The sequence below is a fragment of the Thalassobacterium sedimentorum genome, assembly GCF_031127905.1.
Lineage (GTDB): Bacteria > Verrucomicrobiota > Verrucomicrobiia > Opitutales > Coraliomargaritaceae > Thalassobacterium > Thalassobacterium sedimentorum.
On the sequence record NZ_JARXIC010000002.1, the window covers coordinates 230686 to 272711 of the forward strand.

37 protein-coding genes and 1 tRNA gene (1 of these 38 running past the window's edge) are annotated in these 42026 nt (G+C 50.8%); 23 read left to right on the forward strand and 15 right to left on the reverse strand.

Annotated features, from left to right (window positions below; all coding sequences use genetic code 11):
* Positions 1–185, reverse strand: the 5' portion of a protein-coding gene (locus QEH59_RS02010; RefSeq protein WP_308983691.1) for a DUF805 domain-containing protein. 142 nt of this gene lie to the left of the window's left edge; 185 of the gene's 327 nt are visible here — the first part of the coding sequence; the start codon lies at positions 183–185; the stop codon falls past the left edge of the window.
* 180 nt (positions 186–365) lie between these two features.
* On the opposite strand from QEH59_RS02010, the gene QEH59_RS02015 reads away from it, so the two are divergent.
* Complete coding sequence (locus tag QEH59_RS02015; protein ID WP_308983692.1) at positions 366–1268, forward strand: EamA family transporter; 903 nt, start codon at positions 366–368, stop codon at positions 1266–1268.
* A 294-nt stretch (positions 1269–1562) separates the two neighbouring features.
* Here the strand turns inward: QEH59_RS02015 and queG are convergent, their stop codons facing one another.
* A complete protein-coding gene (queG, locus tag QEH59_RS02020) occupies positions 1563–2585 on the reverse strand; it encodes a tRNA epoxyqueuosine(34) reductase QueG (protein WP_308983693.1) in 1023 nt (340 codons plus the stop codon).
* Positions 2586–2755: 170 nt separating this feature from the next.
* Here queG and QEH59_RS02025 point away from each other — a divergent pair, with 170 nt between their 5' ends.
* Both QEH59_RS02025 and QEH59_RS02030 read left to right on the forward strand, forming a co-directional pair.
* Positions 2756–5941 carry a CHASE domain-containing protein gene (locus QEH59_RS02025; protein ID WP_308983694.1) on the forward strand — a complete coding sequence of 1062 codons (3186 nt, stop codon included), beginning with the start codon at positions 2756–2758 and terminating at the stop codon, positions 5939–5941.
* A gap of 49 nt (positions 5942–5990) precedes the next feature.
* On the forward strand, positions 5991–6884 hold the full coding sequence (locus QEH59_RS02030; RefSeq protein WP_308983695.1) for an SPFH domain-containing protein: 894 nt from the start codon (positions 5991–5993) through the stop codon (positions 6882–6884).
* 100 nt (positions 6885–6984) lie between these two features.
* Here QEH59_RS02030 and QEH59_RS02035 read toward each other — a convergent pair whose 3' ends face one another.
* Positions 6985–7755, reverse strand: coding sequence for a helix-turn-helix transcriptional regulator (locus QEH59_RS02035; protein ID WP_308983696.1), 771 nt, complete (start codon positions 7753–7755; stop codon positions 6985–6987).
* A gap of 247 nt (positions 7756–8002) precedes the next feature.
* On the opposite strand from QEH59_RS02035, the gene QEH59_RS02040 reads away from it, so the two are divergent.
* The 3 genes from QEH59_RS02040 (at position 8003) to leuA (ending at position 11889) form a co-directional block, all read left to right on the forward strand.
* Positions 8003–8773, forward strand: a complete 771-nt coding sequence (locus QEH59_RS02040) for a ThuA domain-containing protein (protein ID WP_308983697.1) — start codon at positions 8003–8005, stop codon at positions 8771–8773.
* 41 nt (positions 8774–8814) lie between these two features.
* Complete coding sequence (locus tag QEH59_RS02045) at positions 8815–9888, forward strand: Gfo/Idh/MocA family protein (RefSeq protein ID WP_308983698.1); 1074 nt, start codon at positions 8815–8817, stop codon at positions 9886–9888.
* Between the two features lie 315 nt (positions 9889–10203).
* Positions 10204–11889, forward strand: coding sequence for a 2-isopropylmalate synthase (leuA, locus tag QEH59_RS02050; protein WP_345785317.1), 1686 nt, complete (start codon positions 10204–10206; stop codon positions 11887–11889).
* A 79-nt stretch (positions 11890–11968) separates the two neighbouring features.
* On the opposite strand, the gene holA is transcribed toward leuA, so the two are convergent.
* Both holA and QEH59_RS02060 read right to left on the reverse strand, forming a co-directional pair.
* Entirely contained in the window at positions 11969–13066 is a 1098-nt protein-coding gene (gene holA / locus QEH59_RS02055; protein ID WP_308983700.1) for a DNA polymerase III subunit delta, read from the reverse strand.
* A gap of 86 nt (positions 13067–13152) precedes the next feature.
* The gene (locus QEH59_RS02060; RefSeq protein WP_308983701.1) at positions 13153–14436 is read right to left on the reverse strand and encodes a CinA family nicotinamide mononucleotide deamidase-related protein; all 1284 of its coding nucleotides are present in this window, start codon (positions 14434–14436) and stop codon (positions 13153–13155) included.
* Positions 14437–14498: 62 nt separating this feature from the next.
* On the opposite strand from QEH59_RS02060, the gene QEH59_RS02065 reads away from it, so the two are divergent.
* Positions 14499–15968 (forward strand): excinuclease ABC subunit UvrC, encoded by a 1470-nt coding sequence (locus QEH59_RS02065; protein ID WP_308983702.1) that lies wholly within the window; start codon positions 14499–14501, stop codon positions 15966–15968.
* A gap of 31 nt (positions 15969–15999) precedes the next feature.
* Here the strand turns inward: QEH59_RS02065 and hemB are convergent, their stop codons facing one another.
* Positions 16000–17013 carry a porphobilinogen synthase gene (hemB, locus tag QEH59_RS02070; RefSeq protein ID WP_308983703.1) on the reverse strand — a complete coding sequence of 338 codons (1014 nt, stop codon included), beginning with the start codon at positions 17011–17013 and terminating at the stop codon, positions 16000–16002.
* A 162-nt stretch (positions 17014–17175) separates the two neighbouring features.
* Here hemB and cysS point away from each other — a divergent pair, with 162 nt between their 5' ends.
* The 3 genes from cysS (at position 17176) to QEH59_RS02085 (ending at position 20167) form a co-directional block, all read left to right on the forward strand.
* The gene (cysS, locus tag QEH59_RS02075) at positions 17176–18618 is read left to right on the forward strand and encodes a cysteine--tRNA ligase (RefSeq protein WP_308983704.1); all 1443 of its coding nucleotides are present in this window, start codon (positions 17176–17178) and stop codon (positions 18616–18618) included.
* A 71-nt stretch (positions 18619–18689) separates the two neighbouring features.
* Positions 18690–19202: a hypothetical protein gene (locus QEH59_RS02080; RefSeq protein WP_308983705.1), complete on the forward strand. Its 513-nt coding sequence runs from the start codon at positions 18690–18692 to the stop codon at positions 19200–19202.
* Positions 19203–19273: 71 nt separating this feature from the next.
* Positions 19274–20167: an SMP-30/gluconolactonase/LRE family protein gene (locus QEH59_RS02085; protein WP_308983706.1), complete on the forward strand. Its 894-nt coding sequence runs from the start codon at positions 19274–19276 to the stop codon at positions 20165–20167.
* On the opposite strand, the gene QEH59_RS02090 is transcribed toward QEH59_RS02085, so the two are convergent.
* The 6 genes from QEH59_RS02090 to rpmI all read right to left on the reverse strand — a co-directional run bounded on the left by QEH59_RS02090 (position 20164) and on the right by rpmI (position 25137).
* A complete protein-coding gene (locus QEH59_RS02090; protein ID WP_308983707.1) occupies positions 20164–21087 on the reverse strand; it encodes a metal ABC transporter permease in 924 nt (307 codons plus the stop codon). The two genes, QEH59_RS02085 and QEH59_RS02090, sit on opposite strands and share 4 nt — an antisense overlap.
* A 45-nt stretch (positions 21088–21132) precedes the next feature.
* Entirely contained in the window at positions 21133–22482 is a 1350-nt protein-coding gene (locus QEH59_RS02095) for a metal ABC transporter permease (RefSeq protein WP_308983708.1), read from the reverse strand.
* 10 nt (positions 22483–22492) lie between these two features.
* Positions 22493–23305: a metal ABC transporter ATP-binding protein gene (locus tag QEH59_RS02100; protein ID WP_308983709.1), complete on the reverse strand. Its 813-nt coding sequence runs from the start codon at positions 23303–23305 to the stop codon at positions 22493–22495.
* Positions 23306–23345: 40 nt separating this feature from the next.
* Complete coding sequence (locus QEH59_RS02105) at positions 23346–24287, reverse strand: metal ABC transporter solute-binding protein, Zn/Mn family (protein WP_308983710.1); 942 nt, start codon at positions 24285–24287, stop codon at positions 23346–23348.
* Between the two features lie 184 nt (positions 24288–24471).
* Positions 24472–24831, reverse strand: coding sequence for a 50S ribosomal protein L20 (gene rplT / locus QEH59_RS02110; protein WP_308983711.1), 360 nt, complete (start codon positions 24829–24831; stop codon positions 24472–24474).
* 114 nt (positions 24832–24945) lie between these two features.
* Entirely contained in the window at positions 24946–25137 is a 192-nt protein-coding gene (rpmI, locus tag QEH59_RS02115; RefSeq protein WP_155418040.1) for a 50S ribosomal protein L35, read from the reverse strand.
* Positions 25138–25267: 130 nt separating this feature from the next.
* Here rpmI and QEH59_RS02120 point away from each other — a divergent pair, with 130 nt between their 5' ends.
* Positions 25268–26017 (forward strand): hypothetical protein, encoded by a 750-nt coding sequence (locus QEH59_RS02120; protein ID WP_308983712.1) that lies wholly within the window; start codon positions 25268–25270, stop codon positions 26015–26017.
* A gap of 93 nt (positions 26018–26110) precedes the next feature.
* Here QEH59_RS02120 and QEH59_RS02125 read toward each other — a convergent pair.
* The 3 genes from QEH59_RS02125 to QEH59_RS02135 all read right to left on the reverse strand — a co-directional run bounded on the left by QEH59_RS02125 (position 26111) and on the right by QEH59_RS02135 (position 28610).
* Positions 26111–26186: transfer RNA gene (locus QEH59_RS02125), tRNA-Gly, on the reverse strand.
* Positions 26187–26275: 89 nt separating this feature from the next.
* Positions 26276–27109, reverse strand: coding sequence for a PstS family phosphate ABC transporter substrate-binding protein (locus QEH59_RS02130; protein WP_308983713.1), 834 nt, complete (start codon positions 27107–27109; stop codon positions 26276–26278).
* Between the two features lie 130 nt (positions 27110–27239).
* Positions 27240–28610, reverse strand: a complete 1371-nt coding sequence (locus QEH59_RS02135; RefSeq protein WP_308983714.1) for a sigma-54-dependent transcriptional regulator — start codon at positions 28608–28610, stop codon at positions 27240–27242.
* A 116-nt stretch (positions 28611–28726) separates the two neighbouring features.
* Here QEH59_RS02135 and QEH59_RS02140 point away from each other — a divergent pair, with 116 nt between their 5' ends.
* From QEH59_RS02140 to sufT, 12 genes are all read left to right on the forward strand, one after another.
* On the forward strand, positions 28727–29722 hold the full coding sequence (locus QEH59_RS02140) for an AAA family ATPase (protein ID WP_308983715.1): 996 nt from the start codon (positions 28727–28729) through the stop codon (positions 29720–29722).
* Between the two features lie 67 nt (positions 29723–29789).
* Positions 29790–30695 carry a DUF58 domain-containing protein gene (locus QEH59_RS02145; RefSeq protein ID WP_308983716.1) on the forward strand — a complete coding sequence of 302 codons (906 nt, stop codon included), beginning with the start codon at positions 29790–29792 and terminating at the stop codon, positions 30693–30695.
* Positions 30696–30741: 46 nt separating this feature from the next.
* Entirely contained in the window at positions 30742–31287 is a 546-nt protein-coding gene (locus QEH59_RS02150; protein ID WP_308983717.1) for a DUF4381 family protein, read from the forward strand.
* Positions 31284–32321: a vWA domain-containing protein gene (locus tag QEH59_RS02155; protein WP_308983718.1), complete on the forward strand. Its 1038-nt coding sequence runs from the start codon at positions 31284–31286 to the stop codon at positions 32319–32321. Before QEH59_RS02150 ends, QEH59_RS02155 begins: the two co-directional genes overlap by 4 nt.
* Complete coding sequence (locus tag QEH59_RS02160; protein ID WP_308983719.1) at positions 32318–34366, forward strand: VWA domain-containing protein; 2049 nt, start codon at positions 32318–32320, stop codon at positions 34364–34366. The genes QEH59_RS02155 and QEH59_RS02160 overlap by 4 nt, the downstream gene beginning before the upstream one ends.
* Positions 34367–34376: 10 nt before the next feature.
* Entirely contained in the window at positions 34377–36194 is a 1818-nt protein-coding gene (locus QEH59_RS02165) for a BatD family protein (RefSeq protein WP_308983720.1), read from the forward strand.
* The gene (locus QEH59_RS02170; protein ID WP_308983721.1) at positions 36191–36985 is read left to right on the forward strand and encodes an SH3 domain-containing protein; all 795 of its coding nucleotides are present in this window, start codon (positions 36191–36193) and stop codon (positions 36983–36985) included. The genes QEH59_RS02165 and QEH59_RS02170 overlap by 4 nt, the downstream gene beginning before the upstream one ends.
* 222 nt (positions 36986–37207) lie before the next feature.
* Entirely contained in the window at positions 37208–37639 is a 432-nt protein-coding gene (locus QEH59_RS02175) for a Fur family transcriptional regulator (protein WP_308983722.1), read from the forward strand.
* Positions 37640–37684: 45 nt separating this feature from the next.
* The gene (sufC, locus tag QEH59_RS02180; RefSeq protein ID WP_308983723.1) at positions 37685–38446 is read left to right on the forward strand and encodes a Fe-S cluster assembly ATPase SufC; all 762 of its coding nucleotides are present in this window, start codon (positions 37685–37687) and stop codon (positions 38444–38446) included.
* A gap of 27 nt (positions 38447–38473) precedes the next feature.
* Entirely contained in the window at positions 38474–39892 is a 1419-nt protein-coding gene (sufB, locus tag QEH59_RS02185) for a Fe-S cluster assembly protein SufB (RefSeq protein WP_308983724.1), read from the forward strand.
* Between the two features lie 41 nt (positions 39893–39933).
* Positions 39934–41235: a Fe-S cluster assembly protein SufD gene (gene sufD / locus QEH59_RS02190; RefSeq protein ID WP_308983725.1), complete on the forward strand. Its 1302-nt coding sequence runs from the start codon at positions 39934–39936 to the stop codon at positions 41233–41235.
* 78 nt (positions 41236–41313) lie between these two features.
* Positions 41314–41853 carry a putative Fe-S cluster assembly protein SufT gene (sufT, locus tag QEH59_RS02195; protein WP_308983726.1) on the forward strand — a complete coding sequence of 180 codons (540 nt, stop codon included), beginning with the start codon at positions 41314–41316 and terminating at the stop codon, positions 41851–41853.
* Positions 41854–42026 lie beyond the last annotated feature (173 nt).

The window sequence follows — 42026 nt, forward strand, 5'->3', positions numbered from 1 at the left end:
CAGATCAGGGCAATCACAATACCAAAAAATGCGCCCAAAGGGCTGTAATTTCCATGATGCCAATGGTTGAAATAATCAATCGCCACTTTAGTCACCCCAAGGGTCAACAGAACCAGCAACACAATGCGAAGAGTGAAAACGAATCGGCCGATACGGCCTTCAGAGCTAATAAAAGTATCTTTCATAATAAAAAGTAGCAGAAGTAATCAGCCGATATTTACGATTCAAACTAGGATCGCAATAAAAACCGACCTCGCATTGCGCAACGAAGCATTTTGATCGTATAAGAATGCGCTCAACCGTTAATTACCTTTATCCTCGTGAAATAACATGACGCAAACAAGCGGCTTAACACCACACCATCGATGTCTTGGATCGCACTCAGTATCTGTTCCGCCCTTCTACTTGGTCTCTATGATCTGGCCAAAAAGCACGCCCTGCGTGACAATGCAGTCTTACCGGTGCTTTTTTTCGGAATTCTGACAAGCGGGGTTACCTGGTTACCGTTCGTGCTATGGTCGCACCTAGCACCTCAAAGCTTCCCATCAACACAGTTTCTAGTCACTCCTCTGCAAGCGCACGAACACGTACTGCTCTTTTTAAAGTCCGCTCTGGTCGCAGGTTCGTGGATATTCGGATATTTCGCACTCAAAAACTTACCGCTCTCCATCGCTGGGCCGATCCGCGCAACAGGTCCCCTCTGGACGATTCTGCTGGCAGTCTTTCTCATGAGCGAAAGCCCGAGCCCTTGGCAGTGGGTCGGCATCATCATCGTGCTAGCCGCTTTCTACGCATTTTCCTTTGTTGGAAAACTAGAGGGCATCTACTTTTCCCGCGATAAATGGATCGGTTTCATGCTCGCGGCAACCCTCATTGGTGCTTGTAGCGCGATTTACGACAAATTCCTACTGCAAAGCGCACTCATCGGACCCGCCACCGTACAAGCGTGGTTCTCGTTGTATCTAGTCGTGGTCATGGCACCATTCTACCTACTCTGGTTACGTGGGGCATGGCCACGCGGGCACTTCGAATGGCGCTGGTCTATCCCAATGATCGGCCTGCTGCTGCTCTCAGCCGACTTCCTCTACTTCACTGCCATCGCACAAGAAGACGCACTCATTGCGGTCATTTCCCCCATCCGTCGCGGCGCGGTGGTCGTTACCTTCCTTGGTGGCATATTCCTGCACAAAGAAGTCAATTTTAAACCTAAAGCGATCTGCATTCTCTTCCTATTACTCGGCATCGTGTTGATGAAAATGGGCAGCTAGCCGTCGACGGCTCGAGCCCCCAACCATTCCTAATCGACGCATTCAGAAGCTGACATGTTTAAGCTCTCCTCAATAACAGATTCTGCTACAATTGGGGATTCCTTTGCGTCCCCAGGTGCCACGATTGTAAGGTTTTGCCCCGCGCCGCCCAACACGGCCGGCACCACGAATAGAAGTAAAAGTGAACCGCCCACCAAAAATGCTCCCACAATATATAAATGTCCTCGATTCATCTCTAAAATAAGCCTCTAACCCTTCCTAGATGATGAAACAAGTTTATATTCCCCTCACCACCTAATTTCGATCAGTGATTTGACGAATTGCCCAACTGGCATGCTCAGCCAGCATCGGATCAGCATCCAGCACGACCTTCTCAAGCGCCACTAGATCCGCCGCGACGCCAACATTCCCCAGGACCACGCATATATTGCGCTTAAAACGGTGCAATTTAAGACGCCGCAGTGGCGACCCCTGCATCCGTTCGGAAAAGGTCGCCTGATCCCAGAGTAGCATTTCGCCTAAGCTTGGTAACTCGCGTATGGCAAATTTTGGCTCTACAGTCGGCACCGCCCATTTATTCCAAGGGCACACATCCAAACACTCGTCACAGCCATAGAGTCGATCGCCAATGGCCGAGCGATATTCAACAGGGATCGCACCGTCGTGCTCAATTGTCAGATAAGAAATACACTTAGTCGCATCAAGTTGATACGGCGCGGTGATCGCCTGCGTCGGGCAGGCATCAAGACAACGCGTACAGTTACCACAGCGGTCTTTCTGCTGCGTACTCGTGGGCAAGTCCAATGTCGTCACGATATTCGCCAAAAAATTCCAAGTGCCTCGCTTCGGTTCAATGAGAATCGTGCTTTTGCCCTGCCATCCCAATCCCGCAGACTCCGCGATGGGTTTTTCCAAAAGAGGGCCAGTATCCACGTAAGGGCGCTGTTCACCACCATAGTCCTCGCGTAAAATACGACAAAGTCGCTTCAGACGGCGCAGCATAAAATTATGATAGTCATCACCCAGTGCGTATTTAGCGACGCGATAACCTCGTTCCGGATCCGGCTGATAGTAATTGAGTGCTAAAGAGATGATAGACTTAGCTTCACGCTCGGGGATCAGTCGCTCTGGGTACATACGCCGATCATTATTGCGCTCCATCCAGGCCATCGTGCCATGCTTGCCTTCGGCAATCCATTGTGCATAATATTCGTAACGCAGCTGAAGCGGCACCGCCGACACACCGATGGAATGAAAGCCTAAGGCTTCTGCCTCAGCCTGAAGTCGCGTTAATATAGTCTGATTCGGATGCACCACAATTCGCAATATGCGCGCGCGAACTTGATAGTCCAGTCATCTGCAGTAGAAATATTGATTCAATAAAATAATCAAAACTTATATAATTTGCCTCGGCTCAGGCGCCATTAATAGTTCATTCTGAAAACCTAGCTAATTCCCAAAACTCGAATCCGTAAGAAAAAGTCACCGTGATCGGACGCATCCCCTCATCGCCGCCGCTAGCCGAGAAAATTCAGGCACACCCAATCTTACTGAACCTGCTGACGACACTAATCTACGGGGCAATGGCAGCGGTCGGGTTCTGCTTAACCAAAATCGAAGGCAACATTTCCCCGATATGGCCAGCAAGCGGATTCGCGGTAGCGACGATCTACATGGGCGGCTACCGCCTATTGCCTGGAATTTTATTCGGAGCTTTTATCGCAAACTCGCTTAACGATGTCAGTGCATTCAGCGCATTGATTATCTCAATTAGCAATTGCTGCGAGGCCTTAATCGCAGGCTGGCTCCTAAACCGTGCACGTTCTCTCGGCTCACAATTGGGCCAGTACACCACCCCGACCTGGATCTTAGCGTCTGCACTCATTGCCCCCATCATCACTGCTACAATCGGTAGCTTCAGCATCCTCTACTTAAATACAAATGCGGAAGCACTTCCATTCTGGCAGGTCACACTCACTTGGTTTGCCGGTGATGCGATAGGCATCCTGATTATCACTCCTGCCATTCTATCATTCAAATGGCCCTCATTCACTAAGGATTGGTGCCTTAAACTGCTCAGCCTGTGTATTCTCACAGCACTCGTTTATGCCCTGATATTCTTCTACCAATATGGTAATCCTTTCCTATTTTTGGTCTTCTTTCTTTTAATTCCGGCCTGCCGCTGGTTTGGGCCCGCAGGCTGCGCTTATAGTACCCTCTGCTTCGTAGTATTTGTTTCAATCGCAATTGCCACAAAGACAATCACCGCCATCTCGACAGCTTCCTACTATGAGCTCCTCGCTCTCGATATTATTCTACTCGCCCTCTCAGTCACCTCATTAACCATCGCCTCATTCTATAAAAAAGGGCACTTCCGCGCGCCAACTCTGATGCTCACGATCGGCTGGCTCATCAGTGGACTTATCTATTATACTCTGGAAAGTGCCTCCACCAAAATAGATCAGAAAAATTTTGTCGAACTAGTCAATGATATAGAATTCGCCGTAACAGATCGCCTTCAAACCTATGTCGATGCCCTAATCGCCGCGGCAGGCATCTATATCAACTCCGAAGAACTCCGCCCCGAAGAATGGCACACCTACGTAGAGCATCTCAATCTAGTCAAACGCTACCCAGGCATAAACGGCTTAGGCTTTATCCAGCCTCTTAATAAAGCAGAGCTCGCCGATTTTGTCGCTCATAAACGAGCAAGCGGACTCCCGGATTTTGAAATTAAAGAAGTACCAGGAGTGGAACGCCCACCGGTCGATGCGATGGGCTATGAGCACTACATCATAACCTATATTGAGCCTTATAAAGCCAACAGTAAGGCGCTAGGGCTCGACGTCGCCTCAGAAATCAATCGACAAACCGCAGGGCAGCGCGCACGCGACACTGGCCTGCCCACGATGACTGAACGCATCACATTAGTACAGGATGGAATGGAGCGCCCCGGGTTTCTCATTTTTTTCCCGATGTATCGCTCCGGAGCTCCCACAGAAACCATCAGTCAGCGGCGGGCAGCTTTCATCGGATGGAGCTACGCCCCCTTCATCACTGAAGTCTTTCTAAATGGCGTACTCGGCAATCGAGAGAACCAAATCCATTTCGAAATATACGACAGCATCACCATCAGTCCCAGCACCTTTGTTTATAGCACCACAGGTCAGACTCAACATTCCAACTCATCCGATTTTGCCAATATCAGCTCACTAGATCTCTGCAAACAAACATTCACTTTCGGTTGGAACCCGGGAGATGCATTTCAAAAACAGGAAACCACTTCCGCAACCATCGCTGCAGCCAGTTTGTCACTGGGGTCCTGCCTATTAGTTGTGATCGTCGTCAACTTGCAATCCACCAATCGCCGGGCACAACGCATCGTCGAAGAACGCACACTTGAGCTGAGTGCGATTAATGAGAAACTACAACGTGAAGTTAGCGACCGGGAAAAAGCAGAACTGGAAGCGAGAGAGGCCCACAAGGCAGCCAATGAAGCGAATTTAGCGAAAAGCGAATTCCTCGCAACGATGAGTCATGAAATCCGAACTCCAATGAACAGCGTGATCGGCTTCGCCGAACTACTCTGCGGCAGTGAGCTGAAAACGGAACAACGTCTATGGGCCACCTATATACAGTCATCTGGCAATTCACTACTCAGCCTAATCAACGACATCCTTGATTTCTCCAAAATCGAAGCCGGCAAACTCGAACTCGAGGCCATTCCATTTTCAATCAGCGACTGTTTGAATGAAGTCGTGTGCAGCCTGGAACCCATCGCCGCCCAAAAAGGATTGCTCATCAACTTGGAAACCAGCGCAGCATTGCCCGAAAAAGTCATCGGGGATCCGATCCGCCTGAAGCAAGTGGTCACCAACTTAGTTGGCAACTCCATCAAGTTTACCGCCAAAGGCAGTATCGTCGTTACAGCAACATGGACAGGGAGTCCTCAAAATGGAGTTGCAGAAATTTTCGTACGCGACAGTGGTATCGGCATTCCCAAAGAGAAAATCGGCCACCTGTTCGAACGCTTTTCACAAGTCGATAGCTCTACGACACGACAATACGGAGGTACTGGACTTGGTCTGGCGATCTGCAAACGTATCGTCAATTTAATGAACGGCCAAATTCAGGTCGAGAACACGAATGAGAAAGGCACGACAATCAAGTTCAATATACCATTCACCGCGGCCAAAGCAATCGAACTCAAAAAGAATGAGCTACGCAAAGCCACGCAACAGTCACAAAATCACGCAAGTAACAAACTCCAAGTACTGGTCGTCGACGATAACGCAGTAAATCGCAAACTAGCCGAAACAGTCATACGTCGTCTCGGCCACGAAGTGGATACCGCCAACGATGGCATCGACGCAATCGAACATGTGACTAAGCGTTTTTACGATATCGCCTTCCTCGACTGTCAGATGCCCAAACTAGACGGTTTCGACGCCACTCGTCGCATCCGGCAATTGGAAGCCCAGGGCCAAGTCCCAGGCAGTCATCCAGATAAAAAGCTTCCTATCATCGCACTCACAGCAAACGCATCCGAAAAAGACCGCATCGCCTGCATTGAATGCGGGATGGATTCTTACATCTGCAAGCCAGCGAGAATTAAAGACTTTGAGAGCGCATTCAAACAACTCGCAGACAGCCAACGCACAGCCTCAACATAACTGGCTTTAAAGAGTGACAAGCGCATACGAGTAAACAAGCCTGCGCAATATGAATAAACAAGCTATCACTGCCACCGTCTTTGTCATTTTGCTCGCAATCATTGCGATCGCGGGCAGTCGTTTTTTTGTCAGCGTGCCTGCTGGCCATGTTGCCGTGGCCAGCCTATTCGGCGATGTTCGCGACGAACCCTACACCGAAGGACTTCACATTCCCGTAAATCCTCTCTACGAATTTACTTTTTATGATGTTCGTGAAAAAGAACTGAAAGAAACCGCCGGCGTGCCCAGCCAAGACCAGCTCACAACCACAGTTGATGTGAGCATAAAGTTCCGCATCAACGGAGTCGATGCCCCACGCATGCTGCAAGAAACCGGCACTTTCGAAGATGCCGTCCGCGTTCAAATACAACCCAAATTACGTTCTGTCGTTCGGGAACAAGGCAAGAGCATCGTCCGCGCCGAAGATTTCTTTCTGCAGGAAACTCAAGAACGCTTACAGGCTGACATTTTCTCTAGCATGAGCGAATACTTGGAACCACGCGGAATCACCTGTCTCGACATTCTAATTCGCGACATCAATCTACCTCCATTCATCACTCGCGCCATTGAAAAAAAGAAGGAACGCGAACAAGAAGTGGAACAACAAAAAGCCGAATTGGAGCGCTTCCGGACCGAACAACAGCAAATCATCGCCGAAGCGCAAGCCAACCGCGAGGCTGCCGAACTTGAAGCCGAACAACGTAAAGTGCTGGCCGATGCGCAGGCTTACGAAATTACAAAACTCAATGAGGCAATCTCCCAAAATCCCGCCTACGTACAGCTACAAGCCCTCGAAGCACTGAAAGCAATTTCCAAAGACGCCTCCAGCAAAATTTACTTTCTAAATGGCGATTCTCCAGCCCCACTCCCGTTGATGAATATGGGAGATCCGCTTACCAAATAATTGATTCTAGGCGCTAAGCCAAGCGGATGCCTACAGGAAAACACCGCAAAACAGACGGCGGGATGCACGCGCCTTACATTAAGCCTAATCGAAGCCATGTTCAACGAACTGCATGCGCTAGATTAACTCGGTAGCCCCGCGGCGTCAGTCCCGTATAACGCTTAAAAATCCGAATAAAGTACGAAGGTTCATTAAAACCAGCTGCCCATGCGACTTCAGCGACATTATGGGTCGTTTCAGTTAGTAAATTTTTAGCCAACGAGATTCGCTCTTGAGCAATCCACGCCATCAATTTCATCCCCACTGTTTGATGAAACTTACGTGACAAGTGATCGGGTGTACATGCCAAGGCACTCGCAATCTCCCTCACACTCAAATTTGACTCGTGCAAATGAATACGCACATACTTGCGCGCCTCAATCACTAGCGGAGGTTCCAGATCTTGAACCCCATTTGACTGACGACCAAGCTCATGTAAAACGCCGATCAAAAAGGCATCCAACAACACACGAATAAACTGAGAACGATCTCGTTCAGGCAAGCTGCGATGCTCCGCGAGGTCATCCAAATAACGCATCCATTCAATCGACCTGGCACACTTTTCCCATAACACAGAAGGATGGCTCAAAATACGACGCGCGCTATCAGCGCTCCCCTCTAATATGAATGTCTGCCCAACTACTAAAACCCCATAAGCAGTCTCTAAATCAATCGGCGTCTCCGCATGAGGTAATCCTCTCGGTATCACACACATATCTCCAGTATTTAATCGAAAACTCGCTCCTGGACAGACAAAATCGGTCGCGCCCCCAATCTGAATAAAGAACTCCGGACTAGGATGAAAAATAGCATTTTCGTGGCGCGTGTGCAATTGACAGCGCTCTGGTAAATGTACCTGGACTTGCCCTTCTCGCAAACGCGTCAAATGCCGTCGCACTCGGCGCGAAAACATCTCTTTAACTTTAATTTCCGAGCAATCCACAATGCGGGTTTTGTACTATATTTCACGGATCTGTGCGATTCTTTAATCTCGGATCGTATCATTTTAACACTGTAATTTAAACCCAAGCCACGGGATTGGCACAATCAATAATGAATACATACTAATCTTACCTTAAATGAATAAGAAAATTAGAATCACCGTCTGGAACGAATTTCGGCACGAAAAATCAAACCCTCGAGTCACCGAAATCTATCCCGAAGGCATGCATACCACCATTGCAAATTTCCTGAGCAAAGAGGTCGATTATGAAGTCCGCACCGCCACCCTAGATGAACCGGAACATGGCCTCGGCGGCGATGTATTAGCCCACACAGATGTCCTCATTTGGTGGGGCCACATGGCGCACGGCGATGTCTCAGATACCATAGTGGCTAAAGTGAAAACGCGCGTACTTGAAGGGATGGGCTTGATCGCACTTCATTCCGCCCACTACGCAAAGATCTTCAAAGCACTACTCGGCACTACCTGCTCCTTAAAATGGCGTGAATCCACTGACAAAGAGCGTCTCTGGAACACAATGCCCGCTCACCCCATTCTGCAAGGCATCGGCGACTATTTTGAAATTCCACAAGAAGAAATGTATGGCGAACCCTTCGGCATTCCCACCCCCCAGGAACAACTATTGATTTCTTGGTTTACAGGCGGCGAAGTCTTTCGCAGCGGAGCGACTTGGACACGTGGCAACGGCAAAATCTTCTACTTCCGTCCCGGACACGAGACCTACCCCACGTATCATCAAGCCGAGGTGCAGAAGATTATAACCAACGCAGTGCGCTGGGCCGAGCCCACCGTCTGCATACCCGACGCCTGTCCCAACAGCCCCGCACTCGAACCACTCCCCGAAGATCCCGCAGCAGCCGACCGTCCCACCTTAGGGTACAAATAAAATCAAAGTGCGGCAACGCCGAATTCAAACCCATAAACACGATGCCCCCGATAAAAAGAAAAACGTCCCCCATACGCGTCGCCATCATTGGCACCGGCGGAATGGCTATTTTTCATGCACGAAAGTTCAAACAAACACGTGGCTGCAGACTCACCGCCTGTGTAGACACTGATCCCACGCGCCTAGCATCCTTTGCCGCCGAACACAGTATTAGCGAGGCCTACACCTCCACCACCGAACTACTCGCGAACGCAAAAATTGACGCGGTGGCAATCGTCACGCCCGACCCCTATCACAAAGCAATCGCGCTGGAGTGTCTCACGGCCGGCAAGCACGTTCTTTGCGAGAAACCACTAGCTCTCAATTATCCAGATGCCAAAGCCATGGCCGATGCCGCGGACAAGGCGGACGTCATAAACATGGTACACTTCACATATCGCAACTGGGCTCCACTGCAAAAAATAACTGACATCGTACAGGCAGGTGAGATAGGTGAAGTGCGCCACCTAGAGGCGAGCTACCACCAGTCTTGGTTGGTCAGTAAGCAATGGGGTGAATGGAGAACCAGTCCTAACTGGCTGTGGCGCCTTTCCACAGATCATGGGAGTAAGGGCGTACTTGGTGATGTAGGCGTCCACATTCTAGATTTTGCCACATATCCAGCGGGAAAGATCAAAGAAGTTTATTGCCATTTAAAAACATTTAAGAAAGCCCCCCGCAATCGCATCGGCCGCTATAAACTCGACGCGAACGATACCGCAGTGATGACTGTCGAATTTGCCAATGGTGCAATCGGTAGTATCCAAACAACTCGTTGGATGACAGGGCACCTCAATCGCCTCTTTCTCAAAATTTCAGGGACGCAGGGCAGTGTCAGCTTCGACTCGGAACTCAGCGATCATGCGTATAAAATTTGCAAAGGCGCCGACATCGAGACCGACACGTGGAAAATAGTCGAAACTAAAGCCACTCCCGACATTCAGCAACGCTTCATAAAAAGCATTCGTACGGGCTTGCAGGATCAACCTGACTTTCGCCGTGGCGCTGAAATCCAAAAACTCCTCGATGCCAGCTTCAAGTCCAGCGAACAGAAAAAACCGATACGGGTACGATAAATCCGCAGCGTGAAGTAACTGAATACACATTATTTCGTTCCGGCCCCGAATCCGGAATGCCAAGCAGATGCTTGACAGAACTATGCTCGCGCTGAATGCTGCGGGAATCATGCAAATGACGAATGAGAACATTTGGCGCCTGCTACGGATCGCCCTAAAGCTGCTCCCCTAGGGGGATTATGCGACTCGTCTGCGGGCTGAAAGCCCGTCTTTATTCCTGGAACTGATTGTTCCAAAGCGAGAAAGCGCTCAGATATACGCTTTCGTTTTTTTCTCAACCGCATTTTATTTCGTTTTCATTGACCATAGATGACCATGCAAACAGGCAAGATCACCAAATACACCCCTTTTAAACAAATCGATTTACTGGACCGACAATGGCCGGGTAAAACCATTACCCATGCCCCCATCTGGGCCAGCGTCGACCTGCGCGATGGCAATCAGGCTCTCGCGACACCGATGAATGTGGACGAAAAACTAGAGATGTTTGAGCTCTTGGTCGGTATTGGTTTTAAAGAAATCGAAGTCGGTTTCCCTTCTGCCAGCGATACAGAATTTAACTTCATCCGTCGCTTAGTGGAAGAAAACCGCATCCCAGATGATGTGACCTTGCAAGTACTGGTGCAGGCACGCGAACATTTAATTCGCCGTACATTTGAAAGCCTGAAAGGGGTCTCAAAGGCGATTGTACACCTCTACAACTCGACCTCACCAGTGCAGCGCCGCATCACTTTCAATAAGTCTAAAGAGGAAATTAAAGCGATCGCCATCGAAGGCACTCGCTTAGTCAAGAGTCTGGTACAAACAATTCCTGATACAAAAATCCGTTTTCAGTATTCGCCTGAAAGTTTCTCAGATACAGAAGTTGATTATGCTTTGGAAGTATGCGAGGCGGTAATCGAAGAATGGGCCCCGACGGTAGATGAGAAAATCATCCTGAATCTTCCAGCAACTGTGGAAGTGGCGACGCCAAATGTACACGCAGATCAAATCGAGTGGTTTTGTCGTCATTTAAAAGAACGTAACAAGGTCTATATTAGTTTGCATACACATAACGACCGCGGAACTGGAGTCGCCGCAACAGAACTTGGCTTATTGGCTGGCGCCGATCGTGTGGAAGGCACCTTGTTTGGAAATGGCGAACGAACAGGCAACTTGGATATAGTGACAGTAGCCTTAAACCTCTACACCCAAGGCGTTGATCCTTTACTTAATTTCAGCCAACTCGAACATGTCCGTTCCGTTTACGAGCGTATCACCCGTATGACAGTACACGATCGCCACCCTTACGCAGGTGATCTGGTCTTTACGGCATTCTCCGGCTCACACCAGGATGCGATAAAAAAAGGCATGGACGTGCGTGCGGCAACAAACACAGATGGTATCCGTTGGGAGGTTCCTTACCTGGCGATTGATCCGGAAGATATCGGGCGCGATTATGAAGCAATTATTCGAATAAATAGCCAAAGTGGTAAGGGGGGAGTTGCATATATTTTGGAACGTGACTTCGGACTCGACCTGCCCAAAGCGATGCACCCTGACGTCGGTATGACGATTAATAACAAAGCCGATCAAGGAAGTCGCGAGCTCGCACCACAAGAAGTGTATGAGATATTTACACAGGAATATGTCAATTTAAGCAGTCCGCTGAAATTGCTCTCAATTGAACGCGAAGATTTTTCCCAGAACGATGAAGTTAAAGTCGAAGCAAAAATTTGCATCAATGAGGAAATCATGTTTGTAACGGGAACCGGCAATGGTCCGATCAGCGCCTTTGTTGACGCGCTACAATTGAAAGGCTGGAAAGATTTCCAGCTCAGGGATTACCGTCAGCACTCGATCGGAGGCGGCTCCAAAACCAAGGCGGCTGCCTATATTCAGATTAAAAACCACGACGGCTCAACTAGTTTCGGGTGCGGTATCAACTCTAATATCGAGCTCGCGGGTTTACATGCCTTAGTCAGTGCTTTTAATCGGGCACATCCAGTGCCCAAGAAATAACTGCTTCTTAAAACTGTCGGCGTTAGTGTGCATGACGCGCCACTAATGCCGACAGCCAGCGACAAAAAGCCCATCACTGCTAACTCAAGCAGCGGACTGCCAATTCTCGACAAACTTCCTCTTGCTCATTTGGGCGCTCAATAATGGCTTCAAAAGCCTCTGTAAACGCAATTTGAAAATCAATCAATTTCTTGAGTGGCACCTTTGAAGCAGTCTCTGCCAAGCGCCCCAGATACCAGGGATTTTGCGAGAAGACATTGAGGTTACTCTTTTCTTCACTCGCACCAAAGTGTTGCCCATAAATAGCAGCCGCGGCTTCAAGATCACTCTTGGAAATACCACGCCCCCCCAAGCGAATCGCTCCTGCATCCAGTAGCACACGTAGCTGAATCAAAAGTCGATTTCGCGACTGCAGACTCCCCAAGAGCGGACGTGACTCATTGACAGTAAAGAAATGTCGGCGCAACGCTTCCAGCGTCCAGGAAAGCTTCAGCGAATAAAACGCATCCGCAGCCTCAAAGAAATCAGCATCCCCGAAATTGGGAACCAGATCCGCAACCAGACGCTCATCAATGGGATCGCCCTCCGCTCCAGCAAAAGTTAATAGCTTGCGGGTTTCCTCAACAATCAAGCGAGTATTGCCATTCACCTTGCCGATCAACAAATCTACGGCATCCCGCGTCATCGTATTGCCACTCTTTTCACACTCCTCAGCGATCAAGGCTGCGCAGGTCTGTGCAGCATCCTTACCTCCAGCGATAGCCGTGAAGTCAGAATTTTTCTGACACCACTTAAAAAAGCTACGCCGTTTATCGACTGGCTGTGCAGTGATCAGCACCCCGACACTTCTCGCATCCAAGCCTTCGAGTACTGATTTCAGGTTATCCAATAAATCAAGAGTGCCCTGAGCTCGCCCGGTCGGACTATCTGCCATAAAATTGACATCTTTGAGCCAAACGACCTTGCGCTCGCCAAAGAGTGAAAGCGTTTGTGCGGCGCTGGTGAAGCGGTTAATCGCATTCTCAACCTCAGAAACATTCGACGCCCGACCGTCTACAACCTCCTTAGAAAGGTCGTCCATCAGGTCCTTAGTTTGCTCGGCAAACCAAATCTTACCTTTCTCTGAAACCAGGTAGTCGTCGTCTCCGCAAATAAATGTAAATGGCTTAGCTGACATGTAACATGTAGTTTCAGTAGCAGAAAGGCAGAGCGCAAGGCGGAAGCAGCACCGGCGGAAAATCGCAATGCAAAAAGAACCGACATTTAGTCACACTCACAACCACAAAGAAATTCCTCGATCTTGTATTTACGCAACTTACGACGCACCCAATCCAGCGCGGCATGCACTGCACGCGCTTTCACATCCAGGCGCCCTCCCGTATAACGAACGGTCTTACACCACACTCCCACAGGTGAATGATACCCCAAATGTATGGTACCCACTGGGTTTTGCTCATTCCCTCCATCCGGTCCAGCAAAGCCTGTCACACTCAGACCATAATCAGAGGATAAACGCTCTGCAATCCCGGATGCCATGGCAATTGCACACTCAGGACTCACCGCTCCATGCTGTTCAAGAATCGATTCAGGCACACCGACCTTAGAAACTTTGACATCATTAGAGTAGCATACCACCCCACCGACAAACACTTTAGACGCCCCCTGAAGATTGGTAAATGCATCACATAGTAAGCCCCCCGTGCAAGACTCAGCAATGGCCAGTGTGCGATCCAAAGCTCGTAATTCATGAAAAACCACGCCCGCCAGCGAACAGTGCCCGAAACAAACAAAATCCTCGCCTAACAGAACACGGGCTTCGTGCGCGATTCCCTTGAGCTTATCCATACACATGCGCCCCTTATGCGGACTCAATCGCACATCTACGATACCATAATGCACACAATAAGCGACAGTCAGCTCGGGGTATGCCTGAACGATCGGCTGCATGGTCTCTTCCACCGTAGACTCCCCGGAACCACAGGTACGTAACTGGATATAAGCTTCCTCATTACTGAGAACCCCCATCGCCTGTAGCATTGGAATGGCCTGCTTCTCAAACATCGGAGTCAACTCATGAGTCGGCCCGGGCAACATGATCAGAATCTTTCCCTCACTGCGATAGGCCAAACCAGGCGCAGTACCGCGTTCATTATGCAGAACTTCCCCCTCGGCAAAGCGGTAACACTGCTTCAAATGGTGGGCAGCCATGCGGCGCCCGAGCACCTTGAAACGTGCCAATATCAAAGCTTCGATCTCGGCATCGAACACCAATTTAGCACCCAACGCTTCAGCAATATTCTCACGCGTCATATCATCGGCAGTAGGCCCCAGCCCGCCAGTCGTGATCACGATATCCGAATGCTGCCACGCATCGAGAAAGGCCCGCTTGATCTCGCTCGCCTCATCCGTAATCACACGGCTGCGATGGATGGGTAGCCCATAGCGCGCAAGCTGCCCACCCAAGTAGGTGAGGTGCGAGTTTTCCCGGATTCCGACAAGTAGTTCGTCTCCGAAGTTGATTACTTCGACAATAGGCATTTTAGACATAGTATGGTTTAGCAATGAGCGCAGCTTGCTCTGAACTGCAACCGCAATCTATCATTCCTCCTATGTCTGAAGGATCCAAAGCCCAATTAAAAGAAAAAGTCCGCCGCCTACCACACAAACCAGGCGTCTACCAGATGAAGGATCGCATCGGGCAAATCATCTACGTGGGCAAGGCCAAGGACCTGAAAAAAAGGGTCAGCACCTACTTCCAAGCCTCACGCAAGATGATGGTGGCACAACCCAAGGTCAGAGCGATGCTCGACCTAATTCATGACTTCGAGATCATCATTGTAAAATCCGAAGCGGAGGCCCTGCTGTTAGAAGGGCAACTGATCAAAAAATACAAACCGCGCTACAACACTGATTTTACTGACGATAAGCGCTTCCTACTGGTGCGCATCGATCCGCGCGAAAACCTCCCCCGCTTCCGGCTCACCCGTAACCGAACCGATAGCAATTCTCGCTACTACGGCCCCTTCGCGCATTCGTCCCATCTGCGTAAGACGCTCGCGGAGTTGCGACGCCGTTTTGGCATACTGCTCAGCGACGCCTCGCCCATCCAGCTAGCCGACGGCCGCTGGCGACTCTACGACGATGCACGCGCCGAGATCTATGAGCACGCCAACGAAATCACCACAGAGGAATACGCCGAACGCATGGAAGCCGCGTGTGAATTCCTCGACGGCAAAGCCCGTCAATGGCTGGCCGAGCTCAAGGCTGAAATGATAGCCGCCGCCGAAGCGCGGCGCTACGAAGAAGCTGCCGCCCTGCGTGATCGCATCGAGGCACTGGAGCGCACCACCGACCGCACGCGCAAGTTTGAGCGCAACTTAGTCGGCACTCACAATCACAGCCAAGTCGTCAAGCGCCTCCAAGCCAAACTTGGAATCGCCCGGGAGCCCAGCCGCATGGAGTGCTTCGACATCTCTCATATTTCAGGGAGCTTCTGTGTGGCGTCCATGGTGGCCTTCAAAGACGGACATCCCGACCGCAAAAACTACCGCCGATTTAAAATCAAAAGTTTTGTAGGCAACGACGACTTTCGCGCGATGGAAGAAGTCGTAGGCCGCCGCTACCGCCGCCTACACGACGAGGGCAAAGCCTTCCCGGATCTCATCGTGATCGACGGTGGAGCGGGACAAGTCACCGCAGCACTCAAAGCATTCCTAAGTCAAGGACTGGAGCCACCGGAACTCATCGGTCTGGCCAAGCGCAACGAAACCGTCATCTTCAGCGACGGTCGCGAACCACTGAACATCCCCCACCACGACCCTGCACTGCGGCTCTTGCAACACATTCGCGACGAGGCACACCACTTCGCCAACAGCTTCAACGCCGAGCTGCGCAGCAAGCGGCTCCGTGAATCCATTCTCGACGACTTTAAGGGCCTGGGCAGCCAACGTAAGCAACAACTCCTCCGACACTTCGGATCGCTGGAAAAGCTACGCGCCGCCGAAGTCGACCAACTCACGCAAGTCGAGGGCATCGGCAAGCTGACAGCCGAACGGCTGGTGGAATTTTTCAGGGCCTAGCCGCTCAGCACGCTCAGCAATGGAGTCCCGCCTATGCCAACGCAGCTTGCGCATAAGCCTTCGCAAAATACGTCAAAATCATATCAGCACCGGCTCGACGAATCGCCAATAACGACTCATCACGGCAGCGTTCCAAATCGAGCCAGCCTCTTTCCGCCACAGCCATAATTTGCGCATATTCACCCGACACTTGATACGCTGCCAATGGCAACTCGGTCGCTTCACGCACTTCACGAATGATGTCGAGGTATGGACCCGCCGGCTTCACCATCAGCACATCCGCGCCCTCTTCCTCGTCCAGTGCAACTTCGACCAATGCCTCGCGCCGATTCGCCGGATTTAGCTGATAAGTGCGCTTGTCCAGATGATGTGTGCCAGCACTGCTCGCGCTGCCCACCGCATCGCGGAAAGGACCATAAAATGCCGAGGCAAACTTAGCCGAATAGGCCATAATTGCAGTTTTATCGTATCCGTTGTCATCAAGCGCCACACGTATCGCCCCCACACGTCCGTCCATCATATCCGACGGTGCCACCATATCGACACCAGCCTCTGCAGCCAAAACAGCCATTTCAGCCAGTATTTCGACCGTAGCGTCGTTGGCCAAATCCTGCGCGGCTGCATCCCAAAGGCCATCGTGTCCATGCACGGTGTAAGGATCGAGTGCGAGGTCAGTGATCACCGTAATCTCCGGCACCGCTGCTTTAATCGCACGGATCGCCCGCAGCACTAGCGTATTCGGATTCAAAGCTTCGCGCCCATCGTCCGACTTCAAGCTGTCATCAAGCTTGGGAAAAAGTGCCACCCCTGAAATACCTAGCGCATGCAACTCACGGCACTCGGCGACCACATCTTTAATCGAAAGGCGCGAAATTCCAGGCATCGAGCCGATCGGCTCAGGAGCCACATCTCCTTCCAGCACAAACACCGGCTGAATCAAATGCTGAGGTAAGACCTCTGTCTCGCATGCCAAAGCACGCAACGAAGCCGTCCGGCGCATACGGCGGGGACGACGGGTCAATTCAAGTTTATAACTGTCAGACATGCCGCATAGAGTGAAGAGTCCGAGTCAGAGTGAAAGTGTAAAATGTCCGAGAACTTCAGATCGAAGCATCCTCACAGCAAATACGGCACAGCTAGAGAAAACTACTAAGGTCTCGCACACTTTCACCTTCACTTTCGCTTTCACTCTGCCATTGATGGCAGAATGTCTGTCGAACTCTACGATACTCTCAGTCGATCTGTGCAAAAGCTCGCCCCCGCGAGCGGCGATACACTGCGCTTTTATTGCTGTGGCCCTACGGTATATGGCCCTGCCCACATTGGAAATTTCCGCACATTTCTCATTCAGGACACCCTGCGTCGCGTACTCGAAGTCGATGGCACACCCGTCAAACATGTGCGCAACATCACCGACCTCGATGATAAAACAATCCGCTGCTCTCAGGAAGAAGGTAAGAGCCTGGTCGAATTCACCGCGCATTGGACCGAGAAATTCCACGCCGACTGCGAGGCGCTCAACATGCTGCCCCCCAGCATCGAGCCGAGTGCAGTGGCCCATATCCCCCATCAAATTGCACTGGTCGAAAAACTAATCGAAAAAGGCCACGCCTACGCCACCGAAGACGGCTCCGTCTATTTCCGCGTCGGTTCCTTTGAGGACTACGGTCGCCTCTCGCGCCTGAAGCAGCGTGAGCTCAAGACGCAGACTGAAAACTCCGCGGGGGAACTCAACGATGCGGACGAATACGACCGTGAATCAGTCACCGACTTTGCCCTCTGGAAATCCCGCAAGCCTGAAGACGGCGAAAACTATTGGACCAGCCCCTGGGGCGAAGGTCGCCCCGGATGGCACCTGGAGTGCTCGGCCATGGTCGACAGCGCCTTCGACGGCGAAACGATCGACCTACATGGCGGCGGTATCGATCTCTGCTTCCCCCACCACGAAAACGAGATCGCACAGTCCGAATGCGCGCACGGACACGACTTCTGCACCCACTGGTTCCACAGCGCCCACCTCATGGTGGAAGGGGCCAAGATGTCCAAGAGCCTGGGAAATCTCTACACGCTCGACGACCTGCGCGAGAAGGGCTTCAGCCCGATGATCGTGCGCTACACACTGATTGCCGGCAGCTACCGCCAACAACTCAACTTCACCTTCGACGGCTTGCATGCCTCGCAAAGCGCACTGACACGACTCGAACGCTTTGCAGAAGCCCTGCTGGCCAAAACCGACGAGACGACAGACGACTTCAACGCCCAATACGTAACAGTCGACGCACCCGAGGACTTTGGCCGCCTGGCCAAGGCATGGGATGCACTGCGCAACAACTTAAATACCGCAGCCTGCCTCGGCGCCATCTTCGGCGTTATCGGCTCCAACCCGGCCGCCTCCCTCGACGCCGAGGGCGCCCGTGCTTTATTACGTGCCTTCGGCAGTCTGCTCTACGCGCTCGGCTTGGAACTGTTCACGGTTGAAGTTCAGAAAATCGACGCACCAGAGGCGATCATCGCTCTCGCTCAGGCTCGCTGGGATGCCAAACAAGCCAAAGACTGGGGCCAGGCCGATGAGCTGCGCGACACCCTGCTTGCACAAGGCTGGCTGGTCAAAGATAGCAAAGACGGCTTTGAATTAACGCCCAAAACATAATACGCAGTTCAACTACCATTGAAACTTTAGCAGTTATCTGGCGATTAGCTTAGATGAATAAAATCACTACTATGAACAAACGACTCACACAGCTCATTACACTCACGGTCATAATTTTTGCATCTATAGCGCACGCGGAAACATTTTCAGGTAAAGATACCGCTCTCTATTACAAAAACACTCCAGAACAATTCGAAGGTGAACACGCCGATGTCGATTGCGCATTTGTCTCTCGTATAAATCGCGGACCACAAATCAATGGCATCACCTTTTTCCTCGCACACACCATCGATGAAGACAATCGATTACGTGGCGGATCCATCGTCGTGGCCGTACTCTCCGACAAAGCGGATAGTTTTGTGCGTAAATATGGCAACGCCCCGGACATCCAACATGGCGGTATGACCAAAGTGGATAGCAAACGTTTACGTGGTATTTTCCACCAATTGGATAAAGGTCACGTCTATATCGACATGACAGATGGTCAAGCGCATCAAGTGATCTTACAACACAAGGAAACAGCCAAAAAACTCATCAAATCCAGCGACCATCCAAGCGGGATGGAACCGCCCCGGATCAACTAAAGTGCTCCCTGCGAAGACCACCCTAAAGTGGTCTTTTTTTTTTATGGCTACGGATTGACCTACCTGCATGAATGCCCCATCAAGCAGATATGACTGCGTTTAATATACAAACTATCGGCCAACAAGTATCTACCTGGGGCGAAGGGCCTATTTGGTGGGGCAAACACTTACTTTATGTAGACATCAATGGCAAGAAGCTCAACCGCCTCGACCCTCAAACCGGTAAAGAAAGCGTTTGGGACATCGGTGAACGCATCGGCACAGTCGTTCCTACCGATCATGACAATGAAGTCATTTACGCAGGCGACAACGGTTGCATTCGCTTAAACCTAAGCACTGGCGAAAAGACAACTCTCGCCGATCCCGAGTCCGAACTACGCGGCAAAAACCGCTTCAACGATGGCAAGTGTGATCCGGCAGGTCGCTTTTGGGCAGGCACTATCAGCATGGTCAAAAAGACCGGCAGCGCGAATCTCTACTGCTTGGACAGCGACGGATCTTTATCGCTTAAAATTAGCGATGTGACGAATTCGAATGGTATCTGCTGGAGTATCGATGCCAAAACGATGTACTACATCGACACCCCTACACAAGAAGTTCGTGCATACGATTATGATCTAGCCACGGGAACCATTTCCAACAGTCGAGTCGTGATAAATACGGCAGCACACGGCTATGCCAGCTCTCCCGACGGTATGACCATCGATGCCGACGGCATGCTGTGGATCGCATTCTGCCATGGCGGTTGTGTAGTACGCTTCGATCCAAACAAGAACCAAGAGTGCCTACGCATCGACCTGCCTTGTATTGAAACTACCGCTTGCACTTTTGGCGGCGAGCAATTGGATCGTCTCTTCGTGACTACTGGCATCAAAACCGATTTAGACGAACCTGATGCGGGCAAGGTATTCGTGATCGACGGATTGGGCATCAAAGGCCTGCCTTCCTTTGCTTTCAAAGGCTAAAAAGCCGCCGCTTCAGTTTTTCGCAGACGCTTACAAAGTACCCCATAACGTGGGGCGGCTAATAATACCAAAGTGAATAATACCCCGGACGCCACCGCCATCATACCAGAGGTAGAAGTGTCTGTAAAACCAACCCATCCAGGCACGATCAGGGCACTCAGGTGCCCCAGCACCGCGGCAGCGATAGCAAAGACCACACTCAGCACCACCATTAACCAAAGACGATCTGTAAGTAAATGCGCCGTGGCTGCGGGCACTATTAGCATAGCAATTACAATAATACTTCCAACTGCTTCAAACGCCGCCACTGTCGTTACTGCGACTAGCGTCATCAATAAATAATGCATCAAATTGGAGTGGATCCCCATCGTTGTAGCCAACTCTGGGTCGAATGAAGAAATACGTAACTCCTTGAAAAATGCCACCACAAAGCCGACGTTCAAAACGGTCACCCCCGCCAGAACCAAAGCAGCTCGAGGCACTTCGAACTCTGTCCCGAAGTAGCGCGGTCGCCAAACAACATCCAGAGGAGTCAATTCGATCGCTCCATAAAGCACACAGCCTGGATCCAAATCCACATGATCCGCTGCTTGCACAATTAACAAAAGGCCAACCGCGAAGAGCGAAGTGAAGACAATACCCATTGACGCCCCCTCATCCACCTTGCCGAAACGACTGATCCACTGGGTAAAAACAGCCGTAAGCACTCCAACTACAGCAGCTCCCAAAAACATAGTGAGACTGGCGCGCGCCTCTGTAATGAGAAAGGCGATTGCCAAACCTGGCAGCACAGCATGGCTGATCGCATCCCCCATCATACTCATTTTACGTAAGACGAGAAAGTTCCCCAGCAGCGCACAGGCGGTCGCAGCCAAAGCCCCGACCACCACGATCCACGTATCCATTACATACCAGGTCATGGGGTGCAGTCTAAGTTAAATTGAAGAAATAAAATAAGCATTATATTAATCCCCCGGAACAATGGGATGCGGACTCGCAGGCACAAGGCTTCCCGCACTACGATAGGTTTGTAATTGGCTTTCTAAACGGGCCACCATCTGCTCGCCCAGCACATGCTCTACCATGTCGGCGTCGCGATCGACACGGCTGGTCGCCACATCCGCGTATTCAATTAAATACAATTCCCAAAGACGGTGATTACGCGTGACCTGTGCAGCTTCCGCCAGCCCAGCCTCGGTCAGACGTATAGAATCTTCCTTGTTCTGAACTTCAAGCAGTCCGTCATCATAAGCCCGGCGAATATACTCTCGCAGACTGGCATCACTCCAAGTACGACGCCCGCGCACCTGTCGAAAGGGCACTGCCTGAATCGTCAATTCTCCGTCGCTGCGCCCTGCTTCTAAAATTTCATAAAGTGCGCGTAATAAATGCTGACGACCGATACGATACTTCAACTGCGTCTGCCGCAACCAACGCACCAACACACCTCGCTCGGAGCCAATAAGCATACTGATTAAAAAAACAAATGCTGCCACTAGAACAATCACTGCTCCAGCGGGCAGACGCGGGTAAAAAGCACTTAAGCTGGCTCCCAACCAACCACTCGCACCACCAATTAATGCCGAAAGCAGTAACATGCGGTCGAGTTGGTTCGTCCAAAATCGGGCTGCAGCGGCCGGCGTAATTAAAAAAGCAATAATCAGTATTAAGCCTACGGCTTGCAATCCAGCTACTGTCACCGCAGTCACCAAGCCCAACAATATAACGTCGAGCACTTTGACTGGCCACCCTAAGGATGCCGCAAAGCTCTCGTCAAAACACAGCAAGCGAAACTCCTTAAATAGCACTAAGGAGCCTGTGAGCACGCATAGAGTTACCAGCACTAGAATCCAAAAATCGCTCAGCACCATCGACGCGGTCTTCCCATAAATAAATGATTCCAATCCAGCCGCACTGCCTTCCGGCATGGTCTGAATCATCCCCAGCACCGCCACGCCGGCACCAAAGAATACACTGAGCACAATCCCCATGGCTGCATCATCTTTGATGCGCGTATGGTTACGAATCAGCAGCACTGCCCAGCAGCCAAGCACCCCCGTAATCGCGGCACCTGAGAGTAAAAAAGGCAGCGACTTACCATCTCCCCCCAGCGCCACTGCCAACATAAAGGCAAGCCCAACACCTGGCAATGTCGCATGCGAAAGTGTATCTCCCATCAAAGAGCGCTTACGCAAAAGCAAAAAGCCTCCCATTAGCCCACACGCACACCCTAGTAACATGGTACAGATCACCACTAAGCGCGTATTATAATCGCGTAAGAAGAGAACGTTCCAAATATCAGCGAACTCAAGCATCTTAATTAGATCAACGTGACTTCACAATTTCATTAGCCGCCTGGGTGAGCAGCGTTAATTTACCACCATAAGTACGACGCAGGTTTTCCTGTGTGAAGACCGACTCTGTCGGCCCCGCAGCAACGACGCGCATATTAAGTAAGACAGTCCAATCGAAATATTGTGGCACTGTCGCCAAATCATGGTGAACGACCAGTACTGTCTTACCGCGTCGCTGTAAATCCTTGAGCAATTCAACGATCGCACGCTCAGTAGCAGCATCCACTGCAGCAAAAGGCTCATCCATAAAATAAATGTCGGCATCCTGTACCAGAGCACGCGCCAAAAATGTCCGCTGCTGCTGACCACCTGACAATTGACTGATCTGGCGATGCGCGTAATCAGCCAACCCAACTCGCTCCAAAGCTTGCATTGAAAGCGCTTTCGAACGCTTGCTCACACGACGAAACCACCCCAATTGAGCATATGTGCCCATTGCGACCACATCCAAGGCACTCACTGGAAAATCCCAATCCACACTCTCACGCTGCGGCACATAACCGACCCGCTTGCGCTCTTTTTCATAAGACTGCCCGTAGATAATCACCTCACCTGAAGAACGCGGAATCAAATCTAAACAGGCCTTAATCAAAGTGCTCTTACCTGCACCATTCGGCCCAACAATACTGACTAACTTACCTTCCGGTATTGAAAGATCGATATCCCAAATCACCGGCTTACGGTGATAGGCCACCGTTAAATCACGAATCGTCAAAGGAATACGCTTCGGGTCGGCGAGGGCCTCATGGCCTGGAGAAGCTTGTTTGGAAACGGCATTAATCATAGCATGTGAACTTTAACTCCGACTCATAAGAAAAAAAACGCTACTGTCGAAACCCTTTCGCAGAGCCCCCCAAAGCATTGGTAATCGTCGTTACATTATGATCGATCATCCCGATATAGCTGCCCTCATAACTTCCCGCGGGCCCCATCGCATCGGAGAACAGAGACCCACCAATCACCACATCATGTCTGCGAGCACGGGCGCCTTCAACAAGTGCACGCACATTTTTATCTGCAACTGAGGTCTCGACGAACACTGCTGGAATCTGACGCTCAACTATGAAATCCACCAAATCCTCCAAATCACGCACACCAGCCTCCGATTCGGTGCTGACTCCCTGAATACCTCTGACTTCGATCCCGTAAGCACGGCCCAAATACTGAAATGCATCGTGTGCAGTCACCAAAACACGCTGGCCCTCCGGAATACTTGCTATCGCAGTTTTAGCATAAGCATCCAAAGCTTTCAACTGTTCAACATATGTAGCAGCGTTCGCTCGATATTCATCCGCATGCTCGGGATCGAAAGCAGCGAGAGTTTCCGCCACAACGGGCACGGCCCGCATCCAGCCCCCAACATCCATCCAGACATGCGGATCGGTATGCTCAGAACCATCCTCCCGATTCAACAAATAATCAGTGTCGTCAAGAATTGCCTCTGTCACCGCTTTGACTGGCTTACCTGTCGAAGCAACCCGCACCAACACGTCAGTCATCTTCCCCTCTAATAATAATCCATTATAAAAAACCACATCCGCCTGACTCAACGCGATCACATCGCCACGCGTTGGCTTATACAAATGAGGATCTACTCCTTCGCCAATAATCCCCTCCACCTGTGCGTAATCCCCAGCAACATTACGTACGATGTCTGTAATCATTCCCACGGTACAACGCACACGATATACTTCGGCCTGCTCCAATGTCATCGCAGCCCGTTCCGAATCCTCGACACATGCCACCAACCCAAAGCAACTGGACATGATTAATAAAAACAATAAGGAAGATTTATAAAAACACATACTTTGACCAATCAAAGTATGCAATTAAAACAATGTCAAGCGGCGAAGCCGTGAACCACACAGCAGAACCTTCAAAAGAAAAAGGCCGACTCCACACTGGAATCGGCCCTTCGAAAGCTATCTAGCTATTAGACTATACTCGAACTTAAGCAGCGTTAGCTGCCTTAGCCTTCTCAATCAAAGTCAAGAAAGCAGCTTCGTCATGAATCGCCAACTCAGAGAGCTGCTTACGATCCATCTCGATTCCCGCAGCTTTGATACCACGGATGAAACGGCTATAGTTAATGCCATTATTACGGCAAATCGCATTGATACGAACGATCCAGAGTTGACGGAACTCTGTCTTCTTTTTACGGCGGTCGCGATAAGCATAGACTTCAGCGCGATCGACGGCGTCTTTAGCGTAGCGGAAAAGACGTGATTTATTTCCGAAATAGCCTCTGGCTTTTTTCAGAACTTTTTTGCGACGAGCAAGCGTCGCGGGACCATTAGTGGCTCTAGGCATGTTGTGGTATCTCTCGTTTAGGTCGCTGCCGGGTCGCCCATTTTCATGTTACCCGGCTAGCGTGAGTTATAGTTGTTAAAACGTTTCGTTGGTGACTCAAGTAACTTAAGCAACTTAAGCGAAAGGCAAACCACGGATGAGGTTAGCACGTTGGCCAGGAGCGACCAATTTGCTACTACCTGCACGGCGGCGTTGCTTGACACTCTTGTTGCGAAGTAGGTGACGGTGCCCTGGCGTACGACGCAGGAGTTTACCGGTGCCTGTCTTCTTGAAGCGTTTTGCGATGGATTTGCGTGTTTTCTGCATGAGAAATAAGGAAAAGAGGAGGAAGACATAGCTTTCTCAATCGCTTGTAAAGGGGAAAAGCAGTTTTTTTCAGAAAGACAGCCTTCTACCAGCAAAGAAAGCTAGCACCTCTGAACAAAAACTCCTTGATGTGCCTTTCCTACACCTTGCTATTGAATTCCCCAGATCCACTGTTCAACGTGGCCCAATCGAAACAAACACATCAGTCCATAGCCCCGAAAGCCAGAGTCGCATCGTCGGCTCTACGGTCGGCCGCGTGCGCCGACTCTCTGGTTTCCAAAAGCATCATCACGTGCCTGAAGCACACAGCGATGCCGCTCAGAATTTTGTACGCAAGGCAGGACATCCCGACGTAAAGTCAGCAGCCGACACTCTCTATAGCGACATTCGCAGCCTCTTCGGCTACAGACGGCGCGAATTCAACTACAGCTGCGAAGATGGCTTCGCGTGGATAAAGACCCCGGACTTTGACCTGCAAATCAAAGTCGACCAATGCCCGGAGGATCCGAAAAATTACACAATGACCACTGAGATTGTCGCATTACACACCCAAAGTATCGCAGCCGATGAACGCCTACATCACTGCTTCACCTATCATTGCGACCAACTAATAGTCGATTTCGCCAGCCCCATCCAAGTTGACGACAAAATAGATATTCTGGAAGATATTCCAGAACTGGCGGAAGCACTCAGCTACGAGCCCGACGGCAGTGCCTTCGAACTCAAGCTACCTAAACTCGATCTCTTAATTCAGGTAGATGAATCGAGCATGGCCTTCAAACTACTGACTCTGCGCGACCTCGGCAAACTCCTCCACCACAGCCAAAAAGCCCTGGACATTCTGGCCAGCGCACAATTCGGGCTCCGCCTGCAGCAGTAACACCCCCAAGCTTTAGCGCAGCCCCTCCCCACAAAAGGCGAAGAAAACTACAAGAAAAAGGCCTCCGATCGAATCGGAGGCCTTTTAAGAAAATGGAGTGAGTGAAGAGGTTCGAACTCTCGACATCTACCTTGGCAAGGTAGTGCTCTACCAACTGAGCTACACTCACTTTTGTTGAAGAAGTCGGTAGAATCTATAACCGACTTCTTATGTCAATGCGTTTTTAGAAAAAAAATAAAAAAACCTCATTTTGCTCAATTATTCGAGATCCAGATCGATCAAAAGCTTGCGCCGAACCGTGTCGGGCAGCGCAATTAAATCATGACTACGAAGGCTTTCCGCCACCTGATCATCCAGCAATTCACGAATCACGGCACGTAATCTAGTTTCGTTGCGCTGATTAAAGGCGATATAAAAAGCCAGACGGATCGGATAATCGCCATAGTGCACATTATCATCAGTCGGGCCAAATGCAGGCGCATCTGAATCGGCTCCGGACGAGACCATCAATACTTTAACGCTACTCATCTTGGGCATACGTGAAAGTATAGCAATCGAAGCTGCATCCGTACGCAAAATATCTTCAACCTCAGAATTCTTAGCCATCCCTACGCTCGCCTTCATCGCACCTCCCTTGAATACACTATACTTAAATAGCTCGAGTGTAATACTCTCTTCACTGGTCCCGGCGATTGGCTTAATATTACGATTCCCCCAACCTGACAGCCCTAAATCCCCCCAGGTATTGAAGTTAAATTCTTCATTGGCTCCAAAAATACCACCGAGATGAGACAAGCTAATCTCATCAATTGGATTACTCTCATTCACTGCCACCACCGCAGCATCATAAGCGAAAGGATAAATGCTAAACTCCTCCCTAGGCACTTCGCTCCCCTCTGGCACTGCAATAATTGCCAAGTCGATCTCATCTGCCCGCAGACGGTCCAAAGCCGGAATACTTCCAATACTATCAATTACAAACTCGACCTCCTGCTCATCGCCATAAGCGTCAAGTGGAGTCTGTATGTATTCAGCAAGAAGATCAGAAGCGGCAATACGAATTTCTTCGGCCTGCACGGAAACCATCAGCATAAGTGGGAGTAATAGGAGCGTTTTGCCAAAATCCATGGTCAATCGTCGTTGTAGTATCTAAGGTATTTGTAAAAGACTGCCCCCATGTTGTGAATGCTACACATAGAGAGTCAAACTATAAGCGGCCCCGTTATTTTTGCACATCAAGCTCGGGCCACTGGATCAACTTCCGATGCAGTGTACGCCGACTAATGCCCATCAGCTCGGCAGCGTGAGTACGATTACCGCTGGCCTTAATCAAAGCATTCCTGAGTAAACGCTTCTCATTTTCCTCCCGACTTAACGTGGGACTACTACTCAAAGCTTGCGGCTCGGCAACATTCAACTCAACGGGACTGAAATACTTAGGATCCAGGTCATATTCCGTCACCTCATTCCCACGTTTAAGCACCACGGTATTTTCACAAAAATTACGCAACTCACGAATATTGCCAGGCCAACGGTACCCACGCAGCACCTCAATCGCATCAGAGCTCAGCTGCGGTGGAGGCAAATCATTTTCTTCCGCAAAATAATCGATATAATGGTTCAACAAAACCGGTAAATCCTCCTGGCGTTCACGCAGTGGTGGCAAATGAATCGTCACCACATTAAGCCGGTAGAGCAAATCCTCTCGAAACTCCCCACGCTTGACCATTTCTGCCAGATTTCGATTGGTGGCACATACCAGTCGGACATCCACCTGGACGGACTTCGAACTCCCTAAACGCTCAAAACTACGCGTCTCCAGAAAGCGCAGCAGCTTGACCTGTGTGGAGGCATCAATTTCACCGATTTCATCCAGGAACAAAGTTCCACCATCCGCAGCTTCAAAACGTCCAATGCGACGTTCAGTCGCCCCCGTATAGGCTCCCTTCTCATGCCCAAACAATTCACTCTCCAAAAGATTCGCCGCTAAAGCGGCACAGTGAATCGGCACAAAGGCCTGCCGCGCACGATTACTGTTCTGGTGAATCGCCTGCGCAATAAGCTCCTTACCGGTACCCGTCTCCCCTTCCAGCAAAACCGTGGCCCGCGAAGGAGCGACCAACTTAACTTTGTCCAATACATCAGTCAGACCAGACGAATTCCCGACAATACCATCAAAACTATATTTCTTATCCAAACGCTCATGCAAGACGACATTCTCTGCTTCAATCTGACGACTCTGGAGCGCACGCTTGATCAAAATTTCAAGCTTTTCCAAACTCACAGGCTTAGTCAAAAAATCAAAAGCTCCCCGACGCATTGCCTCCACCGCCGTTTCAACATTTCCGTAGGCCGTCATCATGATGCAAATCGGCCGATTGGGCAGCGCAATCGCGCGGTCAATCACCTTAAGTCCCGACTGCCCGGCCATGCGCAAATCAGTTAAGACCACATCAAAGATCTCAGCTTCCATTAAATTAAAGGCCTCTTCCGCCCCCGAAGCCATATAGACTTCATACTCATCTTCCAAAGCGAGACTCAGCCCCTCACGGGTGTTCTTCTCATCGTCTACAATTAATATAGTTGCTGGCATGTGAGACAATAAGACACATTCAATCAAACAATGCAATATTCTGATTGCAATGAAACCTATCACTTTCTCCTTTGTCAGTTTACCAGCCACCTAAAACGGCGTTTTATCTAAATACTATGAGCCAAGAGTCACACGCACCTATGATCGAAGAAAAACTCCAATCAGCGATTCAATGGATCCCAGCACTGCGCGAGGAGATTGCCCGCGTCATCGTCGGCCAGCACTATTTGGTCGACCGCTTACTGGTTGGATTACTTGCCAATGGCCACGTATTACTCGAAGGCGTCCCCGGACTCGCAAAAACCTTGAGTATCCGCACTCTAGCGACAGCTACTGCAGCTGATTTTAAGCGTATACAATTCACGCCGGACCTACTACCCGCCGACATCATCGGAACCCTCATCTACAGCCCCAAAGAAAACACCTTTCACACTCGCAAGGGTCCTATATTTGCCAATTTGATTTTAGCCGATGAAATCAATCGTGCCCCCGCTAAAGTCCAAAGCGCGCTACTTGAAGCAATGCAAGAACACCAGGTCACCATCGGCGACACCACCTACCCCCTGCCTGAGCCCTTCCTAGTACTCGCAACGGAAAATCCCATCGACCAAGAAGGCACCTACCCGCTACCGGAAGCACAGGTGGACCGCTTCATGCTCAAGCTCAAGGTTGGCTATCCTAGCAAAGCCGACGAACGAGCTATCTTGGACCGCATGTCCTCCACCGCCCCCAATTTGAGCGTCGATGCCGTGACCTCGCTGGAAGCAATCAGCGAAGCTCGAAAATTAGTCAACGAAGTGTTTGTCGACCCAAAGATCCGCGACTATATTGTCGATCTCATCCTCGCCACACGCGATCCCGCCCAATACAAACTCGAACTCGCACAATATATTCAATTCGGCGCTAGCCCCCGTGCGACAATTAGCCTCACGCTAGCTTCGAAAGCCTGGGCCCTAATGCAGGGGCGAGCCTACGTCATCCCCCAAGATGTCAAAGAAATTGGCATGGATGTACTGCGTCACCGCGTCATCCCTTCATACGAGGCCGAAGCAGAAGAAATCACCAGCGAAGAGCTCGTCAGCTCGATTTTCAATGCCGTGCCCGTGCCTTAAGCCCCACAAGGAATCCTGCATCACGCACATACGCCTCTACAATACCACTTCCACATAGCCGCATCCCGTGAACACAGCCGACATCATCAAAAAAGTACGTCGTCTCGAAATCCGCACGCGACGCCTCGTCACCGATTCAGTGACTGGAGCCTATTATAGCTCATTTAAAGGACGTGGCATGGACTTCGAAGAGGTGCGTGAATACGCAATCGGCGACGATGTGCGTACAATTGACTGGAACGTCTCAGCTAAAATGGATCGCCCCTTCGTCAAAGTCTTTCGGGAAGAGCGCGAACTCACCCTCATGCTCTTAGTCGATCTGAGTGCCTCTGGTGTATTCGGTTCCGTCGACCAGAGTAAGCGCGAACGCGCCGCCGAAATTGCCAGCGTAATCGCATTCTCCGCATCACAAAACAACGACAAAGTCGGTCTGCTACTCTATACCGACGAAGTCGAACACTACATCCCACCTAAAAAAGGCCGCCGCCACATTCTTCGCGTCATCCGGGACCTACTTTTCTACTCTCCGCGTGGAAAAGGTACACGGCACAAGGTTGCACTCGATTATCTCAATCGTGTGCAGCGCAGAAAATGCGTCATCTTCCTCCTTTCTGATTTCATGGAGAACGAGCACTCTCCACTCAACGCCAAGGACACAGCTCTGTACACCTCACTAGCACTGACACATCAACGTCACGATCTGGTTAGCATCGCACTCAGCGACCCTCGCGAATACGAGCTCCCGGAAGTGGGCCTGATCACTCTGGAAGACGCTGAAACTGGCGAATTAGTTGAAATAGACACCAGCAGCCGCAGCGTACGCGAACGCTACAAACAGCGCGCTCAAGAGCGCCGCATCGACTTCCAGACTAATATGCGCAAAAAAGGCCTCGACTGGATCGAAGCCCGCACTGACCAACCCTACCTGCCAGCTCTACGCCAATTATTCGCTCGTCGTGCCAGTCGCCACTAAGACTCATATATCCACATCGTAGCTCCCACCCATGTTTCTCGCGCAAATGCCAACCTCCGCTCCTCAACTACCGCCCCTTCCAGAAGGACCGGGACTTGATCGCGTGCGCGGCCCAATAGAGATTCCAACCCACGCCCCCTGGCCGATCGCACTCGCGATCGGCGTCGCCATTCTACTTATCGCTCTGCTACTTTGGCGCTTACTACGTGCCCGTCGCTCGCGAAACGTAGCGCCCGCCCCCTACGAAGCCGCAATTGCAGAACTTGAGGTGGCCACGCAGCTCACAAACGACGACCACGAACGCTTTGCCATTCTTAGCTCCCAAGCGCTCCGCCGCTACCTCGAAAACGGCCTGGGCCTACGCTTCAATGCACGTACCAGCGAAGAGTTCCTCCACGATTTAAAAGATAACCCGACATTCGACCCAAATTTCCACCAGACACTCAGCGAAGTGCTCACCACCCTCGACCAAATAAAATTTGCTCAACACGCACTCGATACAGAAGCCCGCAGACAACTATCCAACCAGATACATCAATTGATTGATCAGGCACATTCACTCGCCCGGCAACAGGAAGGAGCGCCCGCATGAGTTTCTTTCAGTTCGACGATCCGATCTTTTTGTTGTTACTCGTCTCCATCCCGATACTGGCTTGGTGGGCCGGACGCATGGGCCCTGAAGCCGCAGTCCGATTCTCCAGTATTTCACTAGTCAAGGAGATCTGCCAGAATCGACATAGTCGTCCGGGAAAATTTCTATTTGGACTCCGTTTATTAGCTCTAATTGCATTCATCACTGCGCTCGCCCGCCCACAAATCGGCCGCATGAATGATAGCACAGAAGCCGAAGGCATCGACATTGTTGTCACACTGGATTTATCTGGCTCAATGCGGGCGCTCGACCTCTCGACACGAGACGATGTGGTCACACGCTTAGACGCTGCCAAACGCGTGGTCGACAGTTTTATCGACAAGCGCAGCTACGACCGTATCGGGCTGGTCGCATTTGCCGCCAACGCTTACGTAGTAAGCCCGCTCACTCTCAACCACGACTGGCTCAAACGTAATTTAAAACGGCTTGAACTCGGCGAGATTGACGGTGGAGGCACTGCGATTGGGACTGCGCTCGGAGCCAGCGTTAATCGACTGCGCGACCATGAAGCCCGCAGTCGTATAGTCATTTTGCTAACTGATGGAGAAAACAACGCCGGAGCCGTCTCCCCCATCGCAGCCGCTGAAGTAGCCAAAACCTTAGCCGTCAAAGTCTACACTATCGCAACTGGCAAAAAAGGACGCGTCCCGATTCCGGAAACAGATCGCAACGGTCGAATCCTGCGCGACCCAAACGGTGCCCCCGTGTATCGTGGTCGCAGCGATATTTCAAACTATGACGAAAGCGAATTAACCCAAATCGCAGAATTAACAGGCGGACGTTTTTTCAACGCCACTCAGGACGGAGATTTAGAGCGAATCTACGACGAAATTGATCAACTGGAAACTACCGAGATTGAACTGCGCTCATATGCGACTTTCACCGAATTATTCATATGGCCCGCCAGCTTGGGCCTAATGCTACTCGCACTCGAACAGCTTCTCCGTAACACCCGCTACCGCCGACTACCATGAGTTTTGAAGAACCAATTTGGCTCAGCCTGACACCACTGGTATGCCTGCTATTTGCAGCGATTCTTGCCTATGGCTTCCGCCGACGCGACGCCCTGCTCAGTCGCTTCGCCGCAAGCCGCTTGCTCGAACAACTTACAGAACAAGCCAGCCTAAGCAGAACATGGATTAAAAGCACCAGCATTCTACTCGCAGTGCTCGCGATCGGCATCGCCCTGTCGCGCCCACAACTGGGCGTCGAATGGTCAGAGCGAAAAGCACGTGGACTGGACATCGTATTCGTGCTCGACAGCTCGAAAAGTATGCTGGCAACCGATCTGCGACCAACTCGCTTGGACCGCGCCAAACTTGCCATTATCGACCTGCTCGAACGCCTCGAAAGCGACCGCATCGGACTCGTCGCCTTTGCAGGCCAGGCTTTCTTACAAACACCTCCCACTCTGGATTACTCCGCCTTTCGAGAAAGCTTGGATGCAATCGACCCAGGCATCATGACGAGCGGCGGGAGCGACTTAGGCAATGCAATCAAAGAAGCCGCCGAAGCCTTTCCAACTGAAAGTAATGTTAAAGTCGTGGTGCTCCTCACTGACGGTGAAGACCTGGGCGGCCATGCAACACAGGCTGCCGAAGCGGCCCAAGAAGATGGCATCCAAGTTTTCGCCATCGGCATCGGCACACCAGAAGGCGAATACTTAAAAATACGCAACCAACAAGGCATCGAAGAATATGTTCGCGATGCCGACGGCCAACCCGTACGCAGCCAGCTCGACGAAGATACGCTACAACAAATCGCACATGCAACTGGCGGCAGCTACAGTCGCCTCAGCAGCGCATCCCTCGACCAGCTCTATCGTTCCGTCATCGCCACTCTCCCGCGCGAAGAACGCGCATCCGAACTACAGGAAATACGAATCGAACGCTTCCAGTGGCCTCTGTTCATTGCAGTCGCCCTACTTGTAATGGAAATTCTAATACGACGTCGACGCAGCGTACACATTCATGCCAACCTAATATTACTGTCTCTATTGCTGGCGACAACAACAGAGACTCAAGCGCAAGTAGACTCTCCAACGGAGCCCCTAAGCCCTGCGAAAACGGAACAACCCACCGACGCTCGCAATATATATAATGCAGCCTACGATGCACTGACAGCAGGCGACTATGAAAGCGCCATTCGCGACTACCAAACCGCGATCGCCCACACCGATGATCTCATGCTACAACGCGATGCGCTGTATAATCTGGGATACGCCACCTATCAACAAGGCCGTAGCAGCTATAAGTCTGGCGACCCTCAAACCGCACTCGAACAAATCAAAAAAGCGGAAACATTGTATCAATCTGCCCAAGAAATCGACCCCGAGGATACTTCCATCCAACAAGACCTCGAACAAATCACAGCAGTCAGAGAGGCCATTGAAAAGCTAATCGAAGAGCAACAGCAACAGGACGACTCATCCCAAGACTCCGACAAATCCGATCAGCAAGATCAACAAGATCAACAAGATCAAGAATCCCAAGAAAATCAAAGCTCGGATCAAGATCAGAACGAATCCCAGGAAAAGGATCAGCAGGATTCCCAGCAAGATGATCAGGCCCAACAATCACAGGACTCGCAACAATCCCAACAAGGCGACCAATCCCAACAAACTGATCAATCTCAGCAAGACCAACAAAGCGATTCAAACCAAGCAGAGGACTCACAACAACCTCAGGATGGCTCCGAAACCGCGCCCGACTCCGAAAGCAATCCAGCACAAAGTGCCGAGCAAGAATCCACACAGGACCCCGTGGACGACATTCCACAGCCACAACCGGACGAAGAAAGCGCGGAGCAGGATCAGTCAGCCAGCGCCTCCGAATCGGCCGGAGACGCAGCAGACCAAGAAGGTCAAAACCTTGCCGGCGCCCCCAGCGATGAACACATCCAAGGTATGTCAGAAGCCGAAGCGGCCGCTCTACTGGACTCTCTGCGCGGCAAAGAAACCCTCCTGCCCTTTATCGACCAATCTCGTCGCGGACACCAAAACGATCTTCGCGACTGGTAATCTTTCAGCTATGTATCGACTTCAGTTATTGACTTCCATCTTCCTCACACTGCTGACGCTTACAGCCTCAGCCGATATCAGTGTCAGCGCAATCTTTAATCCACCACGTGTAGCCATGGGCGACAAATCACAATATGTCGTCGAGATTAAAGAAACCGACAACACCCGCCAACCTCAAATCGAACGTGTCACCGGCCTCCCCATCCCACAATCCGGAGGGCTGGAGCTGAGCAATGGCCGGACCTCCACCAGCCAGCAGACCAGTATCATCAACGGCGCTGCCGAGTATAGCGTCACTCAAAAACTCATTATCGATGCCAAACCACCTCGTATTGGTACATTCACAATACCTAGCTATGTATTTGAATATAAGGGAGAAAACTATCGTGTTCCAGCAGCGACGCTTGAAACAGTTGAACGCCCGGCAGACGCAGGCCCCACCACCGACGAACTCATCTTTCTCAAAACAAATACACCCGAGCATCTGTATGTAGGGCAAACGACCCCAATCGAGCTCAAGCTTTATATATCCGAAGAGGTCCGTCTAACAGGCCTCAACAGCTTTGATCGCAGCGCAGATGGCTTCACAATCAGCGACCTCCCAGACAGCAAAGAGACGGTCGAAATCGTCAAAGGACGTCGCTATCGAGTACTCAATTGGCCACTCTCAATCACCCCAATTCAAACAGGGCAGCAGGATCTTAATTTTCAGTTCACAGTCTCTGCCAGTGTTCCCAGCCAGAGCAACCGGCGTGACCCATTTGGCGGGCGCGGATTTGGCAGCAGTCTCTTCGACGATCTATTCGGACAAAATGAACGCTTCACCGTTTACACAGAGCCGACCCAAATTGACGTGCGTGCACTGCCTTCCGAAGATCAACCGCACAGCTTTTCAGGTGCCATCGGCGATTTTAGTATGCAAGTCTCAACCGACCGCGACCAGACCCAAACTGGCGAACCAATTATGCTCTCAGTCGAGATCTCCGGCAAGGGCAATTTTGATCGCATTAGTGGCCCAACGATTCCCGCAACTGATGATTGGCGTAACTATGATCCGGAATCCCAATTCCTGCCCCACTCTCCGGACAATACACTTCGCGGCACCAAACGTTTCGACTATGTAATGATCCCCAATCAATCCGGAAACATCGAAATCCCAGAAATTCGCTTCGCCTACTTTGATGCCGAAGCCCAACGCTATACAGAGCTCAGCTCACCTACAATTCCCATCGAAGTCAGTCCCTCGGATATACCAACAATCGCCCCGGCAACCAGTCACCTGCCTAGTCCAGCGACAACGACAACCGCCCAGCCGCTACAAAAGGAACTCAGCATGGAAGAAGCGTTACTCACGCTGGATTATCGCCCCAAACACAGCTATCGTCTGGACACCACAGCAGCAACAGAGAGTATTTATTGGATCATCAACGCCGCCATAGCTATCGCGCTCAGCTGTGCCGCATTGCTACTACGTCACCGACGACGCCTCAGGGATGATAACAGCTACGCCGCCCATTATAAAGCCAAACAAGAGCTACGCGCGGTCTCAAAGTCCGCTCAACAAGCAGCAGACGCCGATCACTTTTATGCCAACGCGCAAAATGCAGTTCGACTCGCCACCAGCTGTCGTAGCCAGCAAAATTATCGCACCGCCAATATCGACGAACTTACACAGGCACTCAAACAAGCAAATGTTGACGATACAATCATCGAACTCACACAGGAGCTCTTCAAAACTGCAGATGCTCAGCGCTTCGCAGGCACCCGATCCACAAGCTCTCTCTCCTCTGCCAAGAACCAATTGGAAAGGATTTTGAAAGCACTATGAACTTATTAAGAAAATCAGCTAGCGATGCCGCATACTCCGCTAGCCCGCGGCGAATCAACCTATTTTTAAAAATCCCCAAATTCATTCTACTGTATTTGAGCGCGCTAGCTGCCCCATGGCTGACTTTACATGCAGATAATTTTGAGGACGGTGTCAAAGCCTACCATCAATCCGACTACCAAGAAGCGGCCTCAGCATTTGAACGCAGCCTGTCACAGATGGAAAGCGCCGCTGCACACCATAACCTAGCGCTCAGCCTCTACCAACAGCAGCGCCCCGCCGAAGCAATTTGGCAACTCGAACGCGCTGTTCGCCTCAGCCCTGCCAACAAAAACTATCTATTCAAACTGGGCGCCCTCCGGCAGCAACTAGGCCTCTATCAACAAACGACGACTTGGTGGCAAATAGCTTCCAATAGCTTATCCCAGCGCAGCTGGATTTACATCGCAAGCGTATGCTTCTGGATTATAATTGCTGCCATCCTCTTACCCTATATGGCAGGCCGTAAACCTCGAATCCTACTGAAGCTTTGCATCAGCTTCGCTGCCATCGCACTCGCATTGAGCAGTGCCGCCCTCGTCATTCAAAGCACACGGCTGGTATCTGGAGTCATTATAAGCAACTCCCCGGTCTCGCTGCATCACGCCCCAGCAAGCGCAGCCCCCGAAGCCGGCATCGCACGCCCAGGCGAACGTGCCCAAATCCTGGATCAGCACAATCAATTCCTAAAAATACAGACCGAAGCCGACATCACCGGCTGGATTCATAGCAAATCGCTTCGCCAGCTATAGACTTGCTGACACAGTTGCCCCGCAGATCGCGAATGCACAACTGGCCAAGCTCGCGGCTCATCCGACTGACATAAGCAATGATTCATGGCAGCAGCCGCGCTAATAATATTTAGAATAATTCCAATTATTGCTTGAATTCGTACTCAATCGAGTTCTATTGCTACTTGGTCTCATTATTCAAGCGATGTAGACATCCACTTTCTCGGCCATCAATCCTCCTACATGCAACTCGAACCACAGTATAAAGAACTGCTAGACACAGCCTTGGAAGGCAGTGGTCAACGTGCAACCAAACAGCGCGAGCATGTTTATGCACTGCTTTTGCAGAAACGTGACCATCCGACTGCAGACGAAATTTATGCACGGGCGCGCTCCGAAATGCCGACCATCTCACTGGCAACGGTCTACAATTGTTTAGAAACATTGGTCGAAACGAAATTAATTCGCCAAGTGAATTTCGAACGAGAACCGACTCGATACTGCCCAAACTTAACACAGCACGCACATTTTTACTGCCGTGAAAGCGGTGAAATCGTCGATATTGAACTGTCCGATCAACTCATCGGTGAACTCATGAAAGTGCTCCCTAAAGGATTTTCCGCCCAGCACATCGACATCGCCTACGACGGCAAATGTAACCACTGCCACGACTAAACACAGCTCTTTACACAACCAAAAACTCTAACTTAACACCGAAAAATGAACACACTCGAAATTAAGAATCTAAATGTCTCCATTGATGGCCAAGCCATCCTCAAAGACTTCAGTCTGACGATCCCGAAAGGCGAAGTGCATGCGCTGATGGGGCCCAACGGCACCGGTAAAAGCACCTTGGCCAAAGTCATGGCTGGACACGAAGACTATACAGTCGAGAGCGGTGAAATCTTATTGGATGGCGAAAGTATCCTCGGCAAAGAGGCGGACGAAATTTCCCACGCAGGCCTATTTCTGGCCTTTCAATACCCGATGGAAATACCCGGCGTCAGTATTGCCAACTTCATCCGTGCGGCCCGCCAGGCACGACTGCCAGAAGGCGAAGATATCAATGCTGTCGAGTATTATAAAGAGCTCTACGCTCAAATGGACTCATTAAAAATGGATCGCAAATTCACTGCACGTTCCCTCAATGAAGGCTTCTCCGGAGGTGAGAAAAAACGCTGTGAGATCCTACAAATGGCCATGCTGTCTCCCAAGTATTGCGTCATGGATGAGACCGATTCCGGTCTGGATATCGATGCCTTGCGCATCGTGTCTGAAGGCGTCAATCACATGCGAAGCGACGAGCGTGGCTTCCTGGTAATCACCCACTATCAACGTCTACTCGACTACATCGTACCTGATGTCGTTCACGTCATGTTCGACGGTCGCATTGTACACAGCGGCGATAAAGAACTGGCCAAAGAGCTTGAGAGCAAGGGCTACGACTGGGTCAAAGACGAATTCGTCAGCGCCAGCGCGTAAACCAACTAATCATTAATCGCTAACATTATGAGTGAACTTACAGAACAAGACGAAGCGATCCAGGTCGATACCGAGAAGGGCAACTTCAAGTATCCGGAAAACTACGAGTTCGATGCCGGTATCGGCTTGAACGAAGAAACAGTACGCTACATTTCAAAGGTTAAAGAAGAAGACCCTTGGATTCTCGATTTCCGCCTCAAAGCATTGGAAATTTTTAATAAAAAACCAATGCCCACCCAATGGGCCGACAAGGATCTCGAGAATATACATTTCGACGAAATCCGCTACTACCTATCCAAGGGGCAGGTACCTGCACGTTCCTGGGACGACGTTCCCGATGATGTAAAAGAAACTTTCGAACGACTGGGGATCCCTGAGCAGGAGCGCAAATTCCTCGCGGGCGTCGAAGCACAATTTGACTCGGAAGCCTCCTACTCCCGCATGAAGGAGGACTTGGAAAAAGAGGGCGTCATCTTTGTCGGCTCCACTGAAGGCCTAGCCAAGTATCCTGAAATCTTCAAACCTTACTTCGGCAAGGTCATTCCAACTGCAGACAACAAGTTTTCCGCACTCAACAGTGCCACCTTCTCTGGTGGTAGTTTCATCTACGTGCCCAAAGGCGTCAAACTCAAGCAACCACTGCAAGCCTACTTCCGAATTAACGCAGAGAATTTTGGACAATTTGAACGCACACTGATCATTGCCGACGAAGGTGCCGAAATCACCTACATGGAAGGCTGCACAGCGCCGAAATTCGAAACTGCAACTTTACACAGTGCAGTAGTCGAACTAGTAGCCCTCAAGGGTGCCAAGATTCAGTATATCACCGTGCAAAACTGGTCTTCCAACGTGTTCAACCTGGTAACCAAGCGTGGCATGGCTGACGAAGGCGCCGAAGTTAAGTGGATTGACTGCAATATCGGCTCGCGCCTGACAATGAAGTACCCTGGAGTGGTCCTGAAGGGAAAGGGAGCCCGCGGTGAAGTACTCTCAATCGCACTCGCCAACGATGGTCAACACCAAGACACCGGAGCCAAAATGATGCACCTGGCGGACAATACCACCAGCAATATCATCTCAAAGTCAATTTCGATTGGTAAAGGGCGCTCCACCTACCGCGGTCAAGTGCACATGCCAAAGCACCTCAGGAATTGTAAGAACAATACCGAATGTGATGCTCTGTTGATCAACACCAACAGCCGAACCGACACCTACCCGGCGATCACCACCCGCGGTCAGAACAACACCGTACAACACGAGGCCAGCGTATCCAAAGTCAGCGCCGAGCAAATCTTCTACATGATGCAACGCGGCTTATCTGAAGGCGAAGCAATGAGCCTGGCAGTCAACGGCTTTGTTAACGACTTAATGAAGGCTTTCCCGATGGAATACTCGGTCGAACTCAAGCGGCTCATCGATATGGAAATGGAAGGCTCGGTCGGATAAGCCCGCCGTACCGACATGGAACGCTCAACTTAGAACTTAGAATGAACAGCACTTTGGAAACAGCAAACGAACACCTCTCGGCGAACGAGCCTAGCTGGCTGGCTGAACGCCGCGCAGCCGGACTCGACCGATTCAAAAATCTCGCCATGCCCACCGCTCGCGACGAAGCCTGGCGCTTTGCCAGTGTGGGCAAACTCAGCATCGACAATTTCAATCCTGTCGCGGCTCCCGCCAGTACCACACTCGACGCACTGACCGAGCGCTCTGAACTGGTCACTACCCGCGCAGGCCGTAGTGTCTATGTTGACGATGCGCCTGCAAATTTTGAAGGCGTCAGCCCCGAGCTACTTGCTCAAGGCGTCGTCTACCTGCCGCTCGCCGAAGCCATCGAGCAACACCCAGAGCTCTTGAAAAAATACTTCCTGAAGGAATCAACTGAACTAGGTTCGGAAAAATTCTTCGGATTGCACGCTGCCACCGTAAAAGCTGGCTCCCTGCTGTATGTACCCAAAGGAGTCGAAATTGCAGAGCCCTTCGTAAACTACTACTGGACCAGTGCGACTCGCTCAGCAGTATTCCCGCACACCTTGATTATCGCAGAAGACAATTCAAAGGTATCCGTGGTTGATCTGTTCTTCTCCGAGACTGACGCGAACGAAGCGCTCAACATCTCGGTGTCGAATATTCATGCAGGCGCCAATGCACACGTTTTCCGCAAAATCGTACAAGACTGGAACGAGAAGACCGTTTCCTTCCAGCTGGACACCACAGTCGCTGAACGTGATGCACAGGTACAGAATGTGGCGGTCAATATCGGCGCCGAACGCGCCCGCTTTGAAAGCCAAACACGCATCGAAGGCCCGGGTGCGGATGTGAAAATGTATTCACTCACCGTCGCCGAAGAAACCCAGGAATTCGACCAACGCACCTATCAGACGCACAACGCCCCCAACGCAGTCTCTGACCTACTGTATAAAAATGCGCTGTTAAACAACGCACGTAGCATTTTTTCCGGTTTGATCAAAGTGGCTGAAGGTGCTCAACAAACGGATGCATACCAGACAAATCGCAATCTACTATTGGACCCCACAGCTGAGGCCAACGCCCTGCCCGGACTTGAGATTCTGGCGAATGATGTGCGCTGCTCCCACGGAGCCACCACTGGCAATGTCGATGAAGCCGAACTGTTCTATATGATGCAGCGTGGGATTTCTCGCCGAGTCGCCATGCAGTTAATGGTATTCGGCTTTTTTGAGGAAATCATTGAAAAAATCGACAATGACGAACTCGCAGAAAATTTACGTCAATTGATTCACAAAAAATTTGAATCGAAAATCAAATAGAGGAATTTGTTGGAATCTTTCCGTTAGGCGCATATAAAAAATATCGAGCGCCCGATGGCGGCTCCCAATCTTAGAACCATGGACGAACAACGCACACTCACCCGCGAAGTCGAGGCCACACTCATCCCACAAGGCACCCCGATGAGCTTACCCGAAGGCGAGATGGTCACCATCACACACCGACTCGGCGGCAACTTCACTGTCATGACGCATAACGGCATGTTTCGCATCAAGGGCGTCGATGGAGACGCCCTGGGTGAAGACGTCACCGAAGCCGATCAAGCCGATCAGGATCACGATGGACCTCCAGAACAAGACGCACTTTGGGACGCACTCAAAAAAGTATTCGACCCCGAAATACCGGTCAACATTGTCGACCTTGGGCTGGTTTACTCGCTCGAGACAAAGGAACGTCTTGAAGGTGGCCATAAGATTGACATGGACATGACTCTGACCGCCCCTGGTTGCGGAATGGGACCAGCCATTGCCGAGGATGCCAAAGGTCAACTCGAACGCGTGCCCGGAGTCAGTGAAGCCGAAGTCAACATCGTCTGGGACCCACCCTGGAACCAAGATATGATCACTGAAGAAGGGAAGATGGTGCTGGGGCTGATTTAACAGCTGCCGCACCCAAAATGTATTTTCAAAGCGGAACGTGAAAACGTTCCGCTTTTTTGTGTACAATTGATGCTTCTTATACCTTTTAACATAAACATTGCGCATTCTGATGGAGTGGTCATGTTCATTGCATGGCAAACCGCAAACTAGGAACTCAAGCCGATCGCCAGCGC

Excerpts from the sequence above, each read along its gene's own strand:
- QEH59_RS02015 (WP_308983692.1), top strand. The coding sequence starts at position 366 with ATGTCTTGGATCGCACTCAGTATCTGTTCCGCCCTTCTACTTGGTCTC.
- QEH59_RS02030 (WP_308983695.1), top strand. The coding sequence starts at position 5,991 with ATGAATAAACAAGCTATCACTGCCACCGTCTTTGTCATTTTGCTCGCA.
- QEH59_RS02040 (WP_308983697.1), top strand. The coding sequence starts at position 8,003 with ATGAATAAGAAAATTAGAATCACCGTCTGGAACGAATTTCGGCACGAA.
- QEH59_RS02045 (WP_308983698.1), top strand. The coding sequence starts at position 8,815 with ATGCCCCCGATAAAAAGAAAAACGTCCCCCATACGCGTCGCCATCATT.
- leuA (WP_345785317.1), top strand. The coding sequence starts at position 10,204 with ATGCAAACAGGCAAGATCACCAAATACACCCCTTTTAAACAAATCGAT.
- holA (WP_308983700.1), bottom strand. The coding sequence starts at position 13,066 with ATGTCAGCTAAGCCATTTACATTTATTTGCGGAGACGACGACTACCTG.
- QEH59_RS02060 (WP_308983701.1), bottom strand. The coding sequence starts at position 14,436 with ATGTCTAAAATGCCTATTGTCGAAGTAATCAACTTCGGAGACGAACTA.
- QEH59_RS02065 (WP_308983702.1), top strand. The coding sequence starts at position 14,499 with ATGTCTGAAGGATCCAAAGCCCAATTAAAAGAAAAAGTCCGCCGCCTA.
- hemB (WP_308983703.1), bottom strand. The coding sequence starts at position 17,013 with ATGTCTGACAGTTATAAACTTGAATTGACCCGTCGTCCCCGCCGTATG.
- cysS (WP_308983704.1), top strand. The coding sequence starts at position 17,176 with ATGTCTGTCGAACTCTACGATACTCTCAGTCGATCTGTGCAAAAGCTC.
- QEH59_RS02080 (WP_308983705.1), top strand. The coding sequence starts at position 18,690 with ATGAACAAACGACTCACACAGCTCATTACACTCACGGTCATAATTTTT.
- QEH59_RS02085 (WP_308983706.1), top strand. The coding sequence starts at position 19,274 with ATGCCCCATCAAGCAGATATGACTGCGTTTAATATACAAACTATCGGC.
- QEH59_RS02090 (WP_308983707.1), bottom strand. The coding sequence starts at position 21,087 with ATGACCTGGTATGTAATGGATACGTGGATCGTGGTGGTCGGGGCTTTG.
- QEH59_RS02095 (WP_308983708.1), bottom strand. The coding sequence starts at position 22,482 with ATGCTTGAGTTCGCTGATATTTGGAACGTTCTCTTCTTACGCGATTAT.
- QEH59_RS02100 (WP_308983709.1), bottom strand. The coding sequence starts at position 23,305 with ATGATTAATGCCGTTTCCAAACAAGCTTCTCCAGGCCATGAGGCCCTC.
- QEH59_RS02105 (WP_308983710.1), bottom strand. The coding sequence starts at position 24,287 with ATGTCCAGTTGCTTTGGGTTGGTGGCATGTGTCGAGGATTCGGAACGG.
- rplT (WP_308983711.1), bottom strand. The coding sequence starts at position 24,831 with ATGCCTAGAGCCACTAATGGTCCCGCGACGCTTGCTCGTCGCAAAAAA.
- rpmI (WP_155418040.1), bottom strand. The coding sequence starts at position 25,137 with ATGCAGAAAACACGCAAATCCATCGCAAAACGCTTCAAGAAGACAGGC.
- QEH59_RS02130 (WP_308983713.1), bottom strand. The coding sequence starts at position 27,109 with ATGCTGATGGTTTCCGTGCAGGCCGAAGAAATTCGTATTGCCGCTTCT.
- QEH59_RS02135 (WP_308983714.1), bottom strand. The coding sequence starts at position 28,610 with ATGCCAGCAACTATATTAATTGTAGACGATGAGAAGAACACCCGTGAG.
- QEH59_RS02140 (WP_308983715.1), top strand. The coding sequence starts at position 28,727 with ATGAGCCAAGAGTCACACGCACCTATGATCGAAGAAAAACTCCAATCA.
- QEH59_RS02150 (WP_308983717.1), top strand. The coding sequence starts at position 30,742 with ATGCCAACCTCCGCTCCTCAACTACCGCCCCTTCCAGAAGGACCGGGA.
- QEH59_RS02155 (WP_308983718.1), top strand. The coding sequence starts at position 31,284 with ATGAGTTTCTTTCAGTTCGACGATCCGATCTTTTTGTTGTTACTCGTC.
- QEH59_RS02160 (WP_308983719.1), top strand. The coding sequence starts at position 32,318 with ATGAGTTTTGAAGAACCAATTTGGCTCAGCCTGACACCACTGGTATGC.
- QEH59_RS02165 (WP_308983720.1), top strand. The coding sequence starts at position 34,377 with ATGTATCGACTTCAGTTATTGACTTCCATCTTCCTCACACTGCTGACG.
- QEH59_RS02170 (WP_308983721.1), top strand. The coding sequence starts at position 36,191 with ATGAACTTATTAAGAAAATCAGCTAGCGATGCCGCATACTCCGCTAGC.
- QEH59_RS02175 (WP_308983722.1), top strand. The coding sequence starts at position 37,208 with ATGCAACTCGAACCACAGTATAAAGAACTGCTAGACACAGCCTTGGAA.
- sufC (WP_308983723.1), top strand. The coding sequence starts at position 37,685 with ATGAACACACTCGAAATTAAGAATCTAAATGTCTCCATTGATGGCCAA.
- sufB (WP_308983724.1), top strand. The coding sequence starts at position 38,474 with ATGAGTGAACTTACAGAACAAGACGAAGCGATCCAGGTCGATACCGAG.
- sufD (WP_308983725.1), top strand. The coding sequence starts at position 39,934 with ATGAACAGCACTTTGGAAACAGCAAACGAACACCTCTCGGCGAACGAG.
- sufT (WP_308983726.1), top strand. The coding sequence starts at position 41,314 with ATGGACGAACAACGCACACTCACCCGCGAAGTCGAGGCCACACTCATC.